At 54.8% G+C, this 46,976-nt stretch carries 45 protein-coding genes, 1 tRNA gene, 1 other RNA gene and 1 other annotated feature; of the genes, 8 read left to right on the top strand and 39 right to left on the bottom strand.

Annotated elements, in window-relative coordinates; translation table 11 throughout:
* Positions 1-118 precede the first annotated feature (118 nt).
* Positions 119-1,012: a 4-hydroxy-tetrahydrodipicolinate synthase gene (gene dapA / locus B5F88_RS08215; protein WP_087344280.1), complete on the top strand. Its 894-nt coding sequence runs from the start codon at positions 119-121 to the stop codon at positions 1,010-1,012.
* A gap of 22 nt (positions 1,013-1,034) precedes the next feature.
* The gene (gene dapB, locus B5F88_RS08220; RefSeq protein ID WP_087344160.1) at positions 1,035-1,796 is read left to right on the top strand and encodes a 4-hydroxy-tetrahydrodipicolinate reductase; all 762 of its coding nucleotides are present in this window, start codon (positions 1,035-1,037) and stop codon (positions 1,794-1,796) included.
* Between the two features lie 36 nt (positions 1,797-1,832).
* Here the strand turns inward: dapB and B5F88_RS08225 are convergent, their stop codons facing one another.
* The 22 genes from B5F88_RS08225 to B5F88_RS08330 form a co-directional block, all read right to left on the bottom strand.
* On the bottom strand, positions 1,833-3,002 hold the full coding sequence (locus B5F88_RS08225) for an AI-2E family transporter (RefSeq protein WP_087344163.1): 1,170 nt from the start codon (positions 3,000-3,002) through the stop codon (positions 1,833-1,835).
* 124 nt (positions 3,003-3,126) lie between these two features.
* Positions 3,127-4,353: a tyrosine--tRNA ligase gene (tyrS, locus tag B5F88_RS08230; RefSeq protein WP_087344166.1), complete on the bottom strand. Its 1,227-nt coding sequence runs from the start codon at positions 4,351-4,353 to the stop codon at positions 3,127-3,129.
* A 66-nt stretch (positions 4,354-4,419) separates the two neighbouring features.
* Positions 4,420-4,662, bottom strand: a binding site (T-box leader).
* Positions 4,663-4,728: 66 nt separating this feature from the next.
* A complete protein-coding gene (gene recN / locus B5F88_RS08235; protein ID WP_087344169.1) occupies positions 4,729-6,426 on the bottom strand; it encodes a DNA repair protein RecN in 1,698 nt (565 codons plus the stop codon).
* 42 nt (positions 6,427-6,468) lie between these two features.
* Positions 6,469-6,921 carry an arginine repressor gene (locus tag B5F88_RS08240; RefSeq protein ID WP_087344172.1) on the bottom strand — a complete coding sequence of 151 codons (453 nt, stop codon included), beginning with the start codon at positions 6,919-6,921 and terminating at the stop codon, positions 6,469-6,471.
* Between the two features lie 2 nt (positions 6,922-6,923).
* A complete protein-coding gene (locus B5F88_RS08245) occupies positions 6,924-7,787 on the bottom strand; it encodes an NAD(+)/NADH kinase (RefSeq protein WP_087344175.1) in 864 nt (287 codons plus the stop codon).
* On the bottom strand, positions 7,784-8,602 hold the full coding sequence (locus B5F88_RS08250) for a TlyA family RNA methyltransferase (RefSeq protein ID WP_087344178.1): 819 nt from the start codon (positions 8,600-8,602) through the stop codon (positions 7,784-7,786). Before B5F88_RS08250 ends, B5F88_RS08245 begins: the two co-directional genes overlap by 4 nt.
* On the bottom strand, positions 8,589-10,436 hold the full coding sequence (dxs, locus tag B5F88_RS08255) for a 1-deoxy-D-xylulose-5-phosphate synthase (RefSeq protein ID WP_087344181.1): 1,848 nt from the start codon (positions 10,434-10,436) through the stop codon (positions 8,589-8,591). The genes B5F88_RS08250 and dxs overlap by 14 nt, the downstream gene beginning before the upstream one ends.
* 49 nt (positions 10,437-10,485) lie before the next feature.
* On the bottom strand, positions 10,486-11,016 hold the full coding sequence (locus B5F88_RS08260; RefSeq protein WP_338125351.1) for a divergent PAP2 family protein: 531 nt from the start codon (positions 11,014-11,016) through the stop codon (positions 10,486-10,488).
* Positions 10,955-11,839: a polyprenyl synthetase family protein gene (locus B5F88_RS08265; protein ID WP_087344187.1), complete on the bottom strand. Its 885-nt coding sequence runs from the start codon at positions 11,837-11,839 to the stop codon at positions 10,955-10,957. Before B5F88_RS08265 ends, B5F88_RS08260 begins: the two co-directional genes overlap by 62 nt.
* A complete protein-coding gene (gene xseB / locus B5F88_RS08270; protein WP_087344190.1) occupies positions 11,836-12,075 on the bottom strand; it encodes an exodeoxyribonuclease VII small subunit in 240 nt (79 codons plus the stop codon). Before xseB ends, B5F88_RS08265 begins: the two co-directional genes overlap by 4 nt.
* Positions 12,076-12,104: 29 nt before the next feature.
* Complete coding sequence (gene xseA / locus B5F88_RS08275; RefSeq protein WP_087344193.1) at positions 12,105-13,298, bottom strand: exodeoxyribonuclease VII large subunit; 1,194 nt, start codon at positions 13,296-13,298, stop codon at positions 12,105-12,107.
* Positions 13,295-14,233: a DNA-binding protein gene (locus tag B5F88_RS08280; RefSeq protein ID WP_242959689.1), complete on the bottom strand. Its 939-nt coding sequence runs from the start codon at positions 14,231-14,233 to the stop codon at positions 13,295-13,297. Before B5F88_RS08280 ends, xseA begins: the two co-directional genes overlap by 4 nt.
* On the bottom strand, positions 14,233-14,721 hold the full coding sequence (nusB, locus tag B5F88_RS08285) for a transcription antitermination factor NusB (protein ID WP_087344198.1): 489 nt from the start codon (positions 14,719-14,721) through the stop codon (positions 14,233-14,235). The genes B5F88_RS08280 and nusB overlap by 1 nt, the downstream gene beginning before the upstream one ends.
* A gap of 167 nt (positions 14,722-14,888) precedes the next feature.
* Positions 14,889-15,272, bottom strand: a complete 384-nt coding sequence (locus B5F88_RS08290) for an Asp23/Gls24 family envelope stress response protein (protein ID WP_087344201.1) — start codon at positions 15,270-15,272, stop codon at positions 14,889-14,891.
* Between the two features lie 90 nt (positions 15,273-15,362).
* Complete coding sequence (locus B5F88_RS08295) at positions 15,363-15,947, bottom strand: SpoIIIAH-like family protein (RefSeq protein WP_087344204.1); 585 nt, start codon at positions 15,945-15,947, stop codon at positions 15,363-15,365.
* A gap of 10 nt (positions 15,948-15,957) precedes the next feature.
* A complete protein-coding gene (locus B5F88_RS08300; protein ID WP_242959690.1) occupies positions 15,958-16,449 on the bottom strand; it encodes a stage III sporulation protein AG in 492 nt (163 codons plus the stop codon).
* A gap of 38 nt (positions 16,450-16,487) precedes the next feature.
* Complete coding sequence (locus B5F88_RS08305) at positions 16,488-16,979, bottom strand: stage III sporulation protein AF (protein ID WP_087344210.1); 492 nt, start codon at positions 16,977-16,979, stop codon at positions 16,488-16,490.
* Positions 16,980-16,983: 4 nt separating this feature from the next.
* Positions 16,984-18,066, bottom strand: a complete 1,083-nt coding sequence (locus tag B5F88_RS08310; RefSeq protein WP_087344211.1) for a stage III sporulation protein AE — start codon at positions 18,064-18,066, stop codon at positions 16,984-16,986.
* 53 nt (positions 18,067-18,119) lie between these two features.
* Positions 18,120-18,506, bottom strand: a complete 387-nt coding sequence (locus B5F88_RS08315; protein ID WP_087344214.1) for a stage III sporulation AC/AD family protein — start codon at positions 18,504-18,506, stop codon at positions 18,120-18,122.
* A 3-nt stretch (positions 18,507-18,509) separates the two neighbouring features.
* Positions 18,510-18,704, bottom strand: coding sequence for a stage III sporulation protein AC (gene spoIIIAC / locus B5F88_RS08320; RefSeq protein WP_087344217.1), 195 nt, complete (start codon positions 18,702-18,704; stop codon positions 18,510-18,512).
* Between the two features lie 12 nt (positions 18,705-18,716).
* The gene (locus B5F88_RS08325) at positions 18,717-19,229 is read right to left on the bottom strand and encodes a stage III sporulation protein AB (protein WP_087344220.1); all 513 of its coding nucleotides are present in this window, start codon (positions 19,227-19,229) and stop codon (positions 18,717-18,719) included.
* Entirely contained in the window at positions 19,223-20,140 is a 918-nt protein-coding gene (locus B5F88_RS08330) for a stage III sporulation protein AB (RefSeq protein ID WP_087344223.1), read from the bottom strand. Before B5F88_RS08330 ends, B5F88_RS08325 begins: the two co-directional genes overlap by 7 nt.
* A gap of 176 nt (positions 20,141-20,316) precedes the next feature.
* Between B5F88_RS08330 and B5F88_RS08335 the strand changes: the two genes are divergently transcribed.
* Complete coding sequence (locus tag B5F88_RS08335; protein ID WP_087344226.1) at positions 20,317-21,684, top strand: MATE family efflux transporter; 1,368 nt, start codon at positions 20,317-20,319, stop codon at positions 21,682-21,684.
* 48 nt (positions 21,685-21,732) lie between these two features.
* Here the strand turns inward: B5F88_RS08335 and B5F88_RS08340 are convergent, their stop codons facing one another.
* The 10 genes from B5F88_RS08340 to ffs all read right to left on the bottom strand — a co-directional run bounded on the left by B5F88_RS08340 (position 21,733) and on the right by ffs (position 32,235).
* Complete coding sequence (locus tag B5F88_RS08340; RefSeq protein ID WP_087344229.1) at positions 21,733-22,764, bottom strand: ABC transporter permease; 1,032 nt, start codon at positions 22,762-22,764, stop codon at positions 21,733-21,735.
* Entirely contained in the window at positions 22,761-24,017 is a 1,257-nt protein-coding gene (locus B5F88_RS08345; protein ID WP_087344232.1) for an ABC transporter permease, read from the bottom strand. Before B5F88_RS08345 ends, B5F88_RS08340 begins: the two co-directional genes overlap by 4 nt.
* The gene (locus B5F88_RS08350) at positions 24,014-25,564 is read right to left on the bottom strand and encodes an ABC transporter ATP-binding protein (protein WP_087344235.1); all 1,551 of its coding nucleotides are present in this window, start codon (positions 25,562-25,564) and stop codon (positions 24,014-24,016) included. Before B5F88_RS08350 ends, B5F88_RS08345 begins: the two co-directional genes overlap by 4 nt.
* A 128-nt stretch (positions 25,565-25,692) precedes the next feature.
* Positions 25,693-26,916, bottom strand: coding sequence for a BMP family ABC transporter substrate-binding protein (locus tag B5F88_RS08355; RefSeq protein ID WP_242959691.1), 1,224 nt, complete (start codon positions 26,914-26,916; stop codon positions 25,693-25,695).
* Between the two features lie 239 nt (positions 26,917-27,155).
* Entirely contained in the window at positions 27,156-27,821 is a 666-nt protein-coding gene (gene deoC / locus B5F88_RS08360) for a deoxyribose-phosphate aldolase (protein WP_087344282.1), read from the bottom strand.
* Between the two features lie 25 nt (positions 27,822-27,846).
* Positions 27,847-28,974, bottom strand: coding sequence for a DUF362 domain-containing protein (locus B5F88_RS08365; RefSeq protein ID WP_087344241.1), 1,128 nt, complete (start codon positions 28,972-28,974; stop codon positions 27,847-27,849).
* A gap of 44 nt (positions 28,975-29,018) precedes the next feature.
* Positions 29,019-29,693, bottom strand: coding sequence for a YoaK family protein (locus B5F88_RS08370; RefSeq protein WP_087344244.1), 675 nt, complete (start codon positions 29,691-29,693; stop codon positions 29,019-29,021).
* A gap of 77 nt (positions 29,694-29,770) precedes the next feature.
* Positions 29,771-30,118, bottom strand: a complete 348-nt coding sequence (locus B5F88_RS08375; protein ID WP_087344247.1) for a YbaB/EbfC family nucleoid-associated protein — start codon at positions 30,116-30,118, stop codon at positions 29,771-29,773.
* A 15-nt stretch (positions 30,119-30,133) separates the two neighbouring features.
* Entirely contained in the window at positions 30,134-31,861 is a 1,728-nt protein-coding gene (dnaX, locus tag B5F88_RS08380) for a DNA polymerase III subunit gamma/tau (protein WP_087344250.1), read from the bottom strand.
* Between the two features lie 109 nt (positions 31,862-31,970).
* Positions 31,971-32,235, bottom strand: an RNA gene (ffs, locus tag B5F88_RS08385) — signal recognition particle sRNA large type.
* Between the two features lie 388 nt (positions 32,236-32,623).
* Between ffs and B5F88_RS08390 the strand changes: the two genes are divergently transcribed.
* A tRNA-Ala gene (locus tag B5F88_RS08390) sits at positions 32,624-32,700 on the top strand.
* A gap of 46 nt (positions 32,701-32,746) precedes the next feature.
* Here B5F88_RS08390 and B5F88_RS08395 read toward each other — a convergent pair.
* The 5 genes from B5F88_RS08395 to B5F88_RS08415 all read right to left on the bottom strand — a co-directional run bounded on the left by B5F88_RS08395 (position 32,747) and on the right by B5F88_RS08415 (position 37,631).
* Positions 32,747-34,270 (bottom strand): recombinase family protein, encoded by a 1,524-nt coding sequence (locus B5F88_RS08395; protein ID WP_162612145.1) that lies wholly within the window; start codon positions 34,268-34,270, stop codon positions 32,747-32,749.
* 192 nt (positions 34,271-34,462) lie between these two features.
* Complete coding sequence (locus B5F88_RS08400) at positions 34,463-34,660, bottom strand: hypothetical protein (RefSeq protein WP_087181419.1); 198 nt, start codon at positions 34,658-34,660, stop codon at positions 34,463-34,465.
* A 14-nt stretch (positions 34,661-34,674) separates the two neighbouring features.
* A complete protein-coding gene (locus B5F88_RS08405; RefSeq protein ID WP_087344256.1) occupies positions 34,675-36,042 on the bottom strand; it encodes a relaxase/mobilization nuclease domain-containing protein in 1,368 nt (455 codons plus the stop codon).
* 6 nt (positions 36,043-36,048) lie between these two features.
* On the bottom strand, positions 36,049-36,357 hold the full coding sequence (mobC, locus tag B5F88_RS08410; RefSeq protein WP_087344259.1) for a plasmid mobilization relaxosome protein MobC: 309 nt from the start codon (positions 36,355-36,357) through the stop codon (positions 36,049-36,051).
* Positions 36,358-36,557: 200 nt separating this feature from the next.
* Positions 36,558-37,631: an AAA family ATPase gene (locus B5F88_RS08415; RefSeq protein WP_087344262.1), complete on the bottom strand. Its 1,074-nt coding sequence runs from the start codon at positions 37,629-37,631 to the stop codon at positions 36,558-36,560.
* Positions 37,632-37,780: 149 nt separating this feature from the next.
* On the opposite strand from B5F88_RS08415, the gene B5F88_RS08420 reads away from it, so the two are divergent.
* On the top strand, positions 37,781-38,905 hold the full coding sequence (locus tag B5F88_RS08420) for a DUF6076 domain-containing protein (RefSeq protein ID WP_087344265.1): 1,125 nt from the start codon (positions 37,781-37,783) through the stop codon (positions 38,903-38,905).
* The gene (locus B5F88_RS08425) at positions 38,902-39,867 is read left to right on the top strand and encodes a sigma factor (protein ID WP_087344268.1); all 966 of its coding nucleotides are present in this window, start codon (positions 38,902-38,904) and stop codon (positions 39,865-39,867) included. The genes B5F88_RS08420 and B5F88_RS08425 overlap by 4 nt, the downstream gene beginning before the upstream one ends.
* A 45-nt stretch (positions 39,868-39,912) precedes the next feature.
* Here B5F88_RS08425 and B5F88_RS08430 read toward each other — a convergent pair whose 3' ends face one another.
* Together B5F88_RS08430 and B5F88_RS08435 are read right to left on the bottom strand one after the other, a co-directional pair.
* The gene (locus tag B5F88_RS08430) at positions 39,913-40,377 is read right to left on the bottom strand and encodes a DUF6550 family protein (protein ID WP_087344271.1); all 465 of its coding nucleotides are present in this window, start codon (positions 40,375-40,377) and stop codon (positions 39,913-39,915) included.
* Positions 40,374-40,694 (bottom strand): DUF6809 family protein, encoded by a 321-nt coding sequence (locus tag B5F88_RS08435; protein WP_087344274.1) that lies wholly within the window; start codon positions 40,692-40,694, stop codon positions 40,374-40,376. The genes B5F88_RS08430 and B5F88_RS08435 overlap by 4 nt, the downstream gene beginning before the upstream one ends.
* A 306-nt stretch (positions 40,695-41,000) precedes the next feature.
* Here B5F88_RS08435 and B5F88_RS08440 point away from each other — a divergent pair, with 306 nt between their 5' ends.
* Together B5F88_RS08440 and B5F88_RS20185 are read left to right on the top strand one after the other, a co-directional pair.
* Positions 41,001-45,641 (top strand): DUF4011 domain-containing protein, encoded by a 4,641-nt coding sequence (locus B5F88_RS08440; protein WP_087344277.1) that lies wholly within the window; start codon positions 41,001-41,003, stop codon positions 45,639-45,641.
* A gap of 155 nt (positions 45,642-45,796) precedes the next feature.
* On the top strand, positions 45,797-46,976 hold a 1,180-nt coding region (locus B5F88_RS20185), incomplete at its 3' end, for a hypothetical protein (RefSeq protein WP_140402077.1).

Genomic DNA, 46,976 nt, shown 5'->3' on the forward strand with positions numbered 1-46,976 from the left:
ACACACTGTCAGGCCATTTACTCTCTCATTCTAACAGCTTCGGCTTTGAGATGGAAAAAGACGCGGCTGGCGGCCGCGCCTTAAACCGTAATTATTATTGTAGGAGGTAACCCCTATGATGAGAGAGCCTGTTTTTACCGGAGCCTGTTCCGCTATTATAACCCCCTTTGACGAGAGCGGCACTGTCAACTACGATCTGTTCGGCCAGATTATCGACGAGCAGATCCAGCGCGGTGTAGACGCCATCTGCGTCTGCGGTACCACCGGCGAGTGTTCCACCCTCACCATCCGGGAGCACATCGCAGTGGTGGAGTACTGCGTCAAACACGTCAATCATCGGGTCAAGGTCATTGCCGGCGCGGGAAGCAACGATACTTCCGCTGCCGTCTATCTGTCCCAGCATGCGGAGGACTCCGGAGCGGACGCCCTGCTCCATGTAACCCCTTATTACAACAAAGCGTCCCAGACCGGCCTCATCAAGCATTATGAGTACATTGCCGACCGGACGGAGCTCCCTGTGATCCTCTACAACGTCCCGTCCCGGACCGGCGTATCCTTTACTGCTGAGACCTATCAGGTTCTCTCCCGGCATCCCCATATCAACGGAGTCAAGGAGGCCAGCGGCAACTTCTCTTTGCTGGCCCACACCAAGGCCATCTGCGGCGATGACTTCTATATCTGGTCTGGAAACGACGACCAGGTGGTACCTATGATGAGTCTGGGCGCCAAGGGGGTCATTTCCGTCGTGGCCAACATCGCGCCTGAGATTATGGTGCAGATGACCCATCTGTGCCTGGAGGACCGCTTTCAGGAGGCCGCTCAGCTTCAGCTGAAGTATATGGACTTTATTGACGCCCTCTTTCTGGAGGTCAATCCCATTCCGATCAAGGCCGCCATGAACCTGGCAGGCTATGGTGTGGGGTCGCTCCGGCTCCCGCTGTGCGATATGACCGACGGCCCTCTGGAGACGCTGCGGCAATCCATGCTGAAGCTGGGCCTGCTCAGCGCCTGAGTGTGGGAAAGGATGTTGGAATATGGTCAGGCTAATTATTTCCGGCTGTAATGGCCGGATGGGGCGGGTGGTGGAAACCATCTGTTCTGCCGACCCGGAATTTGAGATTATTGCCGGCTTTGACCTGCTGGGCGCTGCCGGTGACCGGGATTTTCCCATCTACTCCTCCCCTTCCGAATTCCAGGGGCAGGCAGATGTGGTGGTTGATTTCTCCTCCCCTGCCGCGCTGGACGCTCTGCTGGAGTTCGGCCTCCAGCGCCGGCTTCCGCTGGTGCTGGCTACCACCGGATATTCAGAGCAGCAGCTGCTGGACATTGACCGTGCTGCCGGCGCAATTCCCATTTTCCGCTCAGCCAATATGTCCCTTGGGGTAAATGTATTGCTGCAGCTGGTGCGCTCCGCCGTCCGAGCGCTGGGAGAAGGCTTTGATCTGGAAATCGTAGAGCGCCACCACAATAAAAAAGTGGATGCGCCCAGTGGTACAGCACTGATGCTGGCGGACGCGGCCGCAGAGGCCCTCCCCTATACGCCGGAATATGTTTTTGACCGCCAGGCTGTCCGGAAACCCAGAGGAAAAACGGAAATCGGCATTTCCTCTGTGCGAGGCGGCGGCATTGTGGGAGATCATGAGGTTATTTTTGCCGGGCGGGACGAGGTCATTGAGCTCCGCCATACCGCTATGAGCCGGGATGTATTTGCCTCTGGCGCAATACGGGCGGCGAAGTTTTTGGCCGGCATAACGGCCCCTGGGCTCTATACCATGTCCGATTTGATTTCACTATAAAAAATTGGGAGAGCGTCACTGACGCTCTCCCAATTTTTATGTGGCTGGATCAATGGGTTTCCCATTTCCGTCAATTCCCTTTTTGCGCAGCCGTTTGTTCACCCAGTCCCGCATCAGGGAGTAGAGCACCGCAAATGTAGGTACGCCCAGAACCATTCCAGGGAATCCAAACAGACCGCCGCAGGTCACAATGGCAATCAGCACCCAAATGGCGGACAGGCCCGTGCTGTCGCCCAAAATCTTGGGACCCAGGATATTTCCGTCAAACTGCTGCAGGCCGATGACCAGAACAAAAAATCGCAGGGCGGCCCAGGGGTCCACGATGACCAGAATCATCAGGCAAGGGATGGCGCCAATGATGGGGCCAAAAAACGGGATGATATTGGTTACACCCACCACCACGCTGACCAGCATGGGATAAGGAATGCGGAAGATCAGGCACAGGATAAAGCAGAGCACGCCGATAATGGCGGAATCAATCAGCTTGCCGTTGATAAAGCCCACAAAAATCCGGTTGGCCTCGCTGCATACGTCCAGCAGCCAGTCAGCGCGGCGCTTGGGCAGGATGGCATACAGGATCTTTTTGATCTGAGGCACCAGCCGCCCCTTCCCCGCCAGCATATAGACAGAGGAGATGACCGCCGTAATGCCGGAAATCACACCGTTACCTACGGCGACGCCTACATCCAGGAGCTGAGGCAGGGCCTTGGATACCGTCTCACTGATATTGCTCATCATGTCCTGATAGGATCCCAGTATTTCACTGATGCCATCGCCCTCCAGCTGAAATTGTTCCGTCAGGTTCTTTACCAGCGTATCCAGTCCGGCCAAATACGTCTGCATATTGGCAGCCAGGTCTGTAATGCTCTGCACGACCTGAGGAATAATGAGGTTCAGCAGGATCACCAATACAGCCAACGCCAACAGATACACGGTAGTAATGGATAGCGCCCGCTTGCCTTTCCGTTTGGCATATAGCTTCTGCTCAAAAAAGCACATGGGGGTATTGAGCAGATAGGCAATGGCAAAGCCGGCGATGAAGGGAGAGAGCACCTTCATAAACATTTTGATGCGTACAGTGATCACATCAAAATGGGTGAGCCCCACATAGAACAAAATCGCAATCAGCAATACCACTAGCAGGGAGATAAAATGGCCCTCCAGGATGTACCACTTCTTCTTCTCCCGGTTTTCATCGTCCGACACGTCGTTTTCCTCCTTTTGAAGCATGTCTGATCAGAACATATTGTACCATGGCGGCAGGTCGGCTGCAACCGGACTGACGCAGAAAAAGGGGGACGCCACAAATTTTGCGGCATCCCCCTCCTGGTTATCCCACCATAGCGCGGTGAAACACCTTCTTGCCTTTTTTAATGGTAACACCCTCACCGGACAGCTGCCCGGCGGTCACAGAAGCGTTGACGTCGGTCACCTTCTCACCGTCCAGCTCCACGCCGCCCTGCTCAATCAGCCGCCGGGCCTCCTTTTTGGAGGGCACCAGGCCACACTTGAGCATCAGATCCAGGATACCGATAGCTCCGTCCGTGAGATCCTCGGCCGTCAGCGTGGTGGAGGGCATATTGCTCCTGTCTCCGCCGGTGGAAAACAGGGCCTTGGCGGCATCCTGCGCCTTCTGGGCCTCTTCCTCCCCGTGAACCAGCTTGGTCAGTTCAAAGGCCAGAATTTCCTTGGCGGTGTTGAGCTGGGCGCCCTCCCACTTGTCCATCTCATCAATCTGCTCCAGCGGCAGGAAGGTGAGCATGCGCAGACACTTGAGCACGTCGGCGTCCCCCACATTGCGCCAGTACTGATAAAAATCATAGGGACTGGTCTTGTTTGGATCCAGCCACACCGCGCCGGACTGGGTCTTGCCCATCTTTTTCCCCTCAGAATTGAGCAGCAGGGTGATGGTCATGGCGTGGGCGTCCTTGCCCAGCTTGCGGCGGATCAGCTCAGTGCCGCCCAGCATGTTGGACCACTGGTCGTCGCCGCCGAACTGCATATTGCAGCCATAGTGCTGGAACAGGTAGTAGAAATCGTAGGACTGCATGATCATATAGTTGAATTCCAGGAAACTGAGCCCCTTTTCCATCCGCTGTTTGTAGCACTCGGCCCGCAGCATATTGTTTACCGAGAAGCAGGCGCCCACATCCCGCAGCAGCTCAATATAGTTCAGTTTCATCAGCCAGTCGGCGTTGTTCACCATCTGGGCCTTGCCCTCGCCGAACTCAATGAAGCGCTCCATCTGCTTTTTGAAGCAGTCGCAGTTGTGCTGGATGGTCTCAGGGGTCATCATCGTACGCATATCAGACCGGCCGGAGGGGTCGCCCACCATGCCGGTGCCGCCGCCGATCACCGCGATGGGGCGGTTTCCGGCCATCTGGAGCCGCTTCATCAGGCACAGAGCCATGAAGTGGCCCACATGGAGGGAGTCGGCAGTGGGGTCAAAGCCAATGTAAAACACAGCCTTGCCCTCATTGATCATCTTGGAGATCTCCTCCTCATTGGTCACCTGGGCAATCAATCCCCGGGCCTTCAGCTCTTCATAACAAGTCATCGCTCTTCTCCTTTTCCTTGTTGAATATTTGGGTATCTCATGCAAAAACGCCCTCTGTCCATTCGGACAGAGGGCGTAAAGACGCGGTACCACCTCTGGTTCGCCGTTTTCTCACAAAAACAGCCTCAGGCCGTGCCAACACACGGCGGCGCAATAACGGGCGCACCCGACCCAGCCCTACTGGAAACCCACTTCGTTCAGGCGGCTACTCCAAGGTGTATTTCCCGGCGTGTCCCCTCCCCCTCTCACCAAACCGGGGGCTCTCTGGGCGGGACGGGCGACGGTACTTCTCCCTGTCATCGCAGTTTCATATTGTGTTGGATTATAGTATGTCCAGGTTTGTTTGTCAAGAGGAAATGTTATACTCAACAAAATCTAGCTTTTGTGAAGTTGCTTATAGAGCTCCGCACCGTCCAGCAGCTCTCCGGCGGCATCCAGCGTGGCCTCCGTAATGTGCTCCCCGGATGTGAGCCGCGCCAACTCCTCTTTCCGGCGGCTGCGGTCCAGCCGCTCTACCTGGGTATAGGTGCGGCCAGCCCGCTCCCCTTTCTCTACCGAGAAATGAACGTCCGCCATAGCCGCCAGCTGGGGCAGATGGGTGACGCACAAGACCTGCTTGCTTCTGGCCACGTCGGCCAGCTTTTCCGCCACCTTCTGGGCCGCCCGTCCGGATACTCCGGTGTCCACCTCGTCAAAGACCATGGTACCCACCTGATCGTTCTCTGCCAGTACATTTTTCAGCGCCAGCATGATCCGGGCCAATTCGCCGCCGGAGGCGATCTTCTGGATTGGCTTCAGATCCTCGCCCACATTGGCGGACATGAGGAACTGCACCTCATCCATACCGGTTTCGTCCATACCGTACGCCCCCGCCTTGGGCTGAAATTGAACCTGAAAGCGCACCTTTGGCATATCCAGCTGGGCCAGTTCACTCTGGATCCGCTTTTCCAAGGCTTTGGCACATTTCTTTCGGGCAGCACTCAGGACATTGCCCGCCTTACCAGCGGCGTCCAGGGCCTTGTCCCGCTCCTTCTCCAGCCGGGCCACTTTATCTGAAGAAAACTGGATCTCATCCAGTTCTTTTTTACAGCGCTCCAGATAGTCCAGCATCTCCTCCACTGTGCCGCCGTATTTCTTTTTCAGACGATGGAGCACATCCAACCGGCTCTCAATTTCATCCAGCTCTCCTGGCTCAAAGTCAAAGCTCTCCCGCAGATCGCGGATCTGCTCGGCCAAATCATCGGCAGCACAGCGCAGCTCCGTCAGCTTGTCCAGAAGCTCCGATGCCTGTGGGCTGAGCCGGGCGGCGGTATGGAGCGCATTCTCACCGGCGCCCAGCAGAGCGGCCGCCCCATCCCGTTCCTCGTCGCCGGACAACGCCAAGTGCGCCCCTTCCACCGACTCAATCAGTTTACCAGCGTTGCGCAGCAAATCCCGGCGGCAGGTCAGTTCCTCCTCCTCGCCCGGTTGAAGCTGGGCCCGCTCCAGCTCACTGATTTGATATTGCAGGTTGTCAATCCGTCTGGCTTTTTCCGCTTCGTTCATCTGCAGCGCAGAAATTTCCCGGGTCAGAGCGGCCAATGCTTCATAGGCGATCCGAAAGGCCATCCGCTCCTCCTCTGTTGCTCCAAATCCATCCAGGTATTCCAGATGACACTTCTCGTCCAACAGCTGCTGCCCATCATGCTGGCCGTGGATATTGAGCAGCTGCCTGCCCAGCTGCCGCAGCTGAGAGACCGTGATAAGCCGGCCATTGAGCCGACAGATATTTTTTCCGTCCGGCTGGATCTCCCGTTGAATGAGGAGATTCCCCTCCTCGTCCGGCCCGCAGCCGTTTTCCTGAAACCACGGCAAGTCCGGCAGCGCGGTAAATACCGCGTTGACCAAAGCCGACTTCGCGCCCGTCCGGATCAGGTCCCGGCTGGTTCGCTCTCCGATAATGGCCCCGATGGCATCCACCACAATGGATTTTCCGGCGCCGGTCTCACCTGTCAAGGCATTGAAGCCGCTGTCAAACTGAATATCTGCTGTCTGGATAACCGCGATATTTTCAATGTGGAGCAGAGAAAGCATAGTATCACCTGACCGTCCGGGTTCTCATGGGCTGACGCCCCTTTATTTCAGCATGGAATGGATTTCATTGCAGAATTCGGCGGCATCCTCGTTGGTCCGCATAATCAGAATTGCGGTGTCGTCCCCAGCCAGACTGCCCACCAGATTGGCGATGTCCATGCCGTCAATTGCGGCGCAGGCCGCTGAGGCCAGACCGGGCATAGTCTTAAGCACTACAATATTTTGCGCAACGTCAAAAGAGGTGACGCCCTCTTTGAAAATGGTCCGCAGCCGCCCGGCGAAATTGAGAGATGCCTTGCGTTCCGAGACCGCATAGCGGTACGCTCCATAGCTGGTCAGCTCTTTGATCAGATGAAGCTCCTTAATATCTCTGGAGATCGTCGCCTGGGTAGACTGAACCCCTCTGGCCTTCAGTTCTGTCAGAAGCTGATCCTGGGTATCAATATCCTGCTCCTCAATAATCCGCAGAATCTCCTGTTGCCGCTTTGCCTTCATGCTCAAACACCACCCAACTTATGATTCAAAATCTCATAAAATGTGCGTCCGGTCACGCGTACCAACTGCGTTTTGGATTTGGATTCCCTGGCTTCCACCACGTCGCCTCCGTTGAGCCGGAACGCCTTTCCCCCATCTACCGACAGATAGGTGGTCTTGCGCACCATCCGCCCCAGCTTGACGGACAGCAATCTCCCACGCCCCAGTACAAAGGAGCGGGCTGACAGCGCATGGGGGCAAATAGGGGTGACAATGATATTTTCAGCTGTTGGCTCTACGATAGGCCCTCCGGCAGACATGGAATAGGCAGTAGACCCTGTAGGTGTACTGATGATCACACCGTCCGCTGAAAAACTGGAGATCAGCACCTTATCCCCATAGACCTCAAGATCCACGACACGGGCAACGGCCCCCTTTGTCACAGCGGCATCATTCAGAGCCAAATCACTGTAAATGATTTTCCCTTCACGGCGCACCACTACATCCAGCATCATGCGGCTCTCAATAGTATACTTCCCTGCTGCCAGGCGAGAAAGCATGGACAACTCTCCCTGCTCCAGCTCTGCCATAAATCCAACGCTGCCCAAATTGACACCCAATACTGGTACATGGCAGGCATTGGCATCCTTGGCTGCATGGAGAATGGTTCCATCTCCTCCAAAACAGATCAGCATGTCTGCGCTTTTCAACTCTTCCTGCGTATTTTTAAAACGGATATGCTTCGGCAGATCCAGGCTCCCCCCTTCTACTGGAAAGGGCAAACACATTACAGTCTCCACGCCTACACTCCGCAGAATCTTTTCTGCCGCCTGGGCGGCCTTCAGGCCTCGGTCCCGATAGGGATTGGGGCTCAATACCACTTTCATGCGCCCGTCCCCTCCAACGTTTGATGAGACTGCTCCACCAGTGTCGACAGTTCTCCAGACCAAGTGCTCTCTGCCCCCGCCTGAAGATACCCAAGATATTCAATATTACCTTCTGGCCCACGGATTGGAGAAAAGGTAATATCCTTTACACCAAATCCAGCTTCACCGGCATGAACCAAGAAATGCTCCAGCACTTCCAGGTGGACTTTAGGGTCCCGTACCACACCCTTCTTCCCCACCTTTTCCCGGCCGGCTTCAAATTGCGGTTTGACCAGGCAAACGACCTTGCCCCGCTCCTTTAAAATCCCTCTCAGGGCGGGCAGGATCAGCCTGAGAGAGATAAAGGATACATCCACACTGGCAAAATCCAGTTCATCGGGTACCTGCTCATGGGTCAGATAGCGGGCGTTGGTCCGCTCCAGGCAAACCACACGAGGGTCGCTGCGCAGACTCCAAGCCAGCTGCCCATAGCCCACATCCACGGCATATACCTTTTTAGCCCCATTTTGCAGCATACAGTCGGTGAAACCGCCGGTAGATGCGCCGATATCACCACAGATCGCCCCCGCCAAGTCGATCTCGGCAAAGGTTTTCATCGCTTTTTCCAGCTTCAGGCCGCCGCGGCTGACATAGGCCAGTCCCTGCCCACGCACCTGGATATCTGCATCCTCCGGCAACTGGACACCTGCTTTATCCACCTTCTGTTCGCCAACGTAGACCTGTCCGCTCATAATGATGGCCTGGGCCCTCTGGCGGCTTTCGACAAGACCCCGCTCCACCAGCAGAACGTCCAGCCGCTTTTTATTGCTTGCCATAGCCGCAGACCTCCAATGCCTGTTGATATAAATGTGCCCCGTCCAATCCGCATAGCTCCTGTAATTGGGAGACTGTACCATGGGTGACAAACGTGCTTCCCGTATTGACCAAGGCACTGCGCTCTACCGAAATTCCCCGCAGAGCCAACTCTGATAAAAGGCGTTGCCCTACACAGTTAGCCATGATGCTGTCTTCTGCGCAGAACAAGCGTTTTGTCTTTTTGACCGAGGCGGCAATCGGTTCCAAATCAATGGGTGTAATGCAATTTAACTTCACGATGTCAGCATGAATGCCATGCTCGGCCAAGCGGTCAGCACACTCCAAAAGCTGGTTGATCATCATCCCATACCCGATCAGGGTAATGTCCTTACCTTCCTGGAGCAGACAACTCTTTACAGAACCGGTATCCGACTGAAACGTTCCCTCATTCCCTTTCGGATACCGAATCGCAACAGGACCAGGCACTTGAAAAACAGCATAACGAAGCATAGAGCGCAGCTCTTGGAAATTGGATGGGCAAAGGACTGTCATCCCAGGAATGGTATCCAGAAATGCAGCATCAAAGACGCCATGATGAGTCTCTCCATCCTCCCCCACAAGCCCGGCACGGTCCACCGCCAGTACGACGTGGAGTTGCTGGAGGGCTATGTCATGGATGAGCATATCATAGGCCCTCTGCAGAAAGGAAGAGTATACCGCAAAGACCGGTTTCATTCCCTGCTTTGCCATCCCTGCCGCCATAGCCACCGCATGGCCTTCCGCAATTCCAACATCAAAAAATCGTTCTGGAAATTGCTGGGCAAACTGGTCCAGTCCTGTGCCGCTCTGCATTGCTGCCGTAATGGCGCAAACAGCCCCGTCCTCCTCTGCCAGCTGGCACATGGTCTGACCAAAGACGGAAGAAAAATTGGGACCGGCCGGATGAAGCAGCTCCCCCGTCTCCACGCAGAACCGGCCCACACCGTGGAATCTGTCCGGATTGCGCTCCGCAGGTGAATAGCCTTTTCCCTTTACAGTCCTGACATGGAGCAACACAGGCCCATCCAGTTCCTTGGCATAATTCAGCAACCGGGTCAGGCGCTTGACATCGTGGCCATCCACCGGCCCCAGGTAGGTAAAGCCCATATCTTCAAACAAGCTACAGGGCAGCAGGGTCTCTTTAATGGCAGTTTTCACCTTATGCGTTACATTGTAAATATGGCCGCCCAGAGGTAATACGCTCATCACCTTGCGATAGCCCTTTTTGAAGCGAAGGTATTGGGGTTTCAGCCGCTGGCGGGCCAAATGATCCGCCACTCCACCCACGCTTTTGGTAATGGACATGCCGTTGTCATTCAAAATAACGATCAGCGGTTCTCCACTGTCTCCAGCGTCGGAAAGCCCCTCGTAGGCCATACCGCCAGAAAGAGCGCCGTCGCCGATCAGCGCCAAAACATGATACTTCCCTTTCTGTAAAGTCCTTGCCCTTGCCATTCCGATCGCCACTGAAACGGAGTTGGAGGCGTGACCGGCCACAAAGGCGTCGCAATCACTTTCCGACGGCTTGGGAAAACCGGCAATGCCGCCCAAGGTGCGCAGCGTCTCCATAGCCTCATTGCGCCCAGTCAGAATCTTATGGGCATAGCACTGATGCCCCACATCAAACACCAGACGGTCCTGACTGGTGTGGAACACACGATGGATCGCCACAATAATCTCCACCGCGCCCAGGCTGGAGGCCAAATGGCCTCCAGTGCGCGACACAGTATCAATCAGCCTGGCCCGCAGCAGTTCACACAGCGCGGTCGCCTCACTGTCGCTCAATCCGCTCAAATCATCAGGGATATGATCCAGATCAAAAATGCTAACACCTCCCGGCCTGTGCTAAAGCCCGGATTTTCTCTTACATAGAAAGCCAGGCACCGGCCAGCCCGATTGCAATGCCCAGCAGGCCACCCATCAGCACCTGAAAGGGTGTATGCCCCAAGAGCTCTTTCAGTTCCTTGCCAAAAATGGCGGGCTTCATTTCAGTCCAATGCTCCATGATATAGTTCAGGATCTTGGCCTGTTCCCCCGCCGCCTTCCGCACATTGGCCGCGTCGTACATCACGACAATGGCCACTACTGCCGCGACGGTAAAAACCGGCGACGCCCAGCCATACATATACCCCATGGAAGAGGCGCATGCACACACGAAAGCGGAATGGGAACTGGGCATTCCGCCGCTGGACAAAAAGTGCCGCCAGTCCAGCTTGTGCTTGGTAATCAGGGTAATCACGAATTTGATCACCTGGGCCACAGCCCAAGCCAGAATAGACAAATTCAAAATCAAATTTCCGGTGAAAAAATCTACTACATTGCGCATATTCTCCTCATTTCTCCCGACTGGCCAGAGAGGTTGCCAACCAGCACAGGCCCTCTCCTTCCAGTCCAAAGCAGGTCAATGCGTCCACAGCCTCGTTTGTCAGCTTCTGTACCAGTTCCTGGCAGGTTTCCAGACCCTTCAATGTTACAAAGGTGGTTTTCTCACTTTTGGCGTCAGAGCCTACCGGCTTCCCAAGGGTTTCCGTATCTCCCACCACATCCAGAATATCATCCTGAATCTGAAAGGCCAATCCGACACACTCGGCATATCGCCGCACGGAGTGCCGCTGCTCCTGAGAGCCGCCAGCCAGAACACAGCCCATTTCAGCCGCGGCGGCAATCAGCGCCCCGGTTTTCAACCGCTGCAGTTCTTCTACCTCATGCAGGCCCAGTGAATGGCCTTCACCAGCCATATCCAATATCTGACCGCCCACCATGCCGCGGCCTCCGGCCGCCCGGGCCAGGATACCGGCAGCCTCCAACACCCGTTCCGGCGGCAGCTTGACCGATGGATCCAGCATAAACTCAAAGGCCGCAGTCAGCAGCGCGTCCCCAGCCAATACCGCTGCGGCCTCCCCATACACTTTATGGTTGGTTGGGCGGCCCCGGCGCAGATCATCGTCATCCATACACGGCAGATCGTCATGAATCAGGGAGTAGGTATGGATCATCTCAATCGCACCGGCAAAGGGCAGCGCCTCTGCAGGCTCACCCCCGCAAAGACGGCAGCACTCCAGCAAGAGAACCGGCCGGATCCGCTTGCCGCCTGCCAACAGGCTGTAATACATGGCGTCATAGAGGTCGCCCCTGGGCTCCCGCTCCCGGAAGCAGTCCCGCAGCCACTCCTCCACCAACGTACGATGCTCCTCCAGACGCTGTGCCGCGTTGCTCATTCCTGACCCTCCTCAAAAAAGGGCGCCTCTTGGGGTGCACCATCCGGACCAGCCAACAGCTTGCTCACCTTTTGCTCGGCGCGGTCCAGTCTGGTGGAGCACAGCTTCACAAGCTTTGTTCCCTCCTCAAACAGAGAGAGCGACTCCTCCAGCGGGGCGTCTCCGCGCTCAAGCTGGCGGACAATCTCCTCCAGCCGGTCCATTGCCTGCTCAAAGCTTATCTTCTTCTCTGCCATACCAGAAACGTCCTCTCTCTTATTCTTACTCATCGCACCTGACAGGAGATCTCGCCGTCCGTCACCCGCAGGGATAGTGTATCGCCAGCTGCTACATCTCCTACTGAAGAGACAATCTCCCCATCTGTGTTCCGGGCAATGGCATATCCCCGACCCAAAACCTTTAAGGGGCTGAGCGCATCCAACCCGGCGGACAGCCGGGCAAAGCGTTCACGTTCCCGCCCAGCAGCGGTGGAGAGCCCCCGGGCTAACTGCTGCCGCTGGTAGTCCAGCCGCATACGGCAGTCATCCACATAGGCCATGGGATTCTGGAGGGTCCTGCAGCGCGTTGCCTGCTCCAGTTCCTTTCTGGCCCGCTCCAGCCGGCGGCCGATTGCTTGGGTCAGCCTGGCCTCCGTCTGCGCCAGCCGGGCCATGATCTCCTTCTGATCCGGGACCGCCAGTTCCGCGGCGTTGGATGGAGTAGCCGCTCTTTTGTCCGCCACAAAATCCGCAATTGTGACATCGGGTTCGTGGCCCACCGCCGAGATGACAGGAATGGCGGAGGCATAGATTGCCCGGGCCACCGGCTCCTCATTGAAGGCCCAAAGGTCCTCCATGGAGCCCCCTCCCCGGCCGGTAATAATCAAGTCTGCCACCTGATTGCGGTTCGCCCAGGCCAGGGCAGCGCTGATTTCTCCCGCAGCCTCTGTACCCTGGACTCGTACCGGCAGCACCACGACCTCAGCCAATGGCCAGCGGGCGCCTAAAATCCGCAGCATATCCCGAACCGCTGCCCCCACCGGAGAGGTAATCAGCGCAATCCTGCCGGGAAAACGGGGGATAGGTCGTTTATGCGCTGGGTCAAACAATCCCTCCCGGTACAGCTTTTCCTTCATCTGTTCAAAGGCGACATGGAGATCACCCACGCCCTCCGGTGTCAGCGAGGTACAGTAAAGCTGGTACTGCCCGCCCATGGGAAACAGTGAGACATGTCCGGAAGCAATCACTTTCATTCCATTCTCAGGCCTGAACCGCAGCCCCGCCGCGTCCCGCCGGAACATGACGCATTGGATGGTTCCTCCGGAATCTTTCAGAGAAAAGTAGTGATGCCCGGAGGAGTGCGCCTTATAATTGGAGATCTCTCCCCGCACAAAAAGGCTGGCCAGCACCCGGTCCCGGTCCAGCAGCCCTTTGACATATTGATTGACCTGTGTCACAGTAAAGACCGGTGCCTGCGTCATTCTTTCCTTTCACTCTCCCACAGACGATGTGTCAGAATCGCGACTCCCATGGCGTTGTCCGCTGCATAGCGCGGCTGCGCAAATACTGCGCCGCAGGCCTGCTCCATCACCGTGCGCAGGCGGCTATTGGAGGCCACGCCGCCGGAGCACAGGACGGGCACACCGGGATACTGCGCCAGAGCGGCCTGCGTCGTCCGGCGCACCACGTCAGCCACCGTCTCCAGCACAAATCCGCAGATTTGCGCCGGGGCATCTCCCCGTTCCGCCATAGCCCGCACTTTATTTTCCATCCCGGACAAAGAAAACGTAATGTCATTTAACTTTACAGGAAATTTCTGCCCAATTTGATCCCTTCCCAACTGATCTACCGCCTTACCCGCAGGAAAATCCAGCCCCAACAGAACGCCGGTGCGGTCAATCAGCTGCCCGGCAGAGATGTCGCTGGTTCCTCCGATTCGCCGGGCGGCCACATTGACACCGTCAGGCTCCACATACAGCAGTTCGGTGGTGCCGCCGGAGAGGTGCCATGCCAGCATCGGCCGCTCCAACAGGTCCAGCCGTCCGGCAGACCACGCCGCCGCCGCCAGATGTCCCTGCTGATGGGATACCCGATAGAAGGGCACGTCCAGCGTCAGGGCAAGCGCTTGACCCAGACTGTCTCCTGCCAGAAAACAGGGCATGTAGGAGCCTTCCACCGCTCTGGGCCGGTTGGAGGCTCCTATAGCCGACAGGTCCTCCAGCCAACCGGATTGTCTCAGCTCGGCCAGACGCTGGGGGAGCGCCTTCACATGCTGGAACAGGGCGTCGCTCTGCCGCAGCCCCAGCTCGCCCGGTCGGACGGTCAGCAGCTGCCCAGCGTTCTCTCCCCCGGCTCCGTCAAAGACTGCTGCGGAGGTGGTATAGTTACTGGTATCGAGCCCCAATGTGCGCATCATTACGCCTCCGGAGTGGTCTGAGCGCCAAGTCCGACCGGGTCCGGTAGGTTTTCTCCTCTCACAAAAGAGCCCAGGATCCCATTGACAAAGGAGACCACCTCCGGCTCTTCATAGTGCTTTACCAGCTCTACCGCCTCATTGATGGCAGCGGCATTGGGAATGTCCTGCATATACAGCACTTCGTACATGGCCACCCGCATAATGGCTACCGCTACTCGGTTCATCCGGGAGAATTTCCAGCCAATGGCGTACTTGGAAATATACTCATCCAGCTCCGGCGTATGCTCATAGACGCCTTTGACCAGCTTGGAGATATACTCCCGCTGAGCCTCATTGGGAAATTCAGAGTAGAGGGGCTCTTCCTCCCCGATCGCCGCAAAGGTTTTGCGGTTAAGGGCTTCCGCAAGCAGCTCCTCTGCCGTCTGGTCGGTAAAACCCAATTCAAATACAAAATGGACCGCGATCTCGCGGGCTGCCGTTCTGGTCATTGCAGTTCCTCCATCGCGGGCGCAGCCCGCAGTTCATATTCAAAGATACTGTTATTATACAACAGGACTGCATAAAAAGGAAGGAGCAAATTAAGCCGGCGGACAGATAACCGGCAAAAAAGGACGCCCGAATGGGCGTCCTTTCCTGTTTACCTTGCCATATGCCGTTATTTGCCGCTGTCGCGGTCAAAGGCGACCCCCGCCACATGGACGTTGACACACTCCACTGTGAGGCCGCTGGTGTTTTCAATGGCGTGATATACCGCGTTCTGCACCTCTTTGGCCACATCAATAATGGTATAGCCATACTTGATCAGGATGGAGAGGTCCACCCGGATGATCTCCTCCTCCACGGAGATGTGGATTCCCTTGGACAGATTTTTCTTACCGCCCAGCAACTCAGCAATGTCGCTGCTGAGATTGGTGGAGAGGCTGCCCACTCCTTCTACCTCCATCGCGGCGGCGGCAGCGATCACCGCCAATACTTCCTCAGATATATGGATGTTCCCCAGCTCGTCGGGGCGAGAAATATACTCTTTCCCATCTGCCATGCCAGACACCCTCCTTTTGTGTACTATGAAACCATTGTACCACAAAAAAGAGAAATTACAACCGCTTCCTTTGATTCCGTTCAGGATAACTCAGTCTTCAGCGGGAATAATTTTGACCTGACTGGCGGTGTAGCCCGTTTCATCGGTGACGATCTCGGTAATCTTGGCCACGTCCGCGTCGGTCAGTTCCGCCCCTCCGGTGGAGACCACTACGCTGACGCTCCCGTCGCTGATAAAGGCGATGCAGTCTGTGTACCCTTTGGCTGTAACCAGGTTTTCAATCTGGGCCTCCGACACGGTGTAGTCCGCCAAAGTCTGGATGGCCATGGCGGTATCCTCCTTCATGGCGGCGTCGGCGGATTCATCTGACGCCGCGTCCTGCAGAATAGCTAGTGCGTTGTCCCGGGCCTGCTGCCGGTTCAGCCGGGCAGAGGCGAAGTACCCGCCGGTGGAATCGGTTTCCGATGCCGTAGGGCTGGAAGAGGCGGACGGAGCGGGAGACACCGCTCCCTGCAGCAGCGGATCGGAGGTCTGGCCGGAAACCAGGGCTGCCTGCCCCAGCGTTTTCCCCGCGTCTGCCGACTCTTGCCCCTGATAGGTCCAGTTGAGATAGACTGCCGCACATACAAAGAGCACGATAGCCGCCACCACAGCATTGCGTTTCCATACTTTCATCTTGGTTGCCTCACTTTCCTTTACATACTGAGATCTTATCCGCACCCAACCCCGTCAGGGCCGACACCGCTTCTACCAAACGCAGCCGGACCTCCGGGTCGTCTCCTCCTGAGCATACCACAAGAGCCCCCTGATATTGGGGCGAAAGCTGCTGAACCACAATGGCGTCTTCCCGGCCGGATCCCTGAGACAGAATCACAGAGGACAGCTCGGACTGTGTGCCCCGGTCGTCCATAGAGGTATCCACATCCTGGGCCAGGATATCCTGAGGGCCGCTCTTGAGCGTCAGCACCACCTGCGTCTCCCCCACCCCCTGGATCTGGGATAGAATCTGCTCCAATCTGTCCTCCAGTTCCGCTGTGGAAAAGGCATCATCCTGCTTTGTTGTCTGAGAGGCGCTCTCTTCGGCCTCCTCTTTCTCTCCCCACAGCGGCGGAAGCAACAGTAAAACCACACCCACCAGAATCACCAAGAGCACATATTTATATTTGAAGACGCCCATTATCAAGCGCTTCTTCCATGCAAGCAAATCCGTTCCCTTCATGACGTGCCTCCGCTTTGGTAAGATTGCCGCTCCGCCGGGATTGCGAAGTCCACTTCGATGGCTTGTGTCAGTTCCGCCTGCTGCTCCTCACTCAACGAGCCAAATACCGTTACGCTCTCCGGAACAGGCCAATCCCCCTCCTCCCCAACCTCTACCGAGATCTGGCACTGAATACCCATTTCTTCTGCCTTGTCCTGTATATATGCATTGGAGCGCTCTTCTATGATGCCTTTCATCAAGCTTCGGTTTTCCTCCTCCAGTTCATCACTGTACGTGCTCAGTTCCAGCCTGTATTCCGTCAGGGCTCGTGTCAGGGCATCCTGATCCAGCGCCATCAACGGATGAAGCATGGCAATCAGCAAAACGAGCCCCCCTGTCAGCCGCCCCACCTTGCGGACAGCGCCCGGCGGCGTTAGGCTTTCCGCCAGAGCCGCCACCAGAGCCACGCAGGTAATCCCCAGCAGCCACTGTCTGATGATATCCAGCATCCGCTCACCCTCCCGCAGCTGCCGTTACGGCAGAGACCATAGATATCAGCAGCAGTAAAGCGCAGGCACCTGTCATTCCAAGCACCAGGCCGAATGCTCCGCCGATCTGATCAATCAGCCCCGCCACCCTGCCGCCGGACACCGTGGCGCTGAGCGCCGCCGTCATTTTATAGGCCAGATAATGGATTCCCAACTGAAGGAAGGGAACCACGCACATACCCAGCACCACCAGCATACCAAACACCCCTACGGCATTTTTCAGGATGCCCGCGCTGGCCAGCACAGTCTCCGCAGCATCGGAGAGGATGCCGCCTACCACGGGGACCATACTGGACATGGTGAACTTTGCCGCCTTGACAGCAGCCGCATCGGCGGTCCCGGCGATGGCTCCGCTGATGGTCAGATACCCTACAAACAGGATCAGCACGGCGCTGAGAACGGAGGTCACCACCCATTTGATGGTGACGGCCATCCGCTTCAGGCCCTCGTTGCCAATGGCGGTATAGGCGACACAGGCCGCCATATACAGATATAGAAGGGGCAGCAGCAAACTGGTAATCAGCGTGATCAGCACGTCAGAAAAGAGCATGGTAGCCAGCTGACGGGCAGCCGCTGCTCCCGGAGAACCGGAGGCCGCCACTGCCGCCGTTACCGTGGGCAGAAGCAGCTTGGAGAAGGTCTCCATCTGCTCCAGAGCTTCCCGTCCCATGCCAATAAGCGAGTTGGCGTCAGCCACTGCCACCGCCGCAATCGCCATGGCCCCAACGATGGAGACTACGTCTACTGTGCTCCCACCCGCAGCGCAAGTTCCCTCTGCCAAGCCGCACAACAGCACGACAGAGAGCAGCAGCACGCCGCTGCGGAGCGCTTTTCGTACCACACCGGCGACCTGACCGCTCCCGGTGTCCAAAATACTCTGAATCCCCTCCTCCAGGTCCAAGCCATCATCCAGTTCCATCCCAGGCGCCCACTCCTCTCCAGCCGCCTGGAGTCCATCCAGATCCAGCGCCTCGGACTGGGCCGCCGGGATATCCATATCCGCCGCCCATGCTGTTCCTGTCAGCAGTCCCAGCGTCAGCAAAAGCATGACAAGCCGCCTGATCACGATTTCTTTTCCCCTTTCCACGTCCCGCGGCTGGGCTACAGCAGCTCAGATACCGTATCCAGCACCGCCCGTATCAGCGGCAGCGCTACATACAGTGACAACGCCGCTCCCGCCGTTTCCACAAAGGCCGCAATACCACTTTCCTTGGCATCCCGGCAGACTTCCGCCGAAATTTTGGTCAGAATCCCGATCCCCACAGTTTTTATAACCGGGTCCAGCACGGCGGGCGAGAGCCCGGCCCGCTCACCCAGTTCTTCCAACAGCGCCCAAATTGCCTCCACAGCCCCCAGCGCCTGTCCCAAAATCAGCGCACCCGCCAACAGTGCCAGCACCAATCCGATCTCTCTGGCATTCTGGCGAACCACCAACGCACAGAGGGCAGCGGCTACGGCCAGGGCCGCAATCTTTCCCACCGCCTCCATCTGTTACAGACCAAACAGATCTTTTACCAGTTCGAACAATTCGCTGATCTCCTGCACCACCATCATCAGCACCACCACCAGACCAGCCAAGGTGGTCATAGTGGCCTGCTCATCCCGTCCGGATCGGGTCAGGACCTGATTCAGTACGGAAATCAGAATTCCAATCGCCGCAATTTTAAAAATTAAGTCCACATTCATGATGTATTCTCCCTATATCAGAAGAATGGCCAGGAAAGCGCCCGCCGTCAGACCCAAGACCTGGTCCATCCGTCCCTTTCGTTCCCGTTCCAGTTCCGCCAGTTCCGCCGCCGCTTCCAGTTCCGCGCCGGCCCGCTTCAGCGCCGTGTGCAGACCCTGCTCGTCATATTGCCCCAATACGTCGCCCAACTCTTGCAACGCGCGCAAGCTGCGCTCATCCAGATCCAGGTCTGCCGTTCTCAACGCATCCCGCCAAATCTCGGCTACCGGAACGGCTCCCAGGGCGTTCAGGCCTTCCACACATTGGGCAAACAGCTCCCCCACCGGGCCTTTGTAGAGCTGGGAAAGTGCGGTAAACAACTGCGGCAGAGGGGTTAGCCGGAAGGTGATCTCCCGCTCCATTTGCTCCAGCGCACGCATTAACTCCCGCAGTACCCGGGGACGCCGGGCCAGCCGCTGAGCCGCCAGAAAGCCCGCCATGGCCGGTCCCGCTACCAAAAGGGCCGCACCTACCAGCCTCAGCATAGTTCTGTCACCTGGTAGCGTCTGGCCAGTCCTTCCCGGCGGATCACCACCAGCCGGCGGAATATCTGCCGCCCCAGCAGTCCCCGGTACAGCGGACGTGTGTTCAGGTCCTCCAACCCAATTCCATGGGCGGTGCACAACAGAACCACGCCGCAGTTAGCCGCCAATTCCAGGGCCGCACAGTCCTCCGGCGCCGTAATCTCGTCTGCCGCCAGCACCTGGGGGTTAAGCCCCCGCAGCAGCATCAGCAGCGCCTTTTCCTTCGGACAGCCGCTCATAATATCGGTATGACTGCCAACAGTCAGCTGAGGCACCCCGTTGCACATGGCAGCCACTTCTCCCCGTTCATCCGCCAGTCCCACCCGTAGCGCAGGGCATCCATCTCCATCGGAAACGCTGCGGATCAGGTCCCGGAGCAGAGTAGTTTTTCCGCCTCCCGGCGGTGAAACCACCAACGTGCTTTGCAGCATATCGTCCCGCCACAGCCTGTCCAGAATCAGACGAGCCACTCCAGGCACCTCTCTGGCCACACGGATGGCCAGAGAAGAAATCTGCCGCAAATTCCGCACCTGCCCGTCCTGCATCACGCCACTGCCGCAGATACCGATACGGTGGCCACCGTCCACCGTAAAAAAGCCATTGCTGAGCTGAGCCTGAGCAGTGTGTACCGAGGCATGGGTGGCGATTTCCAGCACCAGCTCCAGATCTTTGCAGGTCACTGCTTCCGCTGCTCCAGGCACAGGCCTTTCCCCCTCCGGAAAGGTTGCCGTCATAGGCCTGCCTGCCCGCAGGCGCAGTTCCTCTGCTCTCGCCTGGTCAGCCTGGCACAGTCGCTCCGCCGCCTCTCGCAGCCTGGGCGGCAGCAGAGCGGCCGCCTCCAGATAGCGCTCCGCCGCTTTCTGTTGGGTCATGACAACTCACATCCTTCTTTCGTGTCTGACCCATCCTATGAGGGCACGTCCTAATTTATGCCTGAAGAAAAGGGTGCTGCCCGCACCGTATTTCTATGGTAAATACGGGTTGCAATTCTACTGAAGAGGAGTAGAATAGCATCGTCCTGTTATTTTTCTGTAAAGAAGTGTGGCATATGGAGGAACTGGTACAGGAGAAAAAGCAACCGCTGTTCAGCCGCAATGCGTTGGTCCGGCTGATCATTCCACTGATCATTGAGCAGCTTTTGCTGATGACCGTTGGTATGGCTGACACTGTCATGGTCACAACCGCAGGCGAAGCCGCAGTCTCCGGTGTCTCTCTGGTGGACAACATCAACACGTTGATTATTCAAATTTTTTCCGCCCTCTCCACTGGCGGCGCGGTGGTGGTATCGCAGTACCTGGGACGTCAGGAAGTGGAGCAGGCAAAGACCGCATCCAAACAGCTGCTCTATACCATGTGCGCGGTATCCCTCCTGCTGATGACAGCAGCGCTCCTGTTCCGGCAGCATATCCTCTCCCTGATCTTCGGCCGGGTGGAAGCCGATGTAATGACCAGTGCGCTCATCTATTTCCTGCTTACCGCCGCCGCCTACCCGTTTATGGGAATCTACAACGCCGGAGCCGCCCTGTTCCGGGCCATGGGCAACAGCAAGGTATCCATGTTCTGCTCCCTGATCATCAATTTCATCAATATTGCGGTAAATGCAATCTTCATTTTTGGATTCCACTTTGGCGCTGCCGGAGCCGGTATCGGGACCCTGGTCTCCCGTATTGCGGCGGCCGTTATAATTATGACTTTGCTGAACCACCCGGACCACCTGGTACGTGTGGACGGCCTGCTCCGGTTTCAGCTTAACGGCGGTATGATCAAGCGGATCTTGTTTATCGGTATTCCCAACGGACTGGAGAACGGGATGTTCCAGGCCGGAAAATTGATGGTACTCAACCTGATTACCACCTTCGGCACCTCCGCGGTAGCCGCCAACGCCATCGCCAACAGTGTGGCCGGCGTGGTCAATGTGCCGGGCATGGCCCTTGGCCTGGCCATTATCACAGTGGTCGGCCGGTGCATGGGCGCGGGAGCCACCGACCAGGCGGTTACCTATACCAAACGTCTGGTTGGAGTCTGCTATCTCTTTATGCTGGTTATGAGTACCGGTATGTTTTTTCTGGCGGATTTTCTGGTATCCCTGTTCAACCTCAGTCCCGAGGCAGTTGGCATGGCCGCTCAGGTACTGCGGATTTGCGCGGTGGGCAACGTCATCTTCTGGCCCATGTCCTTTACCCTGCCCAACTCTCTCCGTGCGGCGGGAGACGCAGTGTTTACCATGATGGTCTCCCTGTGTTCCATGTTTGCCTGTCGCGTGGCTTTGAGCTATGTACTGGCCTGTTCCTGGGGGTTAAACCTGGGGCTGGCTGGCGTCTGGCTGTCCATGGTAGCGGATTGGATTGTGCGGTCGTTCCTCTTCCTGCTTCGCTACTGGCGGGGCAGCTGGAAAAAGATTAAGGTAATTGAATAAGAAAAAAGCCAATCCATACGGATGGGCTTTTTCTTATTCATTCTTTCTTTAACGCTGTCCCTTGTCGTAGGGAATACCTTCCGCTTTAGGTGCTCTGGACTTTTTGGAGGTAAAGGCCAGCACGATCAGCGTGATCAGGTAGGGCAGCATCCGATAGAAATGGGGGCTGATGCCCAGCTGTGCCAGCAGGAACACGCCGTCGCCATTGATGTCGATGCTGGAGTAAGAGGCGGCAATGCACTTGAACAGGCCGAACAGCAGGGCGGAACCGGCAATATTCAGCGGCTTCCAGTTGCCGAAGATCATGACCGCCAGAGCCAGGAAACCGAAGCCGGCCACATCGCCGGTGGAGGCACAGTTGGCGGTGGTCATGGCGTAGACAAAACCGCCCATGCCCGCCAGGGCGCCAGAGATGGTGGTACCGGCATAGCGCATCTTGTACACATTGATGCCCAGCGAGTCGGCCGCCTGGGGATTTTCGCCGCAGGAGCGCAGCCGCAGGCCGAAGCGGGTCTTGTAGAGCAGAATGGACAGCACCACAAACAGGAGGATGCAGATATAGGTAGCCAGATAGGTCTTATCAATAAAGGTAGAGCCAAAAAAGCCCATATCCTCACTACGGCCATAGCCAAAAAAGCTCTTCTTGATCATGAACCAGCTGGCGGAATCGCCTTCCGCCATCTGCAGGGTGTTCTGGTTGGCGATGATACGGATGAAAAACAGCACCAGGGCGGGGGCCAGCAGGTTCAGGGCGGTGCCGCCGATGGTCTGGTCTGCCTTCAGGTTCACCGAAGCAAACGAGAGCAGCAGAGAGAACAGCGCCCCCAACACCGCCGCCACCAGCATGGCCAGGAGCATGAATCCCTGAAGCGCCACCCAGTCTCCGGCTGCCTTGGCCTCCGCAAAGGTACCCGCCTTCTGAGTCAGGTTGACAAACAACACGCCCGCAAAGGCACCAAAGATCATAATACCTTCCAGCGCCAGGTTAATAATACCGCTGCGCTCGGCAAAAACGCCTGCCAGGGCTACAATCATCAGGGGAACGGCATAGATCAGGGTTTGCTGAATCAGGAATGTCATACCCCGTCGCCTCCTTTCCCTTCTGCTGCGCCGCTTTCATCCGGCGGCGGGGCGGCCGGTGCGGGCTTTGCCTCCTGCGCAACCGGAGCCTTACGCTTTTTGCGACCGTTGAGCAGCATCTTAATGACCAGAGAGAATGCGCTGAGATACACGATTACGGCAATGATAACGTCCGTGATATATTCGTTATACGCCGTCAAATTGGTCAGCTGCAGACCGACAATGTCCAGCATGGACATGAAGCAACCGGTGAAGATCACAGCGATGGGGTTGCTGGCTGCCAGCAGGGCTACCGGGATTCCGTTAAAGCCGGTAGCAGGCAGCGTTTGATAGGTGGACCAGAAGAATTCCGTATTGCCGGAGAGGTAATACAGAGAGGCCGCCGCTCCAGACAGCGCTCCGGCGATCGCCATAGACAGCACAATATTCCGCTTGTCCGCGATGCCGGCATAGCGGGCCGCGTGCCGGTTGGCGCCGCAGGCCTTCAGCTCATAGCCCAGCGTGGTCTTATTCATCAGAATATAGATCAAAATTGCGATGACAATGGCGATGATGATGCCGCCATTGACCTGAGAATTGGGGAAGATTTTATCCAGCCCCATTTTAGCGGTCTGTACGCCATTGAAGGAGGTTTTGTAGATATAACCGCTCTTGGTGTTCTCTACCAGGTTACGGAAATTACTGCCGTCAAACATCCAGGTCACCAGATTGGCTGCAATCCAGTTGGTCATAATGCAGGCCAGCACCTCATTGATATTGAGGAAAGCCTTGACCAGGCCGGGGATACATCCCCACAGCGCACCCGCCAGCATACCGCCCGCAAAGGCAATGATCCAGATCAGCCAGGTGGGCACCGACTGGGAGGGAATGCCCAAGGCCAGCATCAGAGTGGCCGCGGTACCCATCAGATATTGCCCGGGTGCGCCGATGTTGAACAGACCGGTTTTAAAGGCCACCGCCACCGACAGTCCGGTGAGGATCAGAGGAGTAGCCCGGAAGAGCATATCGCCCATGTTGGTGGAGTTAAAGCCAAAGGTCAGGGCGCCCGCCGCATTGCGGCCCGTACTGAACAGGCCGCCGAATACCAGCCGGATGCCCTCCATAGCTCCGCTGATGCCCAGGTTGGAGTTGCCCAGGCCCACGATCACAATGATGATTCCCCCCACCACCATGCCGATGATGATGGAAATTAAGGAGGCCAGCACAGATTTGGTGCTATCCTTGCGCCACAGCTTGCCGAATTCCTGCTTCATGCGCCCTCTCCCTCCTTCCCCATCCGCTTGGCGCCGGCCATATAGAGGCCCAGCTCCTGTACGGTGGTAGTTGTGGGATCCAGCTCGCCCACAATTTCGCCTTCATACATGACCAAAATACGGTCAGACAGGCTCATTACCTCGTCCAGCTCCAGCGAGACCAGCAAAATGGCTCTGCCCTTATCCCGCTCCGCTACCAGCTGCTTGTGAATATACTCAATCGCGCCCACATCCAGGCCGCGGGTAGGCTGAACCGCCACAATCAAAGGCTTGTCCCGGTCCAGCTCCCGGGCGATGATGGCCTTTTGCTGGTTGCCGCCGGACATACTCCGGGCTATGGTCACCGGCCCCTGGCCGGAGCGCACATCATATTGCCCGATCAGCCGCTCCGCATACTCCCGCACAGCGCCCTGCTTGATAAAGCCCATATGCTGGAACTGAGGCTCCCGGAACCGCTGAAGCACCATGTTTTGCTCCAGTGTAAAGTCCAATACCAGACCATGTTTGTGGCGGTCCTCCGGAATATGGCTCATATCCGAACCCCGCTGGCGAATGGAGGCGTGGGAGATATCGTGGCCGCAGAGCGTGACCTTGCCGCTGGAGCTTTTCTCCAGACCAGCCAGTCCATAGACCAGCTCACTCTGGCCGTTTCCGTCGATACCGGCAATACAGACAATCTCCCCCGCCCGTGCGGTAAAGGTAACGTCATGTACCGCGTCCCTCTTATGGCTTTTGGAGGGGATGGACAGGTGCTCCACCTCCAGCACCGCCTCGCCAGGCTTGGCAGGCACCTTCTCCACTTGGAGCTGCACCGGCCGTCCCACCATCATATTGGACAGGGACTGCTTGTCCGTATCTTTGGTATCCACAGTGCCGATATACTTGCCCTTCCGCAGCACCGTTACCCGGTCGGCTACCGACATGATCTCATTGAGCTTGTGGGAGATGAAGAGGATGGACTTCCCTTCCTTGGCAAACTCCTTCATGGTAGCCATCAGTTCGTCGATTTCCTGAGGCGTCAGCACGGCGGTGGGCTCGTCAAAGATCAGGATCTCGTTGTCCCGATAGAGCATCTTCAGGATCTCCACCCGCTGCTGCATGCCAACTGTGATATCCTCCACCTTGGCATCAAGATCCACCTTCAGGCCGTACCTTTCCGAAAGGGCCTCTACTTTTTTCCGGGCCTCCTTCTTCTGCAGAAAGCCCAGCTTCGTGGTCTCCGCGCCCAAAACAATGTTCTCCAGAACGGTGAATACATCCACCAGCTTGAAGTGCTGATGCACCATGCCGATGCCCAGCGCAGTGGCGTCGTTGGGATTATTGATCCGCACGACCTCACCATTCTTTCTGATCTCCCCCGCTTCCGGCTGGTACAAGCCGAACAGCACGCTCATCAGGGTAGACTTTCCCGCGCCGTTCTCTCCCAAAAGCGCGTGGATCTCCCCTCTCCGAAGCTGGAGGGTGATATCATCATTGGCGATGATACCGGGAAATTCTTTGGTGATATGGAGCATCTCAATAATATTCTCTGCTTCCATCATCCGCATCCCGCCCCCTTTGCGTAATATGGTACTATTATATAATACCAGTAGGAAAAATACAAGAAATTTGTCTAATCTCCTAAAAAAGAAGCGGGAGCCCATACGTGCTCCCGCTTCTCTGCGCTGTAATCAGATTAGATCTTGTTCAGGTTCAGGTTGCTCCACTCGGTAGTCTCCAGCTTGGAGAAGTCGTTGTCCACCACCAGGGTGCCGTCCAGCATCTGCTGATACAGAGCCTCGTACTCCTCCACGGTGAAGGTCTCAAACCGCCAGGACTCGGCAGCGGTGGGCAGCTCCACAGCGTTGTCCTTCACGCCCAGAGAGGTGCCGGTGCCGCCGATTTCCTCGAAGGTGCCGTCATAGACGTGACCCACGGCCCACTGCACAGCGTCAGACAGGCCCTTCATAGCGGAGGTAACCACGGTGTCGGACTCAGCGGACTGGTCCACGTCCACGCCGATCACATAGCCGTCATTGGCAGAGGCGGCAGCAGAGATGGACTGGAACATGGAGCCGCCGCAGGCAAAGACGATCTCGGTGCCGTTGGCATACCAACCGCTGATCATGGTCTGCAGCTCGGTGGAGGCGGAGAAGGTGGCGCCGTACTCCCAGGAGTAGTTCATGTCAACGGTAATACCCAACTCCTTGGCGGCGTCATTGGCGCCCTGCACGTAGCCGTAGCCGAACCGGCAGCAGGCATCGTTGGTGCCGCCGCCACCGCCGGAGAAGCCCAGCTTGGTGAAGCCGTCCTTCACAGCGGCATAGCCGGCCAGGTAGCCAGCCTGCTCTTCCTGGAAGGCGATGCCGGCCACATTGGCCAGGATGTTGCCCTCAACAGCGGGATCGGGATCGTCGTCCAGAGGATAACCATCAATAAAGATGAAGGGAACATCGGGGTAGTCCATAGCGGCCTGGCGCAGAGCAGCCTCCTGCAGGTAGCCGGCACACACAACCACCTCGGCGCCGCCTTCCACGGCGGCCTTCATGGCGTTGTAACGGTCATCGTCGGTGGCCTCGCTGGAGTTGGCGGGCTGATAGTACTTGTAGGACAGGCCATTGGCGGCAGCATACAGCTTCACGCCGTCAAAGGTACCCTGGTTGAAGGACTTGTCCTTCAGCTGGCCCACGTCGGTAACGAAAGCCACCTGATACTTGCCGTCCTCAGAAGTCATGGTGTCGGGGATGGAGTCGGGATCAGTGGCAGCCGCGCCGCCGGTCTCCTGGGGAGCCTGAGACTCGCTGACAGGAGGCGTGCTCTCGCCGCCAGGGGTCTCGGTGTTGCCCTGGGTACCGCCACAGGCGGCAAGACCAAGGACCATGGAGCCGGACAGGAGCAGTGCAAGGAGCTTCTTGTACATCTTCAATGTAATCTACCTTCCTTTCACAAAAATCGCCCAGTCTGGTCCAGACAGTTATGATGTCTCTTCCCTCCTGAGCTACAGAGTTATTATACCGTATCGCCGGTTACATAGCAACCGTCTTTTTACAAGATGACCAAGTTTTTTATCCGTTCTTTGCCGTTTTTCACACATCCCCTGGAACAGGCAGGAAAAAATACCGGGAAATCAATTTATGATTTTCCGGTATTTTCCAATTATTAGTATCCCTGAGGAGTCTGGCCCTTTACCAGCTTCACAATGGCAGAGGTACCTAGGCGGTCAGCGCCCAGGTTCAGAAAATCCTCCGCATCCTGAAGAGTCCGGATACCGCCGGCGGCCTTGACCTTCACATCGGGACCAACATTGGCCTTAAACAGGGCCACATCCTCCCGGGTGGCGCCGCCGGTGGAGAAACCGGTGGAGGTCTTGATATACTCCGCCCCGGACTGGGTGACAATCTGGCAGAGCTTCACCTTCTCCTCCTGTGTGAGCAGGCAGGCCTCCACAATCACCTTTAAAATCCGTCCCTGGCAGGAGGCCTTCACGCTCTTGATCTCTTCCAGCAGGTCGTCCCACCGGCCATCCTTGGCCCAGCCGATGTTGATTACCATGTCGATCTCATCGGCCCCATTGCGGATGGCGTCCTCTGTCTCAAACACCTTGACCTCCGTGGTGGAATAGCCGTTGGGAAAGCCGATAACGGTGCAGATTTTCAGATCGTTGCCCACATAGTCGTTGGCCTGCTTGACGTAGGAGGCCGGAATACAGACCGAGGCGCAGCCAAATTTCAGGCCATCGTCACACACCTCTTTGATCTGCGCCCAGGTAGACTCCTGCTTGAGCAGCGTATGGTCGCAATGGGCCAGGATTTCTTTTACATCCATCATGGTACCGCCTTCCTTTCCGCACTTACTTCACTTCAATCAATTCATAGGAGCGAGTCCCCACGCCGATCTTCTCACAGTGGGCCAGACACACCTTCCAATCCGTAACCGGCATACTGTTGATAAAGTGGTCGTGGTGATCGCAAAACCCCTCCTTGTGCATCTCCTCGTCCAGATGGGAGCCGGGAATGGGCGGCTGACGCAGGCAGGCTTCGGCGCAGGCCTGATCCAGAGCCACCGGGTCAAAGGAGGCAAACATACCCACATCAGGCACAATAGGCAGATCGTTTTCTCCGTGGCAGTCGCAGTAAGGCGACACGTCCACCACCAGACTGATGTGGAACTGGGGCCGCCCGTCCACCACCGCCTTGGTATATTCCGCCATCCGGCAGCTCAGCTGCTCCATGGCGGCATCGCTGCCGGCGTGGATGGCATCAAAGTTACATACCGCAATGCACCGACCGCAGCCCACGCACTTGTCCCAGTCAATGCTGGCCTTCCGGTCCTCCCCATAGGAGATGGCGCTGTGGGCGCATTGGGTGGAGCACTTCTGACAGCCTACGCAGCGGCGGTAGCTGATGCGGGGCTTTCCCTCCGCGTGCTGTTCCATCTTGCCCCGCCGGGAACCGCATCCCATACCGAGATTTTTAATGGCGCCGCCAAAGCCAGTCTGCTCATGGCCCTTGAAGTGGGACAGCGAAATAATCACATCCGCCTCCATAATGGCCTTGCCGATTTTAGCCGTCTGAATGTATTCGCCGCCTGCCACAGGAACTTCCACATCGTCGTTGCCCCGCAGGCCGTCCCCGATGATGATCTGGCAACCGGTGGACATGGGAGAAAATCCATTCTCATAGGCAGCGTCCAGGTGCTCCAGCGCATTTTTCCGCCGTCCGGGATAGAGAGTATTGCAGTCCGTCAGGAAAGGCACCCCGCCCATACTTTTTACTACATCAGCCACTACCTTGGCATAATTAGGCCGCAGAAACGCCAGATTGCCCGGCTCGCCGAAGTGCATTTTGATCGCAACCAATTTCCGGTCAAAATCAATCTGATCAATCCCCGCAGTGCGGATCAGCTTTTCCAGCTTATTCAGCAGGCTGGTTCCGGGCTGGCAGCGGAGATCAGAGAAGTAAACCTTCGCCTGTTCCATTTCCCATATACCTCCTAGAATCCAAATGTTAGACAAGCCATATTTTATACCGACTTTTTCTTTCCCGCAAGAGTTTTCCATTCAAACATCATGAGAAAAGCGCAGCCCAGAGGAACCAGGCTGATCAGCACGCCTTTTTGCCCCATGCAATCGGCGCACAGCGCACCCACCGCCGCTCCAGCTACGAAAAAGAGGATAATCCCATAATACTGGGCCGCCCGCCGCCCATGGTCTCTATCTCCAGTGCGCAGATACTGCAGCATCCGTTCTGTCCCGCTGCGAAGATTTCCGGTACACATGGTGGTGGCAAAGGCGTTGCCATGTACCTTACGAAAGCTCTCCACCTGGACTGCGCACACAAATGATACCGCGATATTGGCCAGATTATCCATCTGCAAGGGCAAAAACGCCACGCCCGCCAATAAAACCAACTCCAGCCCCACCGTCATCTGCCGCCAGTGTATGCCGCTTGCATGACGAAAGCGGTATTTTACCAGATCCGCCACGACCACACCTCCCGCAAACGCCAGAATGGGGATGAGGTAATGCAGCGCCAGCGCCCACTGCCCCTGGATCATCCGCACACCCAGGAGCACAATATTGCCCGTCTGTGCGTTGGCAAATACACCGCCTCGTACCAGGTAGGTATAGGCGTCCAAAAATCCACCCGCCACAGCCAGCAGGGCGCCCAGGCGAAAACTCTCAGAAGTCTGTCCCATAAGCACATCCCCCTCACGCACAGACCGGGGCAGGTCTCACACCCTGTCCCGGTCCGTCCTCTTTTTCTATCAGGTTTTTAAAAGGGTAGGCCGAGTCCGCCTGTCAGCTGCTGCATAGAGGAGGCGGAATCGCTCTCCGCCGCCCGCAGAGCCTCGTTGACCGCCGCCACGATCATATCCTGCAGCATCTCCACGTCCTCAGGGTCCACCGCGTCAGGATCAATGGTCACGCTTTTGAGCTCGCGCTTACCGGATACCACCGCGGACACCACGCCGCCTCCGGCAGCGGCGGTATAGGTCTTATTCTCCAGCTCCTGCTGCATTTTCATCATGTCCTGCTGCATCTTCTGAACCTGCTTCATCATGTTCATATTCATGCCGCCGCCAAAGCCGCCCATACCCCGGCTGTTGAATCCCTTTGCCATTTGGTCGCAACTCCTTTATTCTTCAATAATAATATTGTCAAACTGCCGGCCAAGCGCCAGCAAATCGTCCAGGTTATCATGTTTTTGCCGAGCGTCAACTTGTTCCGCAGGGGCTTTTCCTACCTTGACCGCACACCGCACTGGCTTTCCAATCTGGGTTGAGGCCAGGCGTGCCAGCTCTTCCAGAATGCTGGCCTTCCCAACCATATCCTTTATAAACTCGTCAATCACCCATAGGGTAAGTACGCCATCCTCGATCCGGCCCTGTACGGACGCCGGATTGCTCAGAAATGGATATTCTGCAGGAAATTTACCGCGGATACCGGTAACCAAACCAGGCCATAACGTCTCGCCGGATACAGCCTGTTCTTGCGGATAGTTGATTTCTTTCGGCTGTTCAACCAGCTTTGCAGGCGGCTCCCCGGAAAGCAGAACCCGCTCCCCAGGCTCCCCAGGCTCCTCAGGCAGCGGCGGGCGCTCCTCCTCCCAGGGAGGATTGCCCGCATCAGCCGGAACCGCCTGACGGGTTTCTCTCCGGGTGCCTGAATTCTGTGGACGCTTCTGTGGAGTGGCAGGTACCGCACAGGCTGCCGGAACTCCCCCGGCCAACAGCTCCTCCACCCTGCTCAGTCGGGCATTCAGGGCAGACATACTCTCATCCAAAGAGGGCTCACACAGTCGGATCAGACACAGCTCCGCATCTGTTCTCCGGTTCCCGCTGCGCGGTAACTCGGCAATAGTGCTTTGCAATAGTCCCAAAATCTGCGCCAGGCGGGCGGTTTGAAACAGATTGGACAACTTGCGCATGGTGTTCTCATCATAGCCGCCGGTGAGAAGCGGCGCACCGCCCTTAGGCGCTGTTTTGCGAATAAGCAGATCGCGTGCCAGTGCGGCAAGCTCATTCAGCAGGCTGCCTATCTCTTTCCCTGCACCATAAAGCCGTCCCAGCGTCTCCAGTGCTCCGGCCGTATCCCCATTTCCGATCTGTTCCATCAGTCCGGCGGTTTCCAGATTGCCTGCCAGGCCGAGGGCATCCAGCACCTCCTGCTCGCCAATGGGCCGATCTGCCACCGCGCATTGGTCCAGCAAAGACAGGGCGTCGCGCAGTCCGCCGTCTGCCAGCCGCGCCAGCAGCGCAGCTCCTTCCCCCCGCAGCTCCAACCCCTCTTCCCTGGCTACATAAGCCAGCCGCGCAGCAATGTCTCCAGGCAGGATCCGCTTGAACGAAAACTGCTGACAACGGGATTTAATGGTAGCCGGGACCTTATGCAGCTCTGTGGTCGCCAGAATAAACATCAAGTGTTCAGGGGGTTCTTCCAGGATCTTCAGCAAGGCGTTGAACGCCGCGGAAGACAGCATATGGACTTCATCCACGATATATACCCGTTTCCGTACGGCGGCAGGCGTATATACCGCTTCATCCCGTAGGGCGCGCACCTGGTCCACACCATTATTGGAGGCCGCATCCAGCTCCAGCACATCCAGAATAGACCCATTTTCAATGCCCAAACAGGAGGGACATTGATTGCATGGGTTTCCATTGACCGGATGTTCACAGTTTACCGCCCTGGCCAGGATCTTGGCGCAGGTGGTCTTCCCTGTGCCGCGAGTCCCGGTAAACAGATAAGCGTGTGACAAACGCCCGGCTGCCACCTGGCGTTTTAGCGTCTCAGTAATATGTCCCTGACCTACCACATCATCAAATGTACGGGGCCGCCATTTGCGGTACAACGCCTGATACAAAACCAGTCACCTCAAAATCCACGGGTTGTTTGCAAAAGGGAAAGGAGCGGAGGAGGCGGAAAACCGCGTTCCTTCGCCCCTTTCCCAGTACGTCCAGTTCATGGCAAGACCGCACACCAACCTTTGGAAGCATCGCTATGACCGTTACCCTGACAGCCGGCTCAGGAGCGGGAACCCCGCGGCACAGATCGCGGTCCGCTTAGTGCTGCTCGGTTCCCCGCCTGACACGGTTCACGGGGCGACCTTGCGCGGGACCGATCCATCATCACTACTTTTCAGGGTCAGACAACACAGCGCTGTTCCGGGGGCTGGGATTCATCCCTGCTATAGCGGGTTGCAGGTACAGGGCACCGCTAACTCCCCGACTAGTGCGGCCTTGCCGCGAACAGGACGCATTTCAGCGTATTCCTGCGGAAGGCTGACTTTGATATCATACATCATTTTTGAGCATTTATCAATATCACTTTCACATTTTTTAAAAAAGGACTTTACAATCCAATAAATTATGCTATAATAGCGTGGTGTCAGCAAGCTTGTTTTCTTAAAAGGACAATCAATTTATGGTATAGCAAGTTAGAGGATACTGTTAGGTTTCCTCCGCAAAATCGAATATTTCGAAATCTGTTTTTCATAACTTTTTTGATTAAAAAATAGCCAATATGGGCCTATAGCTCAGCTGGGAGCGCAAAGGGTTCGGTTTTCTGCCACATCTATAATTTCATATTGCTTATTCTTCTGTTCCGCTTTTGGAACTGTTGATTTGGGCCCGTAGCTCAGTCTGGGAGAGCGTACGGTTCGCATCCGTAAGGTCGAGGGTTCGATCCCCTTCGGGTCCACCACACTCGGGAGATCTCGTTTTGAGATCTCCCGAGTTTTTTCATGCTTTCAGGATGCACGATAGTACACACTCTTGTCCCCTTCCGGATGTAGGAAGTCGAAGAACTGTGTGATACTGATTTTGAATTCCACTTCGATTTCAAAGTTCTTCCCGATATTCACCCGCTCAATGAGCTGCCGCAGGATCATCTTCTTTCCCTCAATACTACTCCCCGCATACAGGTCGGCCCAGGACATAATCTTGTCATACTCCTTTTGGACGGCAACGGCAGAGCTTTTCAGATTAGCCGCTTTTTCCTTAGCCTGTTCCAATTCCTGTGCCAGCGCCGCCAGTTTGCTTCGGGTGTCCTCTATCATCTCGCCAAGGATGTCCGCTCCAAAACTGCCAGTCCCATTGATGGTCTTGATGATCTCTTTCTTGTAGCTCTCCAGTTCCCGTTCTGCGGCGGCGTGGAGTTTCTCCAGATTTGCTACTGAACTGTTTGCCAGTTGGAGTTCTTTCTCCCGCTGCTTTTGAATGAGCTGGCTCCTGGGTGCAGTCTTCATCCGCTCAAAGAGTTGGATGACGATCTTATCAATAATGCCGTCCAGTTTCTCGCCGGAGTATCCGGTCTGACCATCACAGTCCTGAGGATGGCGGATCTTGTAGTGGCAGGCGTATCGGATACGGGTTTCCCGCTTGGGCTCACCCTTGGCGCGTCTGCCGCTGCTGGTGGTCAGCACCAGCTTGGAACCGCAGTGGGCACAGTAGACCATCCCGGAGAGCAGCGCCTTCCCCTTGGAGTTAAAGGGCACTTCATTGTGGTGCATTGTCCTGGCCCCCATCAACTCCTGTGCTCGCTCATACAGATCCAGCGGAACAATTTGCAGCTCTGGAAAGATTTCTGAGCGTGTTTCCCCACTGCGCAGGATTCCCACATACATGATGTTCTTCAGCATTTTGATGATGGTGGTATTGGCGAAGTTGGTCCCCTTTCGATTGAGATAGCCGTTGTTATATAACCACCGGGACAACCGCTGTGCGCCGAACCCCTCATAGACATATTTTTCAAAGATGATGCGCACCACCGCAGCTTCATCCGGGTCAACCAGAATCTCGTTGACTTCATGATTCTTTTTATTGAAGCGCCCCTGCTTTTCCAGGCGGTATCCATAGGGGACGATCCCGCCCCGGAACCTCCCCTCCTGCACGATTTGCGAAAGGCGTGTCTTTGTTCGGGCAGAGGTTTTGAGGCTCTCGCCGGAGGCCTGCCAATAACGGATATAGTTCAGCAGTTTGTCGATATGATCGTCCATCTTCTGTTGCCCTTCCATTGCACTCCACACTTCGATTCCGTTGCGGATGAACCACTCTACCACGAAGGGCGTCTCATCGTCCCGCCGTCCCAGGCGGTCGAACATGAACACCAGCAGGATGTCAAACTTCCGTTCCTCAGCGTCCTGGCGGATCTCCTGAATCGCGTCGCGGTCAGCAGCAGCCACCTTGAAACCCGAGACACCTTTTTCTGCAAATTCTTTGATAATCGTCCATCCCTGGCTCTCCGCAAATTCACGGCAGTATTGTTTCTGCATCGGGATATCATCTTTTTCTACCTGTCCTTTAGTAGAGACTCGATAGAGGCAGTATACTCGCTTGTTTTTTTCCATGATTGCACCTTGTCCTTTCTGGTATAGGACTGCGGTGCATATGGTTTGCTCAGATTAAATTGTCAAGGTTCATATGCACACACAGTATCCCACACCACTGGTAAAAAGTCTACTGAATCAAGCAGGCTTGTTCAGGTTTTCAAAGTCCTGTGCCATCAACAGCGTCTGCTCAATTTCAGACACTGTGTCAGGCTTTGTGATGGTGTTTTTGAAGCGGAGAGCAACAATCAGTCCGTCCACTTCCATCGTGATATATTCTGTCGGCTCAGAGTATCGGGGATGCTCCCGATCATACATTGCCTGCTGATAACTCATGTGATCATCCTCCTTTACATAGTCTGCTGCCAAGTTTGTTCTTCTTCGTGGTCGTCCTCGGCGTGGCCTTGGGCGATTTTCTTTTGCCGTTCTTTCCGGAGGGCCTTGCTGTCTGCGTGGTAGTTCGTGGTGGTGGCATCCCTCACGGGAGCATTGTCTTGGCCGCGCTCCAGAGCGTGTCCAAACTGGACCACGCCACCCACAGCACTAACCCAGTCAGCGCCAGGGCCGCCAGTCCCAACAGCAGACTGGTCCATGGAATGTCCGGCAGACTCGGTCTGGGCAGTCTGATGCTGGGCAGAGAAAAACGCTTCTCGTTCCGCTTCCCAGCCTGTTCGCTCATCTTCTCCAGATGCTTCACCGCTTTCAGCAGCTCGTCCATCTGCGTCCGGGTCGGGAGCTGCGCCAGCAGTTCGCTGACTTTCTTGAGATAGCCAGTCTGTCTCTCGGTGTGGTCCCCCAGTGCATAGAGGCTGCTCAGCAGTTCCTCCCACTCCGCTTTCGTAGGATGGTCTTCGGAAGGCGGTGTCAGCTCCTGCGCCGGAGGCTGCGGCGTGGTCTGTACCATCTGCGCAGGTCGGTTCTTCTCCAACAGCTCGTCCATAGATAATTTCTTTTCTGATCCTGAATTCATATTCCATATTCTCCTTTAGATATTTGTCACCGAACAGCAGACGGTCACGGCACTGCCAGCCGCTGGGTGTGGTGTAGGTGATGTTCCGCCGGGAGGTTTCCCAGCGTACCTTGTAGCCCTCGCTCTCCATCAGTGCAATGAACTCCTCACGGCTGGAGGCGTGGCGCATACAGTCGTTGATGATATTCATGAGCTGCAGCTTTTTGCTCTGGCCACGGGCTGCGGTGTGATACTCACAGATGGACATGGTTTTGGTTTTCTCTTTCCTGTCCGTTGGCTTAAACACAGGGAGAGAAAATTCCACGCAGACTTGATCGTTGCGCTGTCGCAGTTCCTGAAGCTGGTTCTTTGCGATGTGCAGTTTCTTTCCAGTATCGAAGTTGACCGAGTTGATGAGAAAGTGGGAATGGATGTGTTCCCGGTCTGTGTGGGTGCAGACCAGGACTTCATAGCCCTCATAGTACTCAGCCAGCTTCAGCGCCGCCGCATGAGCGGTGACCGGGTCGACCGCTTCGCCTTTTGGAAAGCTTTGCACCATGTGGTAGAACAGTACGCCGTCGGTTTTGTGATGCAGCCGCTTTGTGGTCATGAAGTCTGCGTAGACAGATTCCGGCTGGCAGTTGATGCCTGTGACCAACCGCTGCCCCTCGAACTCAGTTTTCTTATCTTGCATGGTGTACCGCATTACGGCTCCCATACATCCGGTGGTCTGGCCCCGCTTGTAGTTGGTGAAGCTGATAATAGCCATCCCTCATCACCGCTTTCGTTCCAGGATCAACCGGACAGCAGCGCAGAGTTCAGAGAACGCCTGGCGCACGCTGTCCAGGTTGATCACCGTGACGCGTCCCATGTGCGCCAGGGTGACGAGCTGATTCAGATTTCTGCCGATGGACTTCAGTTCCTTCAGCACTTCTTTCAGTCCGTCAATGACTACCACCTGCTTTCCCAGACAGCAGGCTGTCACATAATCGCTCATAGACATCCCGGAGCGTTTCGCCAATTCCTTGATGGTCTCCCTGTCTGCGGATGCCATCCGGGTGCTGAATTTGATATCTTTTTTCATGTCGTTTCCTCCAAATCGCAGATAAAGTGGGTCCGGGCTTCTGCCCGGAAATTATGCGGAAGGCGGACGGCGGCTGTGCCGACGACCAGACAAACGCGATGCTGGCCACCTCCAAGGAGGTGATTTCCCCGCGCCGGACGCCCGCACTCCTTCTTCGGCCACAAGCGGCCCAACACGGCGTTTTCTTGCTTTGCGGGAGTTTACTCGCCGCGCCTGGAAACCGCCCGCAAATCGCCGCACAGCGCCCCGGCAGGGTCAACAGGGTCGACCGCTGGGACACCCTGGGTATCGTCACTTTCGGCACGGCGCAGCTCAATGAGCCGCCTTCCGTTGCTGCGGCGCACCACAGCAGAAATACCGATTTTCCTTAGTGCATCAAGGTTTTGCAGGATCTGTCTGGATACTTTCTTGGGTGACATGCGCTCCACACCCACAGGGTCGATTCGTTCAGACAGCTCTGTGGGAGTGCCGATAAATTCAGTTCGGTCACGCATCAACTCAGAGAGGAGATAGACGATGCGGTCGCCCAGCAGTTCCGGCTGTGTCTGGCTGTCCGACACCAGCTCCCACACATTTTCACCGTTGCGCTCCAGTGTCAGCTCCCGGTATTCAATGTCACGGCCAATACAGAAAAGCTTCGCTCTTCCGCTGCCCCGCCGTTCCTCCACCAGCGTGAAGCTGGAATCCACCGCACCGCTGATGGCGGTCGTACCGGAGATGCGGTTGAACACATCGTCAGCGCTCTCCTTGCGCAGATGATGGATCAGCAGGATGGCGATGCCGTGGGCATCCGCAATCCGTTTCAGTGCAGAGAGGTCTCGATAGTCGTTGGCGTAGGTGTTGTCGTAGTTGGTCCCTCGGATCATCTGCAGCGTGTCAATGATGACCAGCACCGTGTCAGGATGTTCAGACAGGAAGGTGCGGAGCTGCTCCTCCAACCCCTTGCCCAGAATGTCGCTCTGGGTCGTGAAGTGGACATTGGCGGGGGCATCCTCCGTAATCTCGAACAGCCGGTTCTGGATGCGGAGGGTGGAGTCCTCCAGGCAGAGGTAGAGGGTGGTACCTTGCTTCACGGATATCCCCCAGACGGGTTCGCCCTTGGCCACCATGACGGACAGCCACAGGGCCAACCAGGACTTTCCCACCTTGGGAGAGCCGGCAAGGATGTGCAGCCCCTGGGACAGCAGCGTGTCCACCACGAAGTTGAGCGGCGTCAGCGGCAGACTCATCAGGTTCTCGCCGTCGATGGTTTGCAGTCGTTTTGTTTTACTCATTAGGATCATCCCCTTGTAAAAAGATAAGGACAGAGACCACGCGGCCATCGTGGCTCTTGTCCTTTCACTTGATTATTGGGGGGATTTTGATAAAATGAGAATATCGCAAGACAGGCAGAAAACAGATATAGGACAGAGGAGGTGGCCCTATGCCACTGGGGATCCAACAGAACAACAATCTCCTGCACCTGACAATGGATGTCTGGCAGGATCAGATCTTTTTCAATGAGACCGTCTACCCGGCCGGCCACTTTGCTGCCGGACTGTTGAATGTCCCCGAGGAGGCTATGCAGGCATTGGTCACCCACGGCGGGGCCATCAGCCATCAGATGGAGGCCCTGGCCTTGGCTGGGCGAGGTGAATTTATCAACCTGCTGGATGGGACCTGTACCTCCCTGGAGAAGCTGCTGGATGCCCTGTGGCACTGTCCACCGTATAGCTCGATGGACAAAGGGCAGGAGCAGCACACATTGGAGGTGCTGTTTTCTCCGGCATCCCACAACGACCTACTGAAGCCGGCTTCGCCCGTCCGGGAATTTTTCTTCCGCTATCTGGTGGCTGCCTTCAGCATCCCCCTGGGCATCCATCACTTCACCGTGGCGGCACGATATTTTGAGGAGGGCTATCTGCGGCGGCTGAAGAAGCGGACGGAGACCTACTTCGCTATGGCCGCCCACGACTGCTTCAACAGCGAATGGTTCTGGAGTATGATGCGCGATTTGCCGGTACCGGATGTCGAGCCATTCACCATCACACCGGATCTGAGATCCTCCTATGTCTTTGCCCGACACCCGAAACAGGAAAAAGAAACCGTATTTGTGAACCGGTATTTCTTTGACCATGCCATCAGCTTCTACATCTTTGACCTGATGAACGGATTGCAGCACGGCCATGCCCCCAGCCGGTGCTGTGGCTGCGGGACATACTTTCTCACCACCAACGGCCACATACCGAAATACTGCGATGGCATTGCGCCTCAGAATAACCGCATGACTTGCCGGCAGTACGGCGCCATGATGCGGCAGAAGGAGCAAAACAAACAGCACCCGGTCTATCGCCTGTTCACCACCCGCACCAACACCATCCGCAAGCACCACCAGAGAGGAAAGATTTCCGACGAGCTGCGCAATGAAGCGCTGTATGTGGCGGAGAACCTGCGGGATAAGGCGCTCATGGACAACGACTATGCCGCCAGCGGCTATGCACACGACATGGAGCAGGAAGCGATCTATGCCCAGGCGAGAGCGCGCCTTGCCCGGGAGGACGGGCCATGAGCATGTACCGCTGCGATGATCTCTGCCTCAGCAACGAGGAGCTTGCTCTGCGGATACAGGACGGCGATCCGCAGGCCGCTCCGCTCCTGCTTTCCCAGAACGAGGGATATCTGACCATGCTGGCCACAAGCTACTGCGAGCAATTTTCTCAGGACTTTCTGGTGGACGACCTCAAGCAGGAGGGGGCACTGGCACTGCTGGGCGCGGCGACGCGGTTTGATCCCTCCTATGGAACAAAGCTGCTGACCTATGCGACCCCCGCCATTGAGACGGCCATGCGGGACTGCGCCGCCCAGGGTTCTTTCTCTCTGTCGCTCCCGATGGACCGTTACCACCAGCTGCGCCAGGTGGCATTTCTCTATGCCACCCATGAGGGGGACATAGAAACAGATCTTCTGCCGGCCATTCAAGAGAAGCTGACGGTCTCCGCCAAAGTCGCCAGGCGTCTGCTGGAAGAATACCGTACCGTGTTTCAGGTTGAGTGTTTGGGCGAGGGCGTCTTTGACCTGGGGTATGGCGGCGACCCGGCCAGGGCCTACGACCGTTCCATGCGGCGGACGCTGCTCCTGCAGCGCATGGGGGAGGTGCTGAGCCCCAGAGAACTAAATCTGGTGCGCTGTTATCTGGGGATCGGTCAGCCCAACGAGCAGGGCATGACCTTTCAGGAACTGGCCATCCGGCTCAACTACAACGGACCCAGTGGTGCAGAGAAAGTGTATAAGAGCGCCATCCGGAAACTGAGAAAACAGTTGAACGATGGTGCTTACGGTCAGTGGCTCTCCATCCAGAAAGCCATTCACAAGGCCAGAGCAGAAGCAGAGACTGATTCTGGTTACTATGTGCCGCCGCAGACCACCTGGCTGGACGAAAAGGAACTGGCGGTGCGGTTTCTCTGTGAAGTTATTTCGCTGATCCATGTCCATGAGATAATCCGCGACGCATTGGAGCAGGAAACAGAATAAGCAGTGCGGCACCAGGCTTTGTCCTGATACCGCACTGCTTTTCATTTATCCCATGATCCCGATTTTATTACCGTTCTCGTGCATATCCTCGGCGTATTCCGCATGGTTGGGTCCCTGGCTTTCTATCCATCCAAAGCCCGGCACATAGACCATGTTGTCCGGAGCACTGTTAGGTGAAGCCGGGGCAGGTTCTGGTTCTTGTGGGGCTGTGACATCCTGTTCAGGTAGAACCGGTACTTCACTCGCTGAGGGCGTTTGAGCAGGCGATGGCTCCGGGGCAATATCGGCTTCCTCGACCAGTTCCGGCAGTGTTGCTTCCGACTTTTCTTCCTCTGGCGTTATAACTTCTTTCATTTCCGGCATCTTCGGAACTTCGGGCTGCGTAGCGATTACAGCGGCTGGCGTGGACGGTGCGGGTGTTTCCCCGACTGGTTGCTTCTGTGGCCACACAGCGGCACACAGGGGCAGACAGGCGGCGAACACTGCGACAGTGATGATTTGTTTCTTCATGTTGCTTCCTCCTCGCCAGACATGGAAAGAGCGCCCGATCTCTTCGCCGTACAGCGAGAGACTGAGCGCTCTTTTTCAAATTGATTCAGCTCCATAGAGAGCTGCCACGCCAGCTCAAATCCAGAAATAAAGCTGTCGATGGAGCGTTCCTCCGCCATCAGACTCTGGGCATCCATGATTCGAAGCACCAGCCGCCGTTCCGGCTTTTCCAACGCTTTGATCAGTGCTTGGTGGCATTCTTCCACTTCCTGCTTCTGCTCCGAAAACTCGGGTGGGGTATAGAAGCAGTCGTACAGGTCTTTGAGTAGTGTTTTCATGCGTTGCACCTCCTGGTAGCAACACACAATACCACAGGACGAGGAAAATAGCTATACGGTATGTTTGAGTAGGTTTATTATAGGTTGTACATTTTTACAGTCCGTTTTTTAGCACATATTTTGATGCATAATTATTATGTTTAACATTAGACTGCATTTTGTCACCGTAGGTTGCAGAGCAGGTGGTGGTAAAAGCGCATATTTCGTGATATAATAATTTAATTCACACTGACGAGACATCGACTGACGGAAATCTCTAAAATTTTCAATGTAAAAGGCACAGCAACATGTAGAGGGGGTTGCACTTTGGATACAAAAAAGTTAGACAAATGGGCGGACTTGCTGTTAGACACAGGCAAGCGTAATAGTCTCATTAATTTTAAGGACACAAGGGCGTCCACCGTAGAAGTGCTGTTGCCATCTGCCGAGACACTTTTCGAAAAAGTTGATGGGAGTGCCGCATTTGAGGTGTATGATCCAAAGATCATTGAGGACGATGATGATCTGAATGAGGATGATATAGCAGAACAGTTACAGCTTGAGGTGCCGGAAAATTCGAAGGAATCAGATGGACGAGATGCTTATCTTGCTCAATATTCCGGAAAAATCAAACGGCAAAATCAAGTCTTGCTGTATAATGCGGCTGGAAATCCACTGACCGCAATCAAAAACATCAATAAGAAGGCACGGGAGTTTATTGAAGAGACTGGCGTCAATGTCGCATATATGGCATTTGGTTTTATCCACTGGAAAGAAAGTGATTCTTCGAATTATATTTTCCGTGCCCCGATCTTACTTGTGCCTATCCAATTGGAGCAAGCGTCGGCAGTAGACCCTTATTTCATCAAATCGACGGAGGATGATGTTATCGTCAATCCGACCTTCGCCTATAAGATGGATGCAGAATATGGAGTAAAACTTCCTGATTATAGTGATGAGGGTCTATCTGTTTATCTTGAAAAGGTTAAGCGTCTGGTTGCAAAGCTCCAGTGGACGGTATCTTCTGAATGCAAAATCGGTATTTTTTCGTTTCTGAAAATCAATATGTATCGCGATTTGAAGGACAATGCCGCTACGATCCTTGCAAATCAGAATGTCCGCAAACTTTTGGGTGAGCCTGCTAACTTGCAAGGAGCGGACGCAGAAATCGGAGCTGCAGCTTCTGTTTCCAATCCTCTGATTGAGCTGCATAGTGTGGTGGATGCGGACTCCAGCCAAATAGAAGCCATCGAAATGGCAAAGTCAGGCAAGAGCTTCGTCTTGCAGGGCCCTCCTGGAACAGGTAAGAGTCAGACGATCACCAATATCATTGCAGAGTGCCTGGGCGATGGAAAAAAGGTTCTGTTCGTTTCTGAAAAGTTAGCAGCATTGAGTGTGGTCTATGACAAATTGAAGCAAGCGGGCCTTTCAGAATTTTGTTTAGAACTTCACAGTCACAAAGCCAACAAAAAAGATGTAATCACGGATATCTGCCATACACTTCGAGCTGACAAGAGCGCGGTTTCTTCGAAAGCGGACAGCGAAATTGCACTCAAAGAGAAGGCCCAGCAACAGTTGGACGCTTACGCGGTAGAGCTGCATAAGCCTCATCCGATTATAGAGAAAAGCCTGTATCAGCTTTATGAGGCCTACGCGGCGCTCAGATCCACGCCAGAGGTAGAATGGAATGTTCCGCAACTCACTGCGAAAGGTGAATCGTACTTAACAGAAGCTGCCGCCCTCTTAGAGCAGTATGTTGATTATATTCCTACGGTTGGATATGACTATAGAAAGAATCCATGGTACGGCTATATTAACCAGGACACATCCTATCAGGCTAAGAGCAGTGTCAAAAACAGCATTGCGACAGGGATACAATTTCTGCAATCCTTGATTCCCTTGATTCAGGAAATTTCCGATAGATATGGCATCAACTGCACCACAATAGATGATGCACGAACCTGGAAGGGCTTTTTCAGCACCGCCGCAACATCTCAAATTATCACTCCATCTCTGCTGAACAAAGAGCATTTTCAAGCAGTAAATTCTGCCTTAACCAAGCTGAGCGCACAGAGCGCCGAGATTCTCTCGTCCCGTTCAGTATTGGAATCCACTTTCGATGATGATCTTTACAAATTAAACGGCGCACAATATCACAAACAACTGACAAAACAGTTCACCAGTGCCTTTGCAAGGTTGTTTAATTCCGAGTACAAAAAAATCATAGCGGACTTACGGCTATGCAAGAAAGATGGAAAAAAGCTATCTTACAACGAGGCCGTCGCAGCAACAGAACGTCTCGCCTATTACCAGCAAAAGATGCAGGAATACTGTGAGGCCGAGGAGCCCATCAGAAATTTTCTGGGCGCTGCTTACAAAGGTGTAGAAACAGACTGGAATTATGCAGCAGAGCAAATGGGGGACCTGCAAGCATTATTCTCTGCTGGGGTATCCTTTGGTTTGCTGGAGGAGTATTCCGATTTTGTTACTGAACGCACTGCCTTTGCGGATTATGCCCAGCGTCTGGATGCTGTATTTGAGATTTGTGACAATGATGTTTTTGAGTATATCTCAAACTGCTTTGATCGGTCGCTCTTAGATATCGGTATTGTAAACTGTTCTTTGCTGTTGGCACGGTTCACTGACTGTTCGGATTCGATGGATAAGTTGGATAACTGGTGTCATTTCAGAACATTGCTTTCCAAGTTGGATGATGTGCAAACCGTGTCTTATATCAACAGTGCCATCAGCCGAAATATAGAGCCAAAATTTATTGTTGATGCTTTCAAAAAGCAGTTTTACTATCAGTGGATCAACTCGATTTTGTCTGGAACACCAGTCTTATCTGGGTTCAATCGAATCTCGCAGGACAACACGATCCGTACTTTTTCGGAAAAAGACACAGAACAATTTGAGATCAACAAAGCGAAGATCCGTGCAGAGCTTTCCAGCAAACGTCCCTCTTTGGAGTTAATCGCTCCCGGAAGCGCTTTGGCAATCCTGCTCCGTGAAGGTGAAAAGAAACGAAAGCAGAAGAGCATTCGCTCCCTTCTTTCCGAAACAGGAGAACTTATTCAGCGTATCAAGCCGTGCTTTTTGATGTCGCCCCTAAGCGTCAGCACATTCCTTGCTCCAGATGCCGTCCATTTTGATGTTGTGGTATTTGATGAGGCATCGCAAATTTTCCCACAAGACGCGATCGGCGCGATATATCGCGCTCAGCAACTGATCGTTGTGGGCGACTCCAAGCAGATGCCGCCCAGCAATTTTTTCAATGCCACCATTGAGGCGGGGGATACCGATGAAGAAAGCGGAGATGTGACAGATTTTGAATCCATCTTGGATCTGTGTTCTACTTCTATGCAGCAGCTTCGCCTACGTTGGCATTATCGGAGCCGCTATGAGCAACTTATCACCTTCTCCAACAAGAATTTTTATGACAGCGATCTTGTTACATTCCCATCTGCCAAAGCAGACACCTCCGGCATTGGTGTAGACTATTATCATGTGGACGGTGTCTTTGACCGAAAGAGCCACTCCAACAGAAAAGAGGCAGAGTTTATCGTTGATCTGATCTATCAAAACATCGAACGATACCCTGATCGAAGCCTGGGTGTCGTTGCGTTCAGCGTTGCGCAGCAGGATCTGATCGACAAACTGCTATCCAAGCGGCGGCAGAATACACCAGAAAAAGAATGGTTCTTTAAAAATGACGCAAAAGAGCCATTCTTTATCAAGAACCTTGAGACCGTGCAGGGTGATGAACGAGATACCATTATTTTCAGCATCGCATATGGTGCTGATGCCCAGGGACGTCTGCTGCATAATTTCGGCCCCCTGAACCGTGTTGGCGGCGAACGACGGTTGAATGTTGCTGTCACTCGTGCCAAATGCAATGTTCAGCTGGTTTCCTCGATGCACTATACAGATATTGATTTGAAGCGTACATCTTCAGAGGGCGCGAAACTGTTGCGGGAATATCTTGACTTTGCGGAAAACGGAAATATCGCCCTGGAGCGCGCCGTGAGTATCAATTCCTTTGAACAGTTCGATTCTGACTTCGAACTTGAGGTATGTGAATTTTTGCGCGCTAACGGTTTTTCTGTTGACACACAGGTTGGATGTTCTGGGTTCAGAATTGATCTTGGGTTGAAGATTCCGAACAGTTCTGATTATGTACTTGCAATCGAGTGTGATGGGGCGACCTACCATTCTTCCAGGAACGCTCGGGACCGTGATCGTTTGCGGCAGGAAATTCTGGAGCGCATGGGTTGGAAGTTCTATCGCATCTGGTCGACTGATTGGTTCAGAAACAGAAGTGTGGAGCAAAGCCGACTTTTGGAAGCTGCTACGGATGCAATCAAGCACCCTACACAAGTCTTAGCAAAGCCAGAAAAGGCACCTTCCGCAGAAACCTTTGAAAGTTTTGAAGAAGTTGCGGAAGAGAAACCCTTTGAGTTTTCACCTTACAAAGCCGCCGACATTCAATCTCTATGCCAGCAGTATCTGCCGCGCGATTTCAAAGGGATGGTGAAGGCCGTTTTGGAAGTGGAGGCCCCACTTTCTGAGGAACTGTTTCTGCGGCGTATCGTATGGTTATTCGGCCGGGAAAAAGTCACAAAGGTTGTTTGGCAAGACTACGAGCAAAAAATGTATGGATGTCAACGCTGTGGCATTATTCGACGGAATGGCTTTTTGTATTTGGAGAATGGCCAAGAAATTCAATTCCGAGGGCCGGGCGATATCGAACGGGACATCAAGCAAATCGCCCCGGAAGAATTGGCCGCAGGAATGCTGGAGATTCTGAAGCAAAATGTAACGGCTGACAAAAATGGATTGTACCGCTCTCTCGTCTCACAATGCGGTATAAACCGCGTGGGCAAAACAATCAATGAAATATTGGATTCCGCACTGCGCCTTCTTGAAGACACCATTGACATAGACGGCGACCAGCTTTCACTAAGGTGACATCACCTTAGGTTTCTGCGGACAACCGTGAGGGTTCGACCCCCACTAACCGTACCAAGCGCTGCTGGCATTCCAGCAGCGCTTGTCTATAATCTCATTGTCAAATCATAGGACATAGTGTAAGATAACTATGATCAGAGAGAAGGTGTTATTCGATGGGAAAAAACTTGGATCATTTGACTTCCGAGGAAATTGAGACTTTAATGCAACGGTATTATGCTGGTGAGTCGGTTTCCAAATTAACAAAAGAATATGGTATCTCTGTACGTAGTTCAGACCTATATAAGCTATTTCCACCAGAAGTTTTCCCTAATTACATTTGTGAGTATTGCGACGAGCCTTTAGTAATCAATCGTCCATCAAAAACCATGAAGAACTTACCAAAATATGAGCGAGACTTATACTGTCCAGTTTGTGGGCACAAGCCGTTTCAAACTCATTGTAATTGCGAGAATTGCCAGGAAGAAGAAAGAAATCTTCAAATGGAGCGGCTACAGCAGATAGAAGAAGTATATTCCAAGCCACGGACACCAGTTGATTTTGCATCTCTTTCTTTTGAAAACAAAGTATTTTTAGGCGCTATATGTAGAGCTTTACTCAAAGAAAACCTTTATGAAATTGCACCATTTTCTAATTCGGAAGTAATTTTAACGCCTACAGACCTTTTACTTAAAAAGCTATACTCGAGCCTAATTCACAACCAAGTTATAGCGGTGAGTCCACAATCTCCGTTGGATGCGTTTGATATTGATAGTGAAGATTTTCCAAATACTTTCTATACTTATAGAGTTACCTATTTTTTAAATCTAATTTTTCCAGGAAATAAGCAGCAGCTATTTACAGAAATATTAGACCCCAGTTACTATTGCCCGGAGAATGCAGACGAAGCAGTTGTACTGTGGAAAGAGATTGCAGTCGCAGAATGTATAGAGTATTTACAGTATCAATTGGACAAAGTAAACTTTGAATTTACCCCAGGTGAAAAGACTTACAAAACATTTGATATCATTCTAAATGACTTTTCTGTATCACAAATTTATGGAATTATTTGGCGTGCGGTTGCTGATGCATCGAAACTGTATCTTGAAAAAGGAATTAGTAAAAAGCATGCGGCAAACAGTGTTATTGGAGCCTGTGAGCGATATGCCGAGCGCGCAAAAATTAATGGGTGGGATTTAACGCAGTATAATCGCATTAAGGATCTCCCCCAAAGCGTACTCTCATTATTGTTAGGGTCGGGCGAAATTAACCACTCCGGGTCAGGAGAAAATCGCCAATTTTGGTCAAACGAAAATCACCAATCTGGGGTAGCCAGCCCCCAGGTAGTATTGTTTA

Source organism: Flavonifractor sp. An306, from assembly GCF_002159455.1.
GTDB lineage: Bacteria > Bacillota > Clostridia > Oscillospirales > Oscillospiraceae > Flavonifractor.

Excerpts from the sequence above, each read along its gene's own strand:
- dapA (WP_087344280.1), top strand. The coding sequence starts at position 119 with ATGAGAGAGCCTGTTTTTACCGGAGCCTGTTCCGCTATTATAACCCCC.
- dapB (WP_087344160.1), top strand. The coding sequence starts at position 1,035 with ATGGTCAGGCTAATTATTTCCGGCTGTAATGGCCGGATGGGGCGGGTG.
- tyrS (WP_087344166.1), bottom strand. The coding sequence starts at position 4,353 with ATGACTTGTTATGAAGAGCTGAAGGCCCGGGGATTGATTGCCCAGGTG.
- recN (WP_087344169.1), bottom strand. The coding sequence starts at position 6,426 with ATGCTTTCTCTGCTCCACATTGAAAATATCGCGGTTATCCAGACAGCA.
- B5F88_RS08240 (WP_087344172.1), bottom strand. The coding sequence starts at position 6,921 with ATGAAGGCAAAGCGGCAACAGGAGATTCTGCGGATTATTGAGGAGCAG.
- B5F88_RS08245 (WP_087344175.1), bottom strand. The coding sequence starts at position 7,787 with ATGAAAGTGGTATTGAGCCCCAATCCCTATCGGGACCGAGGCCTGAAG.
- B5F88_RS08250 (WP_087344178.1), bottom strand. The coding sequence starts at position 8,602 with ATGGCAAGCAATAAAAAGCGGCTGGACGTTCTGCTGGTGGAGCGGGGT.
- B5F88_RS08265 (WP_087344187.1), bottom strand. The coding sequence starts at position 11,839 with ATGAGCAACGCGGCACAGCGTCTGGAGGAGCATCGTACGTTGGTGGAG.
- xseB (WP_087344190.1), bottom strand. The coding sequence starts at position 12,075 with ATGGCAGAGAAGAAGATAAGCTTTGAGCAGGCAATGGACCGGCTGGAG.
- xseA (WP_087344193.1), bottom strand. The coding sequence starts at position 13,298 with ATGACGCAGGCACCGGTCTTTACTGTGACACAGGTCAATCAATATGTC.
- B5F88_RS08280 (WP_242959689.1), bottom strand. The coding sequence starts at position 14,233 with ATGATGCGCACATTGGGGCTCGATACCAGTAACTATACCACCTCCGCA.
- nusB (WP_087344198.1), bottom strand. The coding sequence starts at position 14,721 with ATGACCAGAACGGCAGCCCGCGAGATCGCGGTCCATTTTGTATTTGAA.
- B5F88_RS08290 (WP_087344201.1), bottom strand. The coding sequence starts at position 15,272 with ATGGCAGATGGGAAAGAGTATATTTCTCGCCCCGACGAGCTGGGGAAC.
- B5F88_RS08295 (WP_087344204.1), bottom strand. The coding sequence starts at position 15,947 with ATGAAAGTATGGAAACGCAATGCTGTGGTGGCGGCTATCGTGCTCTTT.
- B5F88_RS08300 (WP_242959690.1), bottom strand. The coding sequence starts at position 16,449 with ATGGGCGTCTTCAAATATAAATATGTGCTCTTGGTGATTCTGGTGGGT.
- B5F88_RS08305 (WP_087344210.1), bottom strand. The coding sequence starts at position 16,979 with ATGCTGGATATCATCAGACAGTGGCTGCTGGGGATTACCTGCGTGGCT.
- B5F88_RS08310 (WP_087344211.1), bottom strand. The coding sequence starts at position 18,066 with ATGCTTTTGCTGACGCTGGGACTGCTGACAGGAACAGCATGGGCGGCG.
- B5F88_RS08315 (WP_087344214.1), bottom strand. The coding sequence starts at position 18,506 with ATGGAGGCGGTGGGAAAGATTGCGGCCCTGGCCGTAGCCGCTGCCCTC.
- spoIIIAC (WP_087344217.1), bottom strand. The coding sequence starts at position 18,704 with ATGAATGTGGACTTAATTTTTAAAATTGCGGCGATTGGAATTCTGATT.
- B5F88_RS08325 (WP_087344220.1), bottom strand. The coding sequence starts at position 19,229 with ATGCTGAGGCTGGTAGGTGCGGCCCTTTTGGTAGCGGGACCGGCCATG.
- B5F88_RS08330 (WP_087344223.1), bottom strand. The coding sequence starts at position 20,140 with ATGACCCAACAGAAAGCGGCGGAGCGCTATCTGGAGGCGGCCGCTCTG.
- B5F88_RS08335 (WP_087344226.1), top strand. The coding sequence starts at position 20,317 with ATGGAGGAACTGGTACAGGAGAAAAAGCAACCGCTGTTCAGCCGCAAT.
- B5F88_RS08340 (WP_087344229.1), bottom strand. The coding sequence starts at position 22,764 with ATGACATTCCTGATTCAGCAAACCCTGATCTATGCCGTTCCCCTGATG.
- B5F88_RS08345 (WP_087344232.1), bottom strand. The coding sequence starts at position 24,017 with ATGAAGCAGGAATTCGGCAAGCTGTGGCGCAAGGATAGCACCAAATCT.
- B5F88_RS08350 (WP_087344235.1), bottom strand. The coding sequence starts at position 25,564 with ATGCGGATGATGGAAGCAGAGAATATTATTGAGATGCTCCATATCACC.
- B5F88_RS08355 (WP_242959691.1), bottom strand. The coding sequence starts at position 26,916 with ATGTACAAGAAGCTCCTTGCACTGCTCCTGTCCGGCTCCATGGTCCTT.
- deoC (WP_087344282.1), bottom strand. The coding sequence starts at position 27,821 with ATGGATGTAAAAGAAATCCTGGCCCATTGCGACCATACGCTGCTCAAG.
- B5F88_RS08365 (WP_087344241.1), bottom strand. The coding sequence starts at position 28,974 with ATGGAACAGGCGAAGGTTTACTTCTCTGATCTCCGCTGCCAGCCCGGA.
- B5F88_RS08370 (WP_087344244.1), bottom strand. The coding sequence starts at position 29,693 with ATGGGACAGACTTCTGAGAGTTTTCGCCTGGGCGCCCTGCTGGCTGTG.
- B5F88_RS08375 (WP_087344247.1), bottom strand. The coding sequence starts at position 30,118 with ATGGCAAAGGGATTCAACAGCCGGGGTATGGGCGGCTTTGGCGGCGGC.
- B5F88_RS08395 (WP_162612145.1), bottom strand. The coding sequence starts at position 34,270 with ATGCAGAAACAATACTGCCGTGAATTTGCGGAGAGCCAGGGATGGACG.
- B5F88_RS08400 (WP_087181419.1), bottom strand. The coding sequence starts at position 34,660 with ATGAGTTATCAGCAGGCAATGTATGATCGGGAGCATCCCCGATACTCT.
- B5F88_RS08405 (WP_087344256.1), bottom strand. The coding sequence starts at position 36,042 with ATGGCTATTATCAGCTTCACCAACTACAAGCGGGGCCAGACCACCGGA.
- mobC (WP_087344259.1), bottom strand. The coding sequence starts at position 36,357 with ATGAAAAAAGATATCAAATTCAGCACCCGGATGGCATCCGCAGACAGG.
- B5F88_RS08415 (WP_087344262.1), bottom strand. The coding sequence starts at position 37,631 with ATGAGTAAAACAAAACGACTGCAAACCATCGACGGCGAGAACCTGATG.
- B5F88_RS08420 (WP_087344265.1), top strand. The coding sequence starts at position 37,781 with ATGCCACTGGGGATCCAACAGAACAACAATCTCCTGCACCTGACAATG.
- B5F88_RS08425 (WP_087344268.1), top strand. The coding sequence starts at position 38,902 with ATGAGCATGTACCGCTGCGATGATCTCTGCCTCAGCAACGAGGAGCTT.
- B5F88_RS08430 (WP_087344271.1), bottom strand. The coding sequence starts at position 40,377 with ATGAAGAAACAAATCATCACTGTCGCAGTGTTCGCCGCCTGTCTGCCC.
- B5F88_RS08435 (WP_087344274.1), bottom strand. The coding sequence starts at position 40,694 with ATGAAAACACTACTCAAAGACCTGTACGACTGCTTCTATACCCCACCC.